At 65.5% G+C, this 57,671-nt stretch carries 50 protein-coding genes (2 of these 50 only partly in view); 28 read left to right on the top strand and 22 right to left on the bottom strand.

Annotated features, from left to right (window positions below):
- Positions 1–924, top strand: the 3' portion of a protein-coding gene (locus tag JY96_RS02540; protein WP_035034683.1) for a DUF3108 domain-containing protein. 231 nt of this gene lie to the left of the window's left edge; 924 of the gene's 1,155 nt are visible here — the last part of the coding sequence; the start codon falls outside the window, past its left edge; its stop codon occupies positions 922–924.
- A 39-nt stretch (positions 925–963) separates the two neighbouring features.
- On the opposite strand, the gene JY96_RS02545 is transcribed toward JY96_RS02540, so the two are convergent.
- Both JY96_RS02545 and JY96_RS02550 read right to left on the bottom strand, forming a co-directional pair.
- Positions 964–1,716 (bottom strand): DsbC family protein, encoded by a 753-nt coding sequence (locus JY96_RS02545; protein ID WP_035034686.1) that lies wholly within the window; start codon positions 1,714–1,716, stop codon positions 964–966.
- Between the two features lie 45 nt (positions 1,717–1,761).
- A complete protein-coding gene (locus JY96_RS02550) occupies positions 1,762–2,919 on the bottom strand; it encodes an FAD-dependent monooxygenase (RefSeq protein ID WP_035034689.1) in 1,158 nt (385 codons plus the stop codon).
- A gap of 139 nt (positions 2,920–3,058) precedes the next feature.
- On the opposite strand from JY96_RS02550, the gene JY96_RS21880 reads away from it, so the two are divergent.
- The 5 genes from JY96_RS21880 to JY96_RS02575 all read left to right on the top strand — a co-directional run bounded on the left by JY96_RS21880 (position 3,059) and on the right by JY96_RS02575 (position 9,345).
- The gene (locus JY96_RS21880; RefSeq protein ID WP_052162057.1) at positions 3,059–4,954 is read left to right on the top strand and encodes an ATP-binding protein; all 1,896 of its coding nucleotides are present in this window, start codon (positions 3,059–3,061) and stop codon (positions 4,952–4,954) included.
- Between the two features lie 78 nt (positions 4,955–5,032).
- The gene (gene ychF, locus JY96_RS02560) at positions 5,033–6,127 is read left to right on the top strand and encodes a redox-regulated ATPase YchF (RefSeq protein ID WP_035034691.1); all 1,095 of its coding nucleotides are present in this window, start codon (positions 5,033–5,035) and stop codon (positions 6,125–6,127) included.
- Positions 6,128–6,331: 204 nt separating this feature from the next.
- On the top strand, positions 6,332–7,888 hold the full coding sequence (locus tag JY96_RS02565; RefSeq protein WP_052162058.1) for a methyl-accepting chemotaxis protein: 1,557 nt from the start codon (positions 6,332–6,334) through the stop codon (positions 7,886–7,888).
- 44 nt (positions 7,889–7,932) lie between these two features.
- Positions 7,933–8,643, top strand: coding sequence for a hypothetical protein (locus JY96_RS02570; RefSeq protein ID WP_035034693.1), 711 nt, complete (start codon positions 7,933–7,935; stop codon positions 8,641–8,643).
- A 195-nt stretch (positions 8,644–8,838) separates the two neighbouring features.
- Complete coding sequence (locus tag JY96_RS02575; protein ID WP_052162874.1) at positions 8,839–9,345, top strand: chemotaxis protein CheW; 507 nt, start codon at positions 8,839–8,841, stop codon at positions 9,343–9,345.
- Positions 9,346–9,351: 6 nt separating this feature from the next.
- On the opposite strand, the gene JY96_RS02580 is transcribed toward JY96_RS02575, so the two are convergent.
- On the bottom strand, positions 9,352–11,958 hold the full coding sequence (locus tag JY96_RS02580) for an ABC transporter permease (protein WP_035034695.1): 2,607 nt from the start codon (positions 11,956–11,958) through the stop codon (positions 9,352–9,354).
- A gap of 73 nt (positions 11,959–12,031) precedes the next feature.
- On the opposite strand from JY96_RS02580, the gene JY96_RS02585 reads away from it, so the two are divergent.
- Positions 12,032–12,766 (top strand): YoaK family protein, encoded by a 735-nt coding sequence (locus JY96_RS02585; RefSeq protein ID WP_035034697.1) that lies wholly within the window; start codon positions 12,032–12,034, stop codon positions 12,764–12,766.
- A gap of 9 nt (positions 12,767–12,775) precedes the next feature.
- Positions 12,776–13,636 carry a dioxygenase gene (locus tag JY96_RS02590; RefSeq protein ID WP_035034698.1) on the top strand — a complete coding sequence of 287 codons (861 nt, stop codon included), beginning with the start codon at positions 12,776–12,778 and terminating at the stop codon, positions 13,634–13,636.
- A 6-nt stretch (positions 13,637–13,642) separates the two neighbouring features.
- On the opposite strand, the gene JY96_RS02595 is transcribed toward JY96_RS02590, so the two are convergent.
- The 7 genes from JY96_RS02595 to JY96_RS02625 form a co-directional block, all read right to left on the bottom strand.
- On the bottom strand, positions 13,643–14,686 hold the full coding sequence (locus JY96_RS02595; RefSeq protein WP_035034701.1) for an adenosine deaminase: 1,044 nt from the start codon (positions 14,684–14,686) through the stop codon (positions 13,643–13,645).
- A 9-nt stretch (positions 14,687–14,695) separates the two neighbouring features.
- Entirely contained in the window at positions 14,696–15,847 is a 1,152-nt protein-coding gene (locus JY96_RS02600) for a BMP family ABC transporter substrate-binding protein (RefSeq protein ID WP_369796115.1), read from the bottom strand.
- A gap of 75 nt (positions 15,848–15,922) precedes the next feature.
- Positions 15,923–16,858, bottom strand: coding sequence for an ABC transporter permease (locus tag JY96_RS02605; RefSeq protein WP_035034705.1), 936 nt, complete (start codon positions 16,856–16,858; stop codon positions 15,923–15,925).
- Positions 16,855–17,916 (bottom strand): ABC transporter permease, encoded by a 1,062-nt coding sequence (locus JY96_RS02610; protein WP_035040905.1) that lies wholly within the window; start codon positions 17,914–17,916, stop codon positions 16,855–16,857. The genes JY96_RS02605 and JY96_RS02610 overlap by 4 nt, the downstream gene beginning before the upstream one ends.
- On the bottom strand, positions 17,903–19,450 hold the full coding sequence (locus tag JY96_RS02615; protein WP_035034707.1) for an ABC transporter ATP-binding protein: 1,548 nt from the start codon (positions 19,448–19,450) through the stop codon (positions 17,903–17,905). Before JY96_RS02615 ends, JY96_RS02610 begins: the two co-directional genes overlap by 14 nt.
- Positions 19,447–20,811 (bottom strand): guanine deaminase, encoded by a 1,365-nt coding sequence (gene guaD / locus JY96_RS02620; RefSeq protein ID WP_052162059.1) that lies wholly within the window; start codon positions 20,809–20,811, stop codon positions 19,447–19,449. The genes JY96_RS02615 and guaD overlap by 4 nt, the downstream gene beginning before the upstream one ends.
- A gap of 41 nt (positions 20,812–20,852) precedes the next feature.
- On the bottom strand, positions 20,853–21,857 hold the full coding sequence (locus JY96_RS02625) for a LysR family transcriptional regulator (RefSeq protein ID WP_035034709.1): 1,005 nt from the start codon (positions 21,855–21,857) through the stop codon (positions 20,853–20,855).
- Between the two features lie 147 nt (positions 21,858–22,004).
- Between JY96_RS02625 and xdhA the strand changes: the two genes are divergently transcribed.
- Genes xdhA through JY96_RS02645 form a run of 4 tightly spaced genes read left to right on the top strand, consistent with a single transcriptional unit; the run spans position 22,005 to position 28,195 of the window.
- The gene (gene xdhA, locus JY96_RS02630; RefSeq protein ID WP_035034713.1) at positions 22,005–23,543 is read left to right on the top strand and encodes a xanthine dehydrogenase small subunit; all 1,539 of its coding nucleotides are present in this window, start codon (positions 22,005–22,007) and stop codon (positions 23,541–23,543) included.
- 31 nt (positions 23,544–23,574) lie between these two features.
- Positions 23,575–25,914 (top strand): xanthine dehydrogenase molybdopterin binding subunit, encoded by a 2,340-nt coding sequence (gene xdhB, locus JY96_RS02635; protein ID WP_035034715.1) that lies wholly within the window; start codon positions 23,575–23,577, stop codon positions 25,912–25,914.
- Positions 25,902–26,795, top strand: a complete 894-nt coding sequence (gene xdhC, locus JY96_RS02640) for a xanthine dehydrogenase accessory protein XdhC (RefSeq protein ID WP_081960980.1) — start codon at positions 25,902–25,904, stop codon at positions 26,793–26,795. The genes xdhB and xdhC overlap by 13 nt, the downstream gene beginning before the upstream one ends.
- Positions 26,792–28,195 (top strand): 8-oxoguanine deaminase, encoded by a 1,404-nt coding sequence (locus tag JY96_RS02645; protein ID WP_255352652.1) that lies wholly within the window; start codon positions 26,792–26,794, stop codon positions 28,193–28,195. The genes xdhC and JY96_RS02645 overlap by 4 nt, the downstream gene beginning before the upstream one ends.
- Before the next feature lie 88 nt (positions 28,196–28,283).
- On the opposite strand, the gene JY96_RS23790 is transcribed toward JY96_RS02645, so the two are convergent.
- From JY96_RS23790 to uraH, 3 genes are all read right to left on the bottom strand, one after another.
- Positions 28,284–28,997 (bottom strand): PEP-CTERM sorting domain-containing protein, encoded by a 714-nt coding sequence (locus tag JY96_RS23790; protein WP_035034717.1) that lies wholly within the window; start codon positions 28,995–28,997, stop codon positions 28,284–28,286.
- A 149-nt stretch (positions 28,998–29,146) separates the two neighbouring features.
- Positions 29,147–30,370, bottom strand: a complete 1,224-nt coding sequence (locus JY96_RS02655; RefSeq protein WP_369796117.1) for a urate hydroxylase PuuD — start codon at positions 30,368–30,370, stop codon at positions 29,147–29,149.
- Positions 30,371–30,379: 9 nt separating this feature from the next.
- On the bottom strand, positions 30,380–30,811 hold the full coding sequence (uraH, locus tag JY96_RS02660; RefSeq protein WP_081961559.1) for a hydroxyisourate hydrolase: 432 nt from the start codon (positions 30,809–30,811) through the stop codon (positions 30,380–30,382).
- Positions 30,812–30,970: 159 nt separating this feature from the next.
- Here uraH and JY96_RS02665 point away from each other — a divergent pair, with 159 nt between their 5' ends.
- Genes JY96_RS02665 through JY96_RS02690 form a run of 6 tightly spaced genes read left to right on the top strand, consistent with a single transcriptional unit; the run spans position 30,971 to position 37,593 of the window.
- Positions 30,971–31,696, top strand: a complete 726-nt coding sequence (locus tag JY96_RS02665) for a GntR family transcriptional regulator (RefSeq protein WP_235333829.1) — start codon at positions 30,971–30,973, stop codon at positions 31,694–31,696.
- 39 nt (positions 31,697–31,735) lie between these two features.
- Positions 31,736–32,701 (top strand): allantoinase PuuE, encoded by a 966-nt coding sequence (gene puuE / locus JY96_RS02670; RefSeq protein ID WP_035034720.1) that lies wholly within the window; start codon positions 31,736–31,738, stop codon positions 32,699–32,701.
- 11 nt (positions 32,702–32,712) lie between these two features.
- The gene (gene uraD, locus JY96_RS02675) at positions 32,713–34,494 is read left to right on the top strand and encodes a 2-oxo-4-hydroxy-4-carboxy-5-ureidoimidazoline decarboxylase (RefSeq protein WP_035034721.1); all 1,782 of its coding nucleotides are present in this window, start codon (positions 32,713–32,715) and stop codon (positions 34,492–34,494) included.
- Positions 34,491–35,744, top strand: a complete 1,254-nt coding sequence (locus JY96_RS02680; RefSeq protein ID WP_035034724.1) for a M20/M25/M40 family metallo-hydrolase — start codon at positions 34,491–34,493, stop codon at positions 35,742–35,744. The genes uraD and JY96_RS02680 overlap by 4 nt, the downstream gene beginning before the upstream one ends.
- Before the next feature lie 48 nt (positions 35,745–35,792).
- Positions 35,793–36,665 (top strand): rhodanese domain-containing protein, encoded by an 873-nt coding sequence (locus JY96_RS02685; RefSeq protein WP_052162061.1) that lies wholly within the window; start codon positions 35,793–35,795, stop codon positions 36,663–36,665.
- A 10-nt stretch (positions 36,666–36,675) separates the two neighbouring features.
- Positions 36,676–37,593 carry a pseudouridine synthase gene (locus tag JY96_RS02690; protein WP_235333830.1) on the top strand — a complete coding sequence of 306 codons (918 nt, stop codon included), beginning with the start codon at positions 36,676–36,678 and terminating at the stop codon, positions 37,591–37,593.
- Here the strand turns inward: JY96_RS02690 and asd are convergent.
- Positions 37,577–38,419, bottom strand: a complete 843-nt coding sequence (asd, locus tag JY96_RS02695) for an archaetidylserine decarboxylase (RefSeq protein ID WP_035034729.1) — start codon at positions 38,417–38,419, stop codon at positions 37,577–37,579. The genes JY96_RS02690 and asd overlap by 17 nt on opposite strands.
- Before the next feature lie 155 nt (positions 38,420–38,574).
- Between asd and JY96_RS02700 the strand changes: the two genes are divergently transcribed.
- The 6 genes from JY96_RS02700 to JY96_RS02725 all read left to right on the top strand — a co-directional run bounded on the left by JY96_RS02700 (position 38,575) and on the right by JY96_RS02725 (position 43,667).
- Positions 38,575–39,588, top strand: coding sequence for an ABC transporter substrate-binding protein (locus JY96_RS02700; RefSeq protein WP_235333831.1), 1,014 nt, complete (start codon positions 38,575–38,577; stop codon positions 39,586–39,588).
- Positions 39,588–40,352: an ABC transporter ATP-binding protein gene (locus JY96_RS02705; RefSeq protein WP_035034737.1), complete on the top strand. Its 765-nt coding sequence runs from the start codon at positions 39,588–39,590 to the stop codon at positions 40,350–40,352. Before JY96_RS02700 ends, JY96_RS02705 begins: the two co-directional genes overlap by 1 nt.
- The gene (locus JY96_RS02710; protein ID WP_035034738.1) at positions 40,349–41,146 is read left to right on the top strand and encodes an ABC transporter permease; all 798 of its coding nucleotides are present in this window, start codon (positions 40,349–40,351) and stop codon (positions 41,144–41,146) included. Before JY96_RS02705 ends, JY96_RS02710 begins: the two co-directional genes overlap by 4 nt.
- A gap of 124 nt (positions 41,147–41,270) precedes the next feature.
- Entirely contained in the window at positions 41,271–41,864 is a 594-nt protein-coding gene (locus tag JY96_RS02715; RefSeq protein WP_035034739.1) for a TetR/AcrR family transcriptional regulator, read from the top strand.
- A 106-nt stretch (positions 41,865–41,970) separates the two neighbouring features.
- Positions 41,971–43,065 (top strand): alkene reductase, encoded by a 1,095-nt coding sequence (locus tag JY96_RS02720; RefSeq protein ID WP_035034741.1) that lies wholly within the window; start codon positions 41,971–41,973, stop codon positions 43,063–43,065.
- A 194-nt stretch (positions 43,066–43,259) separates the two neighbouring features.
- Positions 43,260–43,667, top strand: a complete 408-nt coding sequence (locus JY96_RS02725) for an MAPEG family protein (RefSeq protein WP_035034744.1) — start codon at positions 43,260–43,262, stop codon at positions 43,665–43,667.
- Here JY96_RS02725 and JY96_RS02730 read toward each other — a convergent pair.
- Positions 43,664–44,767, bottom strand: a complete 1,104-nt coding sequence (locus JY96_RS02730; protein WP_052162062.1) for an NAD-dependent epimerase/dehydratase family protein — start codon at positions 44,765–44,767, stop codon at positions 43,664–43,666. The two genes, JY96_RS02725 and JY96_RS02730, sit on opposite strands and share 4 nt — an antisense overlap.
- A gap of 93 nt (positions 44,768–44,860) precedes the next feature.
- On the opposite strand from JY96_RS02730, the gene JY96_RS02735 reads away from it, so the two are divergent.
- Positions 44,861–45,784, top strand: coding sequence for a LysR family transcriptional regulator (locus JY96_RS02735; protein ID WP_035034747.1), 924 nt, complete (start codon positions 44,861–44,863; stop codon positions 45,782–45,784).
- A 73-nt stretch (positions 45,785–45,857) separates the two neighbouring features.
- Positions 45,858–46,523 (top strand): YceH family protein, encoded by a 666-nt coding sequence (locus JY96_RS02740; protein WP_081960981.1) that lies wholly within the window; start codon positions 45,858–45,860, stop codon positions 46,521–46,523.
- Between the two features lie 6 nt (positions 46,524–46,529).
- Here the strand turns inward: JY96_RS02740 and JY96_RS02745 are convergent, their stop codons facing one another.
- A complete protein-coding gene (locus JY96_RS02745; RefSeq protein WP_035034753.1) occupies positions 46,530–47,447 on the bottom strand; it encodes a prenyltransferase in 918 nt (305 codons plus the stop codon).
- Positions 47,448–47,450: 3 nt separating this feature from the next.
- Positions 47,451–48,011 (bottom strand): DUF1415 domain-containing protein, encoded by a 561-nt coding sequence (locus JY96_RS02750; protein ID WP_035040926.1) that lies wholly within the window; start codon positions 48,009–48,011, stop codon positions 47,451–47,453.
- A gap of 135 nt (positions 48,012–48,146) precedes the next feature.
- Between JY96_RS02750 and JY96_RS02755 the strand changes: the two genes are divergently transcribed.
- Together JY96_RS02755 and JY96_RS02760 are read left to right on the top strand one after the other, a co-directional pair.
- On the top strand, positions 48,147–48,701 hold the full coding sequence (locus JY96_RS02755) for an MOSC domain-containing protein (protein ID WP_035034762.1): 555 nt from the start codon (positions 48,147–48,149) through the stop codon (positions 48,699–48,701).
- A complete protein-coding gene (locus tag JY96_RS02760) occupies positions 48,698–49,543 on the top strand; it encodes an urease accessory protein UreD (protein ID WP_035034765.1) in 846 nt (281 codons plus the stop codon). The genes JY96_RS02755 and JY96_RS02760 overlap by 4 nt, the downstream gene beginning before the upstream one ends.
- 25 nt (positions 49,544–49,568) lie before the next feature.
- On the opposite strand, the gene JY96_RS21885 is transcribed toward JY96_RS02760, so the two are convergent.
- The 5 genes from JY96_RS21885 to JY96_RS02785 form a co-directional block, all read right to left on the bottom strand.
- Entirely contained in the window at positions 49,569–51,146 is a 1,578-nt protein-coding gene (locus JY96_RS21885; RefSeq protein ID WP_081960982.1) for a diguanylate cyclase, read from the bottom strand.
- 27 nt (positions 51,147–51,173) lie between these two features.
- Positions 51,174–52,427 (bottom strand): efflux RND transporter periplasmic adaptor subunit, encoded by a 1,254-nt coding sequence (locus JY96_RS21890; protein WP_052162064.1) that lies wholly within the window; start codon positions 52,425–52,427, stop codon positions 51,174–51,176.
- A 109-nt stretch (positions 52,428–52,536) separates the two neighbouring features.
- Positions 52,537–54,543, bottom strand: coding sequence for a DEAD/DEAH box helicase (locus tag JY96_RS02775; protein WP_081960983.1), 2,007 nt, complete (start codon positions 54,541–54,543; stop codon positions 52,537–52,539).
- The gene (locus JY96_RS02780; RefSeq protein ID WP_035034767.1) at positions 54,540–56,708 is read right to left on the bottom strand and encodes a PqqD family peptide modification chaperone; all 2,169 of its coding nucleotides are present in this window, start codon (positions 56,706–56,708) and stop codon (positions 54,540–54,542) included. Before JY96_RS02780 ends, JY96_RS02775 begins: the two co-directional genes overlap by 4 nt.
- Positions 56,709–56,717: 9 nt before the next feature.
- On the bottom strand, positions 56,718–57,671 hold the 3' portion of the coding sequence (locus JY96_RS02785) for an efflux RND transporter periplasmic adaptor subunit (RefSeq protein ID WP_152606338.1). The gene runs 567 nt beyond the window's last position; the window shows 954 of its 1,521 coding nt (coding positions 568–1,521); its start codon lies off the right edge, out of view; the stop codon is at positions 56,718–56,720.

Here is a 57,671-nt window from a genome sequence, read left to right on the forward strand (position 1 = left end):
CCGCCCGCCCAGACGGCCCCCGCAGCCCCCGTGCCAATCAAGAAGCGCAAGCCCAAACCGGTCAAGGCGGCATCGGCCCCTGAGGAGCCCGACTCCGTGACCGAGAAAGAGGGCACTGGTGCGTTGGCCCAAGCGCCCGCGGCCTCTGAGCCCGCCAAGCAACCGGACCAAGAGGAAGCTTCTCCCGAAGACACCGCACAACCACCAGCCTATGCCCAAGAGTTGCCGAGCACACCCGCCGGGCCCACCTTTGTCTGGCCCAAGGCAACCAAGGTCAGCTACAAACTGGAAGGCTACTTTCGTGGCCCCTTTTATGGCACTGCATCTGTCGAATGGGTTCGGCAGGACAACCGCTATCAAGTTCGGTTGGACGCGAACGTACCGCTGCTGGGCAGCATGAGCATGATCAGCGAGGGCCTGATCAGTCGCGAAGGTCTTGCACCGGAACGCTACGAGAGCGTCAACAAGGTCGCCTTGCGCGCCCCGAAGGTCAACGTTGTCAGCTTTGAAGACAGCGAAGTAGTCCTGGGCACGGGCGAGCGCGTGCCGCGTGCGCCGAACATGCAAGACCCGGTCAGCCTGCTCATTCACCTGGCCTACCAGTTCATCACCAGGCCGCAGTTGCTCAAACCCGGCAACACCATCGAGCTACCGCTGGCGTACGGCAAAAAGGCCGAAACGCTGGCCTTTGATGTGATGGAAGAAGACGTGCAGCACACCGATATCGGTGACATCCCCGCACTGCGCGTCAAGCCCAGGCGCACGAATCAGGAAAAGGGTGACCTGGTCGGCGAGACCTGGTTTGCGCCCACGCTGCAGTACCTGCCGATCCGGATCCTCACCAAGGCGGGCGAGGTCACGCTGGACATGAAGATGGAAGGCTCGCCACAGCAAACGCCAGGCGACGAGCCCGGCAAGCCCTGAGGCCCTCGCGAGCCTCGGGCATCCAGGCGAACAAGCCGATCAGCCGCCGGTCTTGGCCGTAGCGCGGTTCAGGCGCTGCTCGATGACCGCGGCCGATGCAGCCGAGGCCAGGCGAGAGCCGTCCTCAAAGAACATGGCCGGCGTGCCCTGCACACGCAGCTTCTGCGACAAGGCCGCATTGCGCTGCCCTGGTGACGCGCACATGCCAAAGGCCTTGGCAGGTGCTGTGCCATTGAGCATCCAGTCGCGCCAGGCTTGCGTGCGATCCTTGACGCACCAGATGTTGTCCAGCTTGACCTTGGAGTCTTCGCCCAGGATGGGGATCATGAAGGTGTAGACCGTCACGTCCTTGATCTGCTGGAGCTCCTTTTCCAGGTGCTTGCAGTAACCACAGTTCGGGTCGGCAAACACCACCAGGCGGCGCTTGCCCGAGCCGTTCTTCCAGACGATGGCGTCTTTGAAAGGCAGGCTGGCGAAATCCACCTTGTTGATCTCGTCCAGGCGCTCTTCCGTCAGGTTGCGCTGGGACTTGACCTCCAGCATCTGCCCCTCGATGAGGTAATCCCCATTGGCGTCGGTGTAGACCACCTGGTTGCCCACCTTGAGCTCGATCAACCCGGGAATGGGCGTGGTGCGCGCAGACTCGATCTGTGGCAGATCAGCCAGGCGCGACAGCTTGAGCTTGAGTGCAGCCAACTGGCCCGCAGACAACTCACCGGATTGCGCCTGAGCCACGGGGCCCAGCGTGAGCACCAGGCAAGCCAGCGCCAGATGACGAAACTTGGAAAACATCCTCAGTCCTTTGAAGTGAAAACCGACCCGGCAGATTCAAGCTGCTCAGGCATCCAGGGCCTTGCCGATCAACCAGCTCTTGACGGGCCCCAGGCGTTGAACCAATGACATGCCGGCATTGCGCAAATCCTTCATGGGCACGCGCTGATCGGCAAACAGGTACAGCAGGCCATCCGTGAGGCCCGCCATGGCCTTGGTCGGCCACTCGCGCTGGCGAGCGTAACGGCGCAAGGTGCGCTCGTCACCTGGCGCGCGCCAAGGTTCGTCTGCGCGTGCCTGCTTGAGCACCGCCACCAGCGTGTCGACATCCGCCAGCCCCAGGTTGAGCCCCTGACCGGCCAATGGGTGCACCTGGTGCGCCGCATCGCCCAGCAGGACCCAGCCCGGCCCTGTCCAGCGGCTAGCTTGCGCCAAAGCCAGAGGCCATGCTGCCACCGGGGACGTCAGGCTCAACTCGCCGACCTTGGCTGGGGCTGTGGGGTCGGACTGCAGGATGGCATCCTGCAATTCGCGCTCGAACTCGGCGGGGCTCAAGGCCAGCAGATGTTCTGCACGCGCCTGAGGCACGGACCAGACCAGCCCATAAGAGGCCAGCGGGTCAGGCTGATTGAAAGGCAACAAGGCCAGGATGTCCGGCGAGCGGAACCACTGGCGGGCCACGCCGTGGTGGGCCTGCGTCGCCTTCAGGCGCGCAGCCACGCCCCAGTGGCCATACTCCTGCCTTGCAAAGCTGACACCCAGCGCCGAACGGGTGCTGGAATGCTTGCCTTCACAGATGGCCAGCAAGGCCGCCTCTACAGGTGCACCGTGCTCGCCCACCGGGGGCACCACCTCGACGCGAGGCGCAAACCGCAGGGCCTCGCCAAGCAGGCGCTCCAGTTCGGCCGCATCCACGATCCAGGCCAGCTCGCGCACACATTGCTGCCAGGCGGAAAACGACAAGGTGCCCCCCTCGTCGCCACGCACGTCCATTTCCATGACCGGCGCCGAATGGGCCTTCAGGGCTGGCCACACGCGCAGGCGCTCCAGCAACTGGATGGCCCGGGCATTGAGGGCATAGGTGCGCACATCCGGCGTCGCAGGCGGCTTGGTCGATTCGGGCGACCGCGCCCAAGCCACCTTCCAGCCATCGGCCGACAAGGCCAGAGCCAGGCTCATGGCCACTGCCCCGGAGCCACTGACGCACACATCAAAACCAGCCATAACCTTGAAACCAAATCGAACGTCAAACCTGTGCGCCCCATACGAAAACAGGTCGCGTTTCCAGTAATCTAACGTGGAATTCTTAAATCAATTTGAAAGCAGGGCGTAAATGGCAGTAAACCGTCTGTGGAGGGCTGCTTTGGGTCAATCCCTTGCCACTTCGGCCTCGCCCAATGAGGCCGGCCACACCCGCTATTTGTCGCTGATCGAGCGCAAGACGGCGTTGCGCATCTACCTGATCGCGGCCGTGGCGGCGCTCGTCCTGTGGGGTTGCGAGCTGTACACACAGTTGATCGCCCCCCATGACCGTTGGGCCCAGCCCGCCCTGGCCTTGCTGATGCTGTGGCTGTACCGCACGCTGGAGCGCAACCCTGACACCCTGGTGGCCACGCAGCGCATCGCCGCGGGCGGCCTGGGCATGTATTTCATGGTCAGCACCTTGTCGGCCCTGTTTTTCAACAGGCAGACGGTGTCGCCGTACTGGGTGGCCAACAACTTCCAGTGGATGCCGGTGGTGTCCCTGCTGTTGCACCTGACCTTTCCCTGGCGCTGGGCCGTGCGCCTCTCCCTGGGCATGCTCGCGATGGTGGCCCTGCCCGCCATCTGGCTGGAGCTGGCCACGACCGATCGCGCGTGGTCAGGCGTGATGCAGTCACTGGTGATCAACGGTGTGCTGATGCAGATCACCTTCCTGGTCAGCCTCATCAGCGTGGACCGGCTCAAGCATGGCATCGGCCTGATCGTGTCCGGCCACAAGGATGGCCCCAGCGACGCCCGCCAGGCGCTGGAGATGTGGGTCAAGGACCGCACCGATGAGCTGGCCCGGGCACGCGACGCAGCCGAATCGGCATCACGCGCCAAAAGCCGCTTTCTGGCCGTCATGAGCCATGAATTGCGCACGCCGCTGCACGCCATGCTGGTGTCGGCAGACCTGCTGGCCGACAAGGGACACTTGCCGGCCGACGCCCAGCGCGATGCCCGACTGCTGCACACGATCCAGACCAGTGGCCAGCACCTGCTGACCTTGATCGACCAGGTGCTGGAGCTGTCGCGCATTGAAGCGGGCAAGGTGGAGGCGGTGGAGCAGCCCATGGACCTGCACGCCATCGTCCAGAAGGCCTGCAACGCCGTCAAGCCGATGGCCGAGCTCAAGGGCATCAAGCTGCTGGTGGGCGTGCCAGACGACCTGCCCGCGACCCGCATGGGCGACGAATTGCGCCTGACGCAGGTGCTGATCAACCTGCTGGCCAACGCCATCAAGTTCACCACACACGGCCATGTGAGCCTGACCCTGCGGCGCCTGCCCCAGGCCGATGCCGGCGAAGACTGGCTGCGCATGAGCGTGATCGACACCGGCCAGGGCATGAGCGAGGCCGACCAGAGCAGGGTGTTCGAGGCCTTCTACCAAGCCGATAGCAGCAGCGATCGCCAGCACGGTGGCGCCGGCCTGGGACTGACGATCACCCAGGAGCTGGTCAACCTGATGAAGGGCAAGCTCAGCCTGAAAAGCCAGCCCGGCCACGGCACGCGCATGGACGTGGACCTGCCCTTGCCCATCCTTCAGGACACCAAGGTGCCCCCACTCCGCCCGCAGGGTGTCACACACGACCTCCAGGGCCAGTTGGTGCTGATCGTCGACGATGACGACGTGAGCCGCATGCTGGCCACCGAAATGCTGCTGGGCGCAGGTGCACGCGTCAAGGAAATCGACAACGGCCCGGACGCCCTGGTCTACCTGCGCAGCCACAGGCCGGCTGCCGTGCTGATGGACTGGCGCATGCCTGGCATGGACGGGCTGGAAACAACCCGTCGATTGCGCCAGGGTGAAGCAGGAGAACTCAGCCGGGACGTCGCCGTCATCGGGCTGACGGCCAATGCGTTTGACGAAGACCGACACAGCTGCCTGAGCGCAGGCATGAACAACGTGCTCACCAAGCCGGTAGACCGACAGCAACTGCTCGACGAGCTGACCCGCTGGATGCAACAGGCCCCTGCCTGGTCCGGGCGCGCCGCCAAGACCTCGTCTGCCGCGTAAAATGCGCGGTTTGGCGCATGCTGTCGGCCCGCGGGCTGGCAGCAGCGCATCCCCTTTTGTATCCAACCAGGAACATCCATGAGCCTCAAGTGCGGCATCGTGGGTCTGCCCAACGTCGGCAAGTCCACCCTTTTCAACGCTTTGACCAAGGCCGGCATCGCGGCTGAAAACTATCCTTTCTGCACCATCGAACCCAATGTGGGCGTGGTGGAAGTGCCTGACCCCCGCCTGGACAAGCTGGCCGAAATCGTCCAGCCCGAGCGCATCCTGCCGGCCATCGTCGAGTTCGTGGACATCGCCGGCCTGGTGGCAGGCGCATCCAAGGGCGAAGGCCTGGGCAACCAGTTCCTCTCTCACATCCGCGAAACCGACGCCATCGTGAACGTGGTGCGTTGTTTCCAGGACGACAACGTGATCCACGTGGCCGGCAAGGTGGACCCGATCGCCGACATCGAGGTCATCCAGACCGAGTTGTGCCTGGCCGACCTGGGCACCGTGGAAAAGAGCCTGCACCGCTACACCAAGGCCGCCCGCTCGGGTAACGACAAGGAAGCGGCGGCCCTGGTCAAGGTGCTGGAGAAGTGCCAGGCTGCGCTGGACCAGGCCAAGCCTGTGCGCTCGATCGATTTCAGCAAGGAAGAGTTGGCCATCCTCAAGCCGCTGTGCCTGATCACGGCCAAGCCCGCGATGTTCGTGGGCAACGTCTCGGAAGACGGTTTCGAGAACAACCCCTTCCTGGATCGCCTGCGTGAATACGCCGCCGCGCAAAAGGGTGAGGTTGTGGCCATCTGCGCCAAGACCGAAGCCGAACTGGCTGAAATGGACGACGAAGACCGCGCCATGTTCCTGGCCGAAATGGGCCAGGACGAACCCGGACTGAACCGCCTGATCCGCGCCGCCTTCAAGCTGCTGGGCCTGCAGACCTACTTCACCGCTGGCGTGAAGGAAGTGCGTGCCTGGACCATCCACGTGGGCGACACGGCCCCGCAGGCCGCCGGCGTGATCCACACCGACTTCGAGAAGGGCTTCATCCGCGCCCAGACCATCGCTTTTGACGACTTCATCCAGTACAAGGGTGAAGCTGGCGCCAAGGACGCCGGCAAGATGCGTGCGGAAGGCAAGGAATACGTGGTCAAGGATGGCGACGTGCTGAACTTCCTGTTCAACGTCTGACCTGACTTGCCTCACTGCAAAACCCCGCCCAGGCGGGGTTTTTTTATTCAGGCGTCAAACACGCTTTTTTTGCCAGAAGAAAGACAAATCGCTCAAGACGTGCCAAAAGTCGCCGAAACCCCCGGGAGCAAGGCGACTTGGGACCGGGCGACTGCCCCGCTTCATGGCGCCACCATTTCCCAGTATTGGACTTGGATCCAGGCCATGAACATGTTTTCCCTGATGCGCGGTTTCACCATTCGATTCCGCATGTACAGCGCCATCGCTGTGGTGCTCTTCCTCATGCTGCTGGTTGGCGGCATTGGCCTCTATGGCCTGATCCACAACCAGGCGGCAGGCGAGGAATACCGCAAGGCCTCCTTCTCGGAAGTGGGCGAGTTGTCGGACATGAGGGAAGCCCTGGGGCACATCCGCACCGCTGAAAAAGACATGCTGCTGATGGCGGGCGATGCCTCGGCCGTGAACAAGGCCACCCAGGCCTGGCATGACAACATCAAGCGCCTGCGCGACCTCTCCGCCGAGATGCTGGAGGGGGAAGAGGACGACGACAATGTGGTCGTGCGCAAGATGCTGGCGCAACTGGATGACTATCAGAAGGCCTTGGAAGCCGAGGCCGGCAACCTGGCCTCAGGCAGCCTCAGCGGCCATGATGGCCTGGGCAAACTGGGCTCGGCCATGGCCCTGGCGGACCAGTTTGACGCTCACCTCGACAGCATTGACAAGATCATGACAAAAGAGTCGGCGATCGCCGACGAAGAACAGCGCCAGACCGTCACCAGAACGGTGGTGTTCTTTGCCGGTGCCGTGCTGCTGTCCATCCTGATCGTCGGCCCCCTGACCATCCTCAACCAGATCTGCATCTGCCGCCCGCTGGAAGAGGCTCAGCGCATCGCGGACGCCATCGCGGCCGGCCAGTTGAGCAACCACGCCGACACCGGTGGCGCCGATGAACCGGCCCAGTTGCTTTCGGCCTTGCTGCGCATGCAGGAATCGCTGCGCGCCATCGTGTCGGACGTGCGCATCTCGGCGGACTCGATCTCGGTGGCCTCCAGCGAGATCGCCAGCGGCAACATGGACCTGTCGTCCCGGACGGAAAACACGGCATCCAACCTGCAGCAGACCGCCAACTCGATGGAACACCTCACCGGTACGGTGCGTCACAGCGCGGACTCGGCGCTGCAGGCCAATGAGCTGGCGCAGTCGGCTGCGAGCGCCGCCCACCGCGGCAACAGCATCGTGACAGAGGTCGTCTCCAACATGGACGAGATCGACAGCACCAGCAAGCGCATCAACGACATCATCAGCGTGATCGACGGCATTGCATTCCAGACCAACATCCTGGCGCTCAATGCCGCGGTGGAAGCGGCCCGCGCAGGCGAGCAAGGCCGTGGCTTTGCCGTGGTGGCGGGCGAGGTGCGCAGCCTGGCCCAGCGCAGCGCCACGGCGGCCAAGGAGATCAAGCAGTTGATCCTGGCCTCGGGCGCCAAGGTCGAATCCGGCACCCGCCTCGTCCACGATGCCGGCGCGGCCATGGAGGAGATCATCTCCAGCGTGCAGCGCGTGTCGGACATCATTGGCGAGATCACGTCCGCCGCCACCGAACAGAGCACAGGCATCGCCCAGGTCAACCAGTCCGTGTCGGATCTGGACCAGATGACCCAGCAAAATGCCGCACTGGTCGAGCAATCGGCTGCGGCTGCCGCGAGCCTGAAGGACCAGGCGATGAAGCTGACACAATCGATGGCCGTCTTCAAGGTCTGAGCTGATTCGAGCCGCAGCCAAGCCGCCTCATCACCCACATCGACATGCCCTTGCTGCCGCGCCTCGGGCGCCATCTGCCGCCCCTGCTGAGTTGCCTGGCAACCCTGACCGCCTGGGATGCCCAGGCTGGGCGCCCCCTGCTCACGGATGACGCCAGCGTCAACGACCAGGGCCAATGCCAGATCGAGACCTGGGTGGACAGTACGCCTGATGCGCGCAGCCATCACTTCGCACCGGCCTGTGGCCTGATCGATGGCCTGGAGTTGGGATTCGAGCTGATCAGGGTGGCCCCCAGCGAAGAACATGCCCAGACCAGGGCATTCGGCGTGAAATGGGCGCCTGACTGGGCGACGTGGCAGGGTTGGCGCTTCGGGCTGAAAGCGGGCACCAGCAGCGAGAAGGCGGCCGATGGCCTCCAATGGCACCAGTCCATCGTCGGGTTCAGCACCCTCGCCAGCGTGCCGCTGGACGCCCAATGGACCTTGCACCTGAACCTTGGGCGCGAGCGCAACAAGCTGGACCAGGTCGGCACCAACAACTATGGGGCGGCCCTGGCCTGGGCGCCGCACGAACGCTGGCTGGTGTTCGCGGAGGTCGTGGGCCACGGCAACACGCCGGCCACCCAGGCTGTGGGCCTGCGCTGGTGGCTGCTGCCCGAGCAACTGGGACTGGACGCCACAGCCAGCCGCGCCAATGCCACCCCCAACGGCCGCGCCTGGGGCGTGGGTCTGGGCTGGTACGGCATCAAGTTCTGAGGCGACCAGGCTGCGCCCCCATTTCGGGCTTCAGTTCTGCGCGAACTGACCGATATTCACGCAAGACCAGTCTCCACGGTGTACGCCCCGCTTGGCGCACGACCACGATCCCGAAGGACGAGCATGGAAACCCTGCAAGCCGCCCCCCAGACCCAGCCTGCCGCCCGCGGTGATGCCGCCCCCTCGGGTTTTGGCATGCGCAACAGCGTCAACCGCCAGGTGCGCCACGTGCCCGCCGGCCGTGAATACCTCACGTTCCGCCTGGGTACCGAGGAATACGGCATCGACATCCTGAAGGTGCAGGAAATCCGCTCGTACGAGCCGCCCACCAAGATTGCCAACGCCCCCGCCTACCTCAAGGGCGTGGTGAACCTGCGCGGCGTGATCGTGCCCATCGTCGACCTGCGCGTGAAGTTCAACTGCTACAACGAAGACGGTCAGACTGAGATCAACAGTTTCACCGTGGTGATCGTGCTCAACGTCAAGGGCCGCGTGGTCGGTGCCGTGGTGGACTCGGTGAGCGACGTGATGCAGCTGTCGGAGCAGGCCATCCAGCCCGCGCCGGAAATGAGCAACTCGGTGGTGGACACGACCTACATCACCGGCATCGCCAACGTGAGCGACCGCCTGCTGATCCTGATGGACATCGAATCCCTGATGGGCAGTGCCGAGATGGGGCTGATCAACAGCCTGTCGTCGTAAACAAACTCATTCAGCCTGCCGCAAGGTCAGGGCCACCGGCCTGTTGACCACACCGCGCAGGCTCCACCACCCGGCCGACCAGGCCAGCAGCGCCCCGATGAGGGCCCCGAACAAGGGCCACCACAGGGGCGCTTGCCATTGGAACTCGAACACCTTGGTGGCCAGGCCCCAGCCTATGGCCAGCGCAGCGGCCGCCGACATGGCGCCAGCCAGCGCCCCCAGGCTCAGCAACTCCACGTTCTGCACGGTGCCCAGCAAGCGCTGCGTGGCCCCCATGGACCGCAGCACGGCCCACTCGCGGGCCCGCCGCTCACGCGAGGTCATCAAGCCCGCCATGAGCACGATCAGGCCGGTGGCCAGGGTGAACACGAACAGGAACTCCACCGCCGTGATCACCTGGCCCAGCACGCTCTGGATCTGGGCCAGCGTGGCCGATACATCAATGACCGTGACATTGGGATAACGCTGCACCAGGGTGCGGTCCAGCCTGGCTTGAGGCGGCATCTTGAAGGCGGTGATGTAGGTGACCGGCCACTGGGGCATGTCCGCCTTGGGCGCCATCACGAAGAAGTTGACACGCATGGATGACCAGTCCACCTTGCGCAGGCTGGTGATGCGGCCCTCCTGCATCACGCCGGCCATGTCGAAACGCAAGCGGTCACCCAGCTTGAGGCCCAGGGTCTTGGCCAACCCCTCTTCCACGCTGAAGGCATCGGCTTCATCCTTCACGTAGCGCCCGGACACCACCGGGTTGTACGCGGGCGACTGCGCCGCGAAGCTCAGGTTGAACTCGCGGTCCACCAGGCGTTGCGCGCGCTCTTCTGCGTAGTCCTGCATGCGCACGGGCTTGCCGTTGATGGCCACCAGGCGGCCTCGCACCATGGGGTACCAGTCAAACTGCTTCACGCCGGCTTGCCGCAGATCCGCCTGAAAGGCCTCGACCTGGTCAGGCTGGATGTTGATCACGAAACGGTCCGGTGCATCAGGCGGCGTGGCGTTGCGCCAGCTGGCCACCAGGTCCGTGCGGATCAGGATCAGCAGCATCAGGGCCAGCAAGCCCACGCTCAGGGCGCAGACCTGCACCACCGTCTGGACAGGCTGGGCCGTGAGCTGGCGGGTGCCCAGGGTCCACCAGGTGGGCATCCGGCCGACCAGGCGGTCTGCCAGCACGCGCAACGCAGCCACGGCGACCATGCCCAGCAAGGCAAAAACCAGGACGGCCCCGACAAAGCCGCCCAAGGCGATGCCGCCCATCTTGGCGTCCCGCGCCACCAGCATCAGCAAGGCCAGCATGGCGCCGCCGCCCAGGGCCCCCACGGCGCTCGACATCGGCCGCAGCTGGCCCAGCTCGCGGCGCAACACGCGCAATGGCGGCACCTGTGCCAGTTGCAGCACCGGCGGCAGGCCAAACCCCAGCGTCAGCAACACGCCGACAGACAAGCCCAGCGCGATGGGCTGCCAGCCCGCTGCCGGCAGGGATACGCCAACCAGGTCGGACAAAAGGGCCACGAACACCAGGTGGAACAACCAGCCCAGCAGCAAGCCCAGCGCGCTGGCCAGCAGGCCCACCAGGGCAAACTGGAAGCCGTAAGACCAGGCCATCACGTGTTGAGGCACGCCCAGCACGCGCAACAAGGCGCAATCGTCCAGGCGGCGCTGGGCGAAGTCGCGCGACACCATGGCGACCGCCACGGCAGACAGCAAGGCCGCGAGCAAGGCCACCAGGCGCAGGAAGAGGCCGGCGCGGTCCAGCGTGGCGCGCATCTCGGGGCGTCCGTTGTCCAGTGTCTCCACCTTCAGGCCCCGCTGGGTTTGTGACACCTTGCGGGCGGCTTCGACGAATTGCTGCACCTGCTGGCTGCCATCCCCAGGCTGGCGCGCCAAGCGGGTGGTGTCGGCATCACCCTTGCGTGACGGGCCCGCGACCTGCAGGCGGTAGGTGATGCGGCTGGCGGGCTGGACCAGTTGCGTGCGGGGCAGATCGGCCTCGCGGATCATGACCCGCGGCGAGAAGGCCACAAAGCCGCCGCCCCGTTCCGGCTCGCTGACGATCACGGCGCCGATGCGAAACCGGGCCTCCCCCAGCCAGAGCTCGTCGCCCACTTTGAGGTTGAGGGCCAGCAACAAACCTGGCTCGACCCAGGCTTGCCCAGTCGGCGGGCCACCTGCGGGCGCTTTGTCTCCCGGGTGAACGATGCCATCGGCGCCCATGCTGCCCAGCGTCATCTGGCCACGCAGGGGGTAGTTGGGTGAGACGGCCTTCAAGGCCACCAGGCGAGCCTCCCCGCCCAGTTCATCGGGTGCGCGGGCCATGCTGGCAAACACCGCGGTTTCAGCCACACGCAGGCCTTTGGCCGCGGCGTCTGCTTTCAGCGACGCCGGGATGGGCTGATCGGCCACCACGACGGCGTCCCCCGCCAGCAGTTGGGCGGCATCACGGGTCAGGCCGCGTTCGATGCGATCGGCAAAAAAACCAACCGCGGTCAGGGCGGCGACGGCCAGCACCACCGCGAGCAGCAAAAAGCGCATGCTGCTGGCGCGCAGGTCGCGCCGGGTTTGAAGCAGGGCCCAACGCCAGGCGGGGACGGTCATGCTGCTGGACGACACGTTCATGCGAGTAGACTGGTTTGGCACAAAGATTGCGCGATGATGGCAGCTTATATGGAAGTTCGCTCCACCCACCAACATGCCCGTTGATTACCTCAGGACGCTCACTGCCCCGGAGCGCACCCGCCGAACCAATCTGCACCTGGGGCTGTCACTGGCTTTCGTGGCCGGCGCCACCAACGCGGGTGGCTTTCTGGCGGTCAAGGAGTACACCTCGCACATGACCGGGGTGGTGTCCAGCATGGCCGATGACCTGGCCCTGGGCCGCATGGACCTGGTGCTGGACTGGTTCACCTCCCTGCTGGCCTTCCTGTTGGGGGCGGCGACCTCGGCCATCCTGATCAACTGGGCTCGTCGACGGGCCTCGCGACATGAATACGCCCTGCCCTTGCTGATCGAGGCGACCCTGCTGCTGGCCTTCGGCGTGCTGGGCGCCATGCACCATTACATCGGCTCGTCCATGGGCATCACGGTGGCGCTGCTGTGCTTCGTGATGGGCTTGCAGAACGCCATGATCACCAAGGTGTCCAACGCGGAGATCCGCACCACGCACGTGACAGGCCTCGTGACCGACATCGGGATCGAGCTGGGCAAAATGCTGTACTGGAACGCCAGCGTGGAAGGGGAAGCCCAGCCCGTGGTGCGTGCCAACAAGGAGCGCCTGTTCGTGCACCTGGGGCTGGTGCTGTCCTTCTTTGTGGGCGGCGTGATCGGCGCGCTGGGCTTCAAGCATGTGGGTTATGTGTCCACCGTGCCCTTGGCCATCGTGCTGGCATTGCTGGCCTCCGCGCAGTTCCTGCCCATGCGTCGCTAGACTGTGCCCATGAGCACGCCAGCCCCCCTCCCCACCCTGTTCCTGTCACATGGTTCGCCCATGATCGCGATCGAGCCTGGCGAGGCCGGCTTGTTCATGCAGCGCCTGGGCCCGGCCATTGACCGCATCTGGGGCCGGCCGCGCGCCATCGTGATCATGTCGCCGCACACGGCCACGCGCACGCCCTTTGTGCTGGGCGCGGCGCACCATGACACCATCCATGACTTCGGCGGCTTCCCCGAGGCCCTGGACGACATCTACTACGACGCGCCCGGCGAGCCCGCGCTGGCACAGCAGGTCGCCCATCTGCTGGCCGATGCGGGGCTGCTGGCGCAGTTCACGCCACAAGGCGGGCTGGACCATGGCATCTGGACGACGCTGATGCACTTGTACCCACAGGTGGACGTGCCCGTGGTGCCGGTATCGCTGACGCCACAAAGCAAGCCTGCCGAGTTGCTGGCCATGGGCCGGCTGCTGCACAGCCTGACGACGCAGGGTGTGCTGGTGATCGGCTCAGGCAGCCTCACGCACAACCTGCACCGCTTCTTCAGGCACCCCACCCCGGTTGACGCGCCCGAGGAAAGTGACTGCGCGGCCTTCCGGGCCTGGGTGCAGGCGCGTACCGATTCGGCCGATTGGCCAGCCCTGCTGGACTACCGCGCCCAGGCGCCTTTTGCCGTCGAGATGCACCCGACGGACGAGCACTGGCTGCCGTTCTACTTTGCTGCCGGGGCCTCTACCCAGGGCGAGGCCATGCCGGCCTTGGGCAAGCGCCTGCATGCCAGCGTCACACACGGGCATCTGGCGATGGATGCGTATGGCTTTGGCGCGGGCGCGGCCTTGCTGGCCGATGCGCTGGCGCTGGGCTGACGCAGCTCAGGCGAAGCGCGCGAACGTGGCGTCCAGCTGGGCAATCCAGCCTGCCTTGGTCTGCGCATCCACGAAGCTGGCCTCGAAGCTGTTGCGCGCCAGCGTGTAGGCGTCGTCCGCATCCAGATCCAGGTCCGCAAAGGTGGCCAGGAAGTTCTGGTTCATGTAGCCACCGAAGTAAGCCGGGTCGTCCGAGTTGACCGTGGCCTTCAGGCCGTGCTGCAGCAAGGTCTTGAGGTTGTGATCCTCCATCTTCTTGAACACGCACAGCTTGATATTGGACAGCGGGCACACCGTCAAGGCCGTGCCCTGCCTGGCCAGGCGCTGCACCAGGGCCGGGTCTTCCACACAACGCACACCGTGGTCGATGCGCTCCACGTTCAGCACATCCAAAGCGCTGATGATGTAGGCGGGCGGGCCTTCTTCGCCCGCGTGGGCCACAAGGTGCAGGCCCAGTTCCTTGCACTTGGCAAAGACACGGGCAAACTTCTCGGGCGGGTGGCCGCGCTCGCTCGAATCCAACCCCACACCGATGAAATGTTGCCGGAAGGGCAAAGCCTCTTCCAGCGTCTTGAACGCGGCTTCTTCAGACAGATGCCGCAGGAAGCACATGATCAAGGAAGCGCTGACACCCAACTCCGTCTTGGCCCTGTCGCAGGCACTTTTCAGGCCCTTGATCACCACCTCGAAGGGCACACCGCGGTCGGTGTGCGTCTGCGGGTCGAAGAACATCTCCGTGTGCACCACGTTGTCGGCCTTGGCCTTGAGCAGATAGGCCCAGGCCATGTCGTGGAAGTCCTGCTCCTTGAGCAGCACCGAGGCGCCCGCGTAGTAGATGTCCAGGAAGCTCTGGAGATCGGTGAACGCATACGCCGCACGCAGGGCCTCGACGCTGGGGTAGCTCAAGGCCACACCATTGCGCTGGGCCAGGGCAAAGATCAACTCAGGCTCCAGCGAGCCCTCGATGTGCATGTGCAGCTCGGCCTTGGGCATGGCCTGCACAAGTGCAGGCAGCTTGTCCCGGGAGATGGCAAAACGGGTTGGGGTCATCTTGTGTGTTTACTTGCTGGAGGGCACGACGCCATCCACGCCCTTGACGTAGAAGTTGATGCCGCCGAGGAACTTGTCGTCCGCCACGGCGTCCTTGGCCAACACTTCCTTGCCGTCCTGACCCAGGATGGGGCCCTTCCAGATCACGAAGCTGCCATCCTTGAGGCCGGCCTTGACGGTATCGACCTTGGCTTTCAGGTCAGCAGGCACCTTGTCGGAAATGGCCACGATGTCGATCGCGCCTTCCTTCACACCCCACCACACGCCACCGGTCTGCCAGGTGCCATTCAGGACATCGTTCGTAGCCTTGATGTAGTACGGCCCCCAGTTGATCACGCTGGATGCCAGGTGGGCCTTGGGGCCGAACTGGGTCATGTCCGAATCCCAGCCGAAGGCGTACTTGCCGGCCTTCTCGGCGGTCTGCAGCACGGCGGGCGAATCGGTGTTCTGGAACAGCACGTCGGCGCCCTGGTTGATCAGGCTCTGCGCGCCTTCGGTCTCCTTGGGTGGATCAAACCAGGCGTTCACCCACACGACCTTGGTCTTGACCTTGGGGTTGACGCTTTGCGCGCCCAGGGTGAACGCGTTGATGTTGCGGATCACCTCGGGGATAGGAATCGAACCCACGACACCCAGCACGCCAGACTTGCTCATGCCGCCAGCGATCACGCCGGCCATGTAAGCGCCTTCGTACGTGCGTGAATCGTAGGTGCGCATATTGGGCGCGGTCTTGTAGCCGGTGGCGTGCTCGAACTTCACGTTCGGGTTGTCGGCTGCGACCTTGAGCATGGGCTCCATGTAGCCGAAGGTGGTGCCGAAGACCAGCGTGTTGCCCTGGCCCACCAGGTCGCGGATCACGCGTTCGGCCTCGGGGCCTTCGGGCACCTTCTCCACGAAGGTGGTCTTGACCTTGTCACCGAATTCTTTCTCGATTGCCAGGCGGCCTGCGTTGTGGGCGTAAGTCCAGCCCGCGTCACCCACGGGGCCGACATAGGCGAAGGCGATCTTCAGAGGGCCCGCAGGCGCGGCGGCGGCAGAGGCGGCCGTCGCACCAGAAGCAGCCTCAGGCGCCGCGGACTCTTTCTTGCCGCAGCCCACCAGGCCCGCCGAGGCGGCCAGCGTGGCCAGGCCCGCCAACTTCAACAAAGAACGCTTGGACATCGGTGAAGTCATGTCATCTCCAGGGTTGAAAACAAGTCTGGACCGCAGCAATGATCATGCCGCGATCATGCCAACTCAGGCGCCCGGATGGAAGGGCTTGCCCAAGGAAGCGGGCATGTTGATGCGAATCCACGTCGGATTGCGCGAGATCAGGACGAGGACCACGATGGTCGACAGATAGGGCAACATCGTCAACCATTGGCTGGCTATTTGAACGCCCTGCCCTTGCAATTGGAACTGCAGCATGGTGACCCCGCCAAACAGGTAGGCACCCAGCAGCACGCGCGCAGGCCGCCAGGTGGCAAAGGTGGTGAGTGCCAGTGCGATCCAGCCCTTGCCCGCCACCATGCCCTCGACCCACAAGGGCGTGTAGACCAGCGAGATGTAGGCCCCTGCCAGGCCACACAGGGCGCCACCGGCCATCACCGCCAGCAAGCGGATGCGGCGTACCGGGTAACCCAGCGCGTGCGCGGACTCGGGTGACTCACCCACGGCGCGCAGCACCAGGCCCGGGCGCGACTTCATGAGGAACCAGCTCAAGCCGATGGTGAGTGCCACGGCGAGGTACACGAAGGGGTGGTGGCGGAACAGGGCTGGCCCCACAAAGGGCAGATCAGCCAGGAAGGGAATGTCGAAGTGCGCACGCTCGGGCAGGCGCTGCTGGGTGTACTGGATGCCGGCGAACGCACTCAGGCCCGCCCCGAACAGGCTGAGCGCCAGCCCGCTGGCGTACTGGTTGGTGTTGAGCCAGATGACCAGCACACCGAACATGGCGGCCATGGCGGCACCAGCCAATGCGCCTGCCATGAAGCCCAGCGTGTCGCTGCCGGTCTGCACGCCGGTGGCGTAGCCGGCAATGGCGGCCACCAGCATCATGCCCTCGGCACCCAGGTTGAGCACGCCAGCGCGCTCGTTGATGAGCAGGCCCAGCGCGGCCAGCGCCACCACCGTGCCGGCATTGAGCGTGGCCGCGATCAGCAAGGCCAGGGAGTCAGCGGTCAGTCCGGTCATTTGGCAGCCACCCAGCGCAGGCGTTGATGGATGAAGGTGTCACAGGCCAGCAAGGCAAACAGCAACAAGCCCTGGAAGACGCCAGTCAGGGCCTTGGGCAGCCCCAGGCGCGACTGAGCGAGTTCGCCCCCGATGTAGAACATGCTCATCAGCACCGCCGAAAACACGATGCCCACGGGGTGCAAGCGCCCCACGAAGGCCACGATGATGGCGCCGAAGCCGTAGCCCATGGGGATATACGGCGTGAGCTGCCCCTGCGGCCCGGCCGCATCCAGCCCGCCGGCCAGCCCGGCCATGGCGCCCGAGAGCAGCAAGGCCGTCCACAAGGCGCGCCGTGACGAGAAGCCTGCATACCGGGCCGCCGCAGGCGCCAGACCGCCCACCTGCAGCTGGAAGCCTGCATACGTGCGCGCCATGAACACCGTCAGCACCAGCACCGCCAGCAAGGCCATGCCCACGCCCACGTTCATGCGCAAACCGCTGAAGAGCTTGGGCACGCGGGCCGCATCCAGAAAGGTGATGGTCTGGGGGAAGTTGTAGCCGGCCGGGTCCTTCCAGGGGCCGTAGACCAGGTAGCTCAAGACCATCTCGGCCACATACACCAGCATCAGGCTGACCAGGATTTCATTGGCATTGAAACGGTCGCGCAGCAAGGCGACGATGGCAGCCCACAACATGCCGCCCAGCACCCCGGCCAGCAGCACCAGCACCCAGAACCAGTTGGCACTGGTGGCGGTCGCATGCATGGCCACGCCACCAGCGAACACCGCGCCCATCACAAACTGCCCTTCGGCCCCGATGTTCCAGATATTGGCCTTGAAGCACACGGCCAGACCCAGACCGATCAGGATCAGGGGCGTGGCCTTGAGGCTGAGTTCGGACAAGGCGTAGCCGCTCCTGAGGGGCTCGACGAAGAACATCTGCAAGCCGGCCAGCGGGTCCTTGCCCAGGGCCAGAAACAGCAGCACACCAATGCAGACGGTGATGGCCAAAGCCAGCAACGGTGAAGCCAGCATCAGCGTGGTGGACGGCGTGGCACGCGGCTCAAGCTTGAACATGCCCGCCCCCTTGCACTGCAGCACCATGCTGGCCACCGTGGTGATCCCACAGGCCACTCATCCACTCGCCCAATTGCTCGACGGTGGCATCGGCCGTGGCCAGACTGGGCGACAAGCGCCCTTGTGCCATCACCATCATGCGGTCGCAGATTTCAAACAACTCGTCCAACTCCTCACTGACGACCAGGATGGCGCAACCGGCATCCCGCAGCTTGATCAACTCGCCGCGGATTTGCGCCGCAGCGCCCACGTCCACACCCCAGGTGGGCTGAGACACCAGCAGCACGCGCGGCTCGGCATCGATCTCGCGGCCCATGATGAACTTCTGCAGGTTGCCACCCGACAGGCTCTTGGCCATCGCATGCGGGCCTGCCGCCCTCACATTGAAGCGCTCGATCAGCTCGCTGGTCATGCCCCACACGCCGGCCATGCGCAGCCAGCCGCCCGGGCCGATCGCATCCTTGCGCGTGAGCAAGGTGTTCTGCGCCAGCGACATGGTGGGCACGGCGCCGCGGCCCAGGCGCTCTTCGGGCACACTGTTGAGCCCGAGGTGGCGGCGTTTCATGGGCGATGCGCGGCTGATGTCGTGGCCAAACAAGGTGACGCTACCGGGTGCACCGCGTGGGTCTTCACCGCTGAGCACGGCCATCAAGGCCTGCTGCCCGTTGCCTGAGACACCTGCAATGCCCAGGACCTCGCCCGCGCACAAAGCAAAGTTGACATCCTTGAGGCTGACGCCAAACGGATCGTCACTGGGCACGTTCAGGCCTTTGACAGCCAACGCCACCTCACCCAGCACAGGCGCCTGCCGGTTCAACTCAATGGGCTCGGAGCCGATCATCAAACGTGACAAGCTGGCATTGCTCTCCTGGCGAGGGTCCACCTCACCGGTGACCTTGCCGCCGCGCATCACCGTGCAGTGGTGGCACAGCGAACGGATCTCATCGAGCTTGTGGCTGATGTAGAGGATGGCGCAGCCGCGCTCGGCCAGCTGGCGCAAGGTGGCAAACAGCTTTTCCACCGCCTGCGGAATCAGCACCGAGGTGGGCTCGTCCAGGATCAACAGTTGCGGGTTGGTCAGCAGCGCGCGCACGATCTCGATGCGCTGGCGCTCACCGACCGTCAGCGAGTGGACATGCCGATCCGGGTCGACCTCCAGCCCGTATTCACCGGACACCTGGCGGATGCGTTGGGTGACCTCGGCCAGGCTGAGCGATTTGTCCAGCCCCAGCCACACGTTCTCGGCCGCCGTGAGCGTGTCGAACAGCGAGAAGTGCTGGAACACCATGCTGATGCCCAGCGCACGCGCCTCCTGGGGCGACTTCACATGCACGGGCTGGCCGTTGAAGAAGACCTCGCCGGCATCGGGCTTGACCGAGCCGAAGATGATCTTCATGAGTGTGGACTTGCCCGCCCCGTTTTCGCCCAGCACCGCGTGGATCTCGCCTGGCCGAACCTTCAGGCTCACCCCGTCATTGGCGCGCACGCCCGGGTACTGCTTGGTGATGCCGCGCAATTCAAGACGAAGGCTCATGCTGCTGCTCGAGTTTTGTATACAGTTTGACCTGCAATGAGCGTGCCTGCCAGATTGCGCTCGTCCCCCAGGGTCATCCAGACAAACAGGCGCTCGTGCAGGTCACCACTGGCCTGCGCCAGGCGATCGCGGTGCGCCGCCACGTCACCCACAGCCCAATCCCAGATGGCCAGATCGGCCATGCAACCGGGCTCCACGCTGCCGATCTCGTCAGCCAGACCGAGGTGGCGCGCCGCGCCCAGGGTGGCGGTGTACAGCGCCTTCCAGGCCGTGAGACGGGTGCCTTGCAGGGCCTGTATCTTGTAGGCGTCGCCCATATTGCGCAGCATCGACAGGCTGGTGCCGCCGCCCACGTCGCTGGCCAGACTCACGTTGACGCCCTCGCGCTGCGCCTGAGCCCAGTCGAACAGACCGCTGCCCAGGAACAGGTTGGACGAAGGGCTGTGCGCGATCTGTGCACCACGTTCACGCAGCACGGCGCGGTCATTGGCGTCCAGCCAGATACCGTGAGCCAGCACCGCTCGTGCGCCAATCAGGCCATCGCGGTCATACACGTCCAGGTAACTGCGCGCATCCGGGAACAAGGATGCAACCCAGCGCACCTCGTCCTGGTTTTCAGCCACGTGGGTCTGCATGTAGGTGCCAGCATAGGTCTGGCACAGCTGCCCGGCCATCATCAACTGCTCGGGGGTACTGGTCGGTGCAAACCGGACCGTCACGGCGAAGGCTTGCCTGCCCTTGCCATGCCAGCGGTTGATCAGGTCCACGCAATCGCGCTCGGCCTGGTCCACGTCGTCGCGCAAGCCTTCGGGGGCGTGGCGGTCCATCAGCACCTTGCCGGTGATCAGGCGCATGGCGTGGGCGTCGGCCTCTTCGAACAAGGCCTCGGCACTCGCCTTGTGCACGGTCGGGAAGACCACCGCCGTGGTCGTGCCGTGCGCCCACAGGGCTTTGAGGAAGCGCTGGGCCCCATCTTTCGATACAGCAGGATCCGCATAGCGCCGCTCGGCAGGAAAGGTGTAGGTGTTGAGCCAGTCCAGCAAGGCGGTGCCGAAACTGGCAATCACATCCAACTGCGGGCAATGCACGTGCGTGTCGATGAAGCCCGGCATGATCAGGCGACCACGGTGATCCTGCACCGGCGCGGCTTGCCAGTCGACATCCAGCGCCTGGCTTCGCGGCTGCACCGCCACCACCCGCCCGGCTTCGATCAGGACGGCGTGGTCCGGGCGCCAACGCACGCCCAGGGCTTCTTTCGGCGTCGCAAAGCCCGGATCCTCGGTGAAGTCCAGCACATCGCCCCACAGAATCAGGCGGCCTGCTGGCGCTGTTGGAGTCGGGTTGGATCCGGCAAGGCTCATGGGGTGTCGATTCAGTTCAGTCAAGGCAGTCGGTGTGGCCATCAACTGGCACTGCGCACAGGCAAGGCCTGCGCACGCGTGGGCGGCCGCACAGTTTGCAGACCACGCACGACGTCACGCACCTGTTCGCGCAACCAGCGGCTGGCTGCAGAGTGATGCGTCAGGTCATGCCAGAGCTGATAGTAGTTCATCGGCGGGAAGGCCACGGGGCAGCGCACGATCTTGACGTTCAACTGTTGCGCATACCGCTCGCAGAAGCGCCGCCCGGTGGTCAACACCAGCAGGGAGCCGGCCACCATGTAAGGCAGCTGGGCGAAGTGCGGGTTGCGCACCACGATGTTGCGGCGCAGGCCCTGCGCGGCCAGGTGCTCGTCGATGATGCCCAGCGCACCGGGGTGCAGGGCGGGTGGCGCCACATGCTCGCACGCCAGGTACTGATCGACCGACCAGGCGCGCTTGCCCTCTTTGGGGAGCCTGGCGGCGGGGTGATCCTCGGACACCAGGCACACCACCTCATCGCTGAGCAGGCGCCCCAGATGCAGTTCGTCAGAAGGCTCCAGCCAGTTGCCCACGACCAGGTCGACCTCGCCGCGGGCCAGGCTGCGGCGGTAGTCCAGATCGGCGGAGAGTTGCACCACCTCCACGCGCACATGGGGCGCCAGCCGCCTCAGGCGCAAGGTCAACTCGGGCAGGAAGAAAGGGTCGAGGTAATCGGTGGCGGCCAGCCGGAATGTCAATGTGGATGTCGCCGGGTCAAACTCGCGCACGGAGCTGGTATGGCCGAACATGCTTTGCGCGTGCTGCAGGATGGCGGCAGCGGGTGCCAGCAGGCTGAGCGCCACGTCTGTCGGTGCCATGGTCTGCCCGCATCGAACAAGCAAAGGGTCCCCCGTCAACTCGCGCAGGCGCTTGAGTTGAGAGCTGACGGCCGGTTGGCTGGATTGCAGGCGAATGGCCGCCCGCGAGACACTGCATTCGGTGATCACGGTGTGCAAGACACGTATCAGGGAGAGGTCGATCTTCTCGAAAAGTGCGCTCTTGCTCATACACCAAGTCTGATAATGCTTATTAGCGAAATGGTATGGCCGGACTCTACACTGGCGATACCCTCTTCGAGGTGAGTGGCAACGCAGGCACGGGCTTTGCGGACACTTTGCCCCGTCGTCAAACCGCTTGCTGAAGGAGCCCTGCGCATGAGCACCGCCGCCCCCCGCCCGATCCGCTTCGTGCACCAGGGGCAGATCCAGGAAGTCCAGGGCCTGCCACCCACCACCACGGTGCTGCAATGGCTGCGCGAGCACGCACACTGCACCGGCACCAAAGAGGGTTGCGCCGAGGGCGATTGCGGCGCCTGCACGGTTGTGGTGGGTGAAGCAGATCCTGACACCGGTGCCTGGCGCCAGAAGACGGTCAACGCCTGCATCCAGTTCCTGCCGACACTGGACGGCAAGGCACTGATCACGGTCGAGGATCTTCAGGCCGCGGGCAGCGACAAGCTGCACCCCTGTCAGCAAGCCATGGTGGACTGCCATGGTTCGCAGTGTGGCTTCTGCACACCTGGTTTCGTGATGTCGCTGTGGGATGTCTATCAGACCCACGAGCAGCCTCTGCCACGCGCGGATCTGGCTGATGCACTGTCTGGCAACCTGTGCCGATGCACGGGTTACCGCCCGATTCTGGACGCGGGCCAGAAGATGTACGAAGCACCGCGCGAGGCCTTCGCCAGTGACACCATGCTGGCGCAGTTGAACAGCTTGAACACCGCCTCGTCACCAGGGCTGGTCTACGAAGGCCCATCCTGCACGGACAGCCCACAACGCAGCCGGTTCTTTGCACCGCGCGACCTGAGCGAGCTGGCCGCACTGCGCCAGGCCATGCCCGAAGCCCGCTTGCTGGCCGGCAGCACCGACATCGGCCTGTGGGTCACCAAACAGTTCAAGGCCTTGGGCGACATCATCTATCTGGGCAAGGTGGCCGAGCTGCAGGCCATCACGGCAGATGCGTCTGCGCAACCAGATCAAACGGCGCGGCTGAATATCGGCGCCGCGGTGACGCTGGAGCAAGCCTGGCAAGCGCTGGCCACGCACATGCCCGCGCTGCGCGAGATCTGGCTGCGCTTTGCCTCACCGCCCGTGCGCCATGCCGGCACACTGGTGGGCAATCTCGCCAACGGGTCACCCATTGGTGACAGTGCGCCCATCCTGCTGGCGCTGGACGCCACGCTGGTCTTGCGACAAGGTCAGGCCACGCGCCAGATGCCCCTGTCCGCCTTCTACCTGGACTACATGAAGAACGCCCTGCAAGCGGGCGAGTTCATCCAGTCGGTGCAGGTGCCGGTCGTCAACCCGCAAGGCCCCGGCGTCCTGCGCGCCTACAAGATCGCCAAGCGACGTGACAGCGACATCTCTGCCGTCTGTGCCGGGCTGTACATCGAACTGGACGGCGAACGCATCGTGGCGGCACGCCTGGGCTGGGGCGGCATGGCGGCCACGGCGCGTCGAGCCACCCATGCTGAAGCCGCACTCATCGGGCAGGACTGGACCGAAGCCACCCTGCGACAGGCACAGGCGGCACTGGTGCAGGACTTCCAGCCCATGACCGACCTGCGCGCCACCCGCGACTACCGGCTCAAGGTGGCCGCCAATCTGCTGGAACGCTTCTGGCTTGAAACCAGGCCGACCAGCCCTCTGCGTGCCCAGGACGTGCAGGTCTGGCCCTGTGACGCCACCTGATGCGGCGACACGATGTTTTGAACGAGCGCACATGAACAAGACCGTTGACGCTTTTCGCCCCAGCGCGGCAGCCGGACGCGCCCTGCCGCACGAGTCGGCACACCTGCACGTCGCTGGCCAGGCCACCTACATCGATGACCTGCCCGAACTCGCAGGCACCCTGCATGCAGCGCTGGGCCTGTCGCCTGTTGCGCATGGCAAGCTGCTGTCCATCGATGTCGAAGGCCTCAAGGCGCAAGCGGGCGTGGTGGCCATCCTGACCGCGGCCGACATCCCCGGCCTCAATGACTGCGGTGCCCTGGTTCATGACGACCCCATCCTCGCCGAGGGTGACGTGCGTTACCTGGGGCAACCGGTCTTCGTGGTCTTGTCCCGCAACCGTGAGACCGCCCGCCGGGTGGCCGCACGTGCGTCAGACTTCCTGCGCATCGAGCCTTTGCCCGCCCTGCTCACACCCGAGGCAGCGCATGCGGCCGGGCAGTATGTGGTCCCGCCCATGCACCTGCATCGGGGCGACACGGCCCAGGCACTCACGGATGCGCCAGCGCGCCTGCAAGGGCGTTTTCAGCTTGGCGGCCAGGAGCAGTTCTACCTGGAAGGCCAGATCTCCTACGCCATCCCGAAAGAAGGCAAGGGCCTGCTGCTGCATTGCTCTACCCAGCACCCCAGCGAGATGCAGCATGCCGTGGCGCACGCCTTGAACCTGCATGCCCACGATGTGCTGGTGGAATGCCGCCGCATGGGCGGTGGCTTTGGTGGCAAGGAATCGCAATCAGCGGTGTTTGCCTGCATTGCGGCCATCGCCGCGTGGAAGCTGAAGAAGCCGGTGAAGCTGCGCCCCGATCGCGATGATGATTTCATGATCACCGGGCGCCGACATTGTTTCGTGCACGACTACGACGTGGGTTACGACGCCGATGGCCGCGTGCTGGGCGCCAAGGTCGAGATGCTGGCCCGCGCCGGCTTCTCGGCTGATCTGTCCGCCCCCGTGATGACACGCGCCCTGTGCCACTTCGACAATGGCTACTACCTGCCCGCCGTGGACCTGCACGGCTACTGCGCCCGCACCAACACGCAGAGCAACACCGCCTTCCGCGGCTTCGGCGGGCCTCAGGGCGCACTGGCCATCGAGGTCATCCTGGATTCGATCGCGCGCCGGCTGGGCAAGGACCCGCTGGACGTGCGCCTGGCCAATCTGTACGGCACGTCTGACCGCAACGTCTCGCCCTATGGCCAGACGGTGGAAGACAACGTGCTGCGCGCCTTGATGAACGAACTGGTCGACAGCAGCGACTACCGCGCGCGGCGCCAGGCCTTGTCCGCCTTCAATGCCGGCAGCCCCGTGCTCAAGAAGGGCCTGGCCCTGACGCCCGTCAAGTTCGGCATCTCCTTCAACGTGGTGCACCTCAACCAGGCGGGCGCACTGGTGCACGTCTACAGCGACGGCAGCATCCTGGTCAACCACGGCGGCACCGAGATGGGGCAAGGCCTGAACACCAAGGTGGCGCAGATGGTGGCCCACACCCTGGGCGTCAAACCCGAGCGCGTGCGCGTGACCGCCACCGACACCAGCAAGGTGGCCAACACCTCGGCCACAGCCGCATCCACGGGCTCGGACCTCAATGGCAAGGCCGCGGCCAACGCCGCCCAGCAGATCCTGGAGCGCCTGGTGCAGATGCTGGCGACCAAACACCAGGTGCCGGCAGAGGCCATCCGCTTTGTGGACGATACGGTGCAAGTGGGCCCCGAGCTGCTGCGCTTCGAGGATGTGGTGATGGCCGCCTACATGGCACGCGTGCAGCTGTGGTCAGACGGCTTTTACGCCACGCCCAAACTGCACTGGGACCGCCAGACCATGCAAGGCCGCCCCTTCTTCTACTTCGTGTATGGCGCCGCCGTCAGCGAAGTGCTGGTGGACACGCTCACGGGCGAGTGGAAGCTGCTGCGCGCCGATGTGCTGCACGATGTGGGGCAATCCATCAACCCGGCGGTGGACATTGGCCAGATCGAGGGCGCCTTCATCCAGGGCATGGGCTGGTTGACCAGTGAAGAACTCTGGTGGCACCCGCAAACGGGCAAGCTGATGACGCACGCCCCATCCACCTACAAGATCCCGACGGCCAGCGATTGCCCGGCCGACTTCCGCGTGAAGCTGTTCGACAACCAGAACGTGGAGGACACGGTGTACCGATCCAAGGCCGTGGGCGAACCGCCGCTGCTGCTGCCCTTCTCCGTGTTCCTGGCCATCCGCGATGCCGTCTCGTCGGTCGCCGATCACCGCGTCGACCCGCCGCTGCGCGCACCCGCCACACCCGAGGCCATCCTGGACGCCATCGAGGCCGTCAAGGCAGGTGGGGCATGTCCAGCCTGAGTGCGCCCGCGCTTCGCCAACGAGCCTGCGAGTGGGTCCGCCAGGGCCGGCGCGCCATGCTGATCACGGTGATGGACAGCAAAGGCTCCACGCCCCGTGATGCGGGCACACGCATGCTGGTGAGCACGGATCAACTGCTGGGCACGATCGGTGGCGGGCACCTCGAATGGCAGGCCATCGACCTGGCGCGTCAGGCCCTGCGGGAATGCGGCGAGCAGGCAGCGGCCACCTGGGAGCGCAGCTTCGCACTGGGCCCCACGCTGGGCCAATGCTGCGGCGGGGTGGTGAGCCTGCGGTTCGCCCCGCTGAACGAGGCTGCCATGCGCGACTGGCCCCTGAGCCAGGGCCTGCACATCGAACTGCATGGCGCCGGGCATGTCGGGCAGGCCATGGTCAAACTGTTGGCCGATCTGGATTTTTCCGTGCGCTGGATCGACACGCGCGACAGCAGCGACCCAGGCTGCGGCCTGCCGGATGACGCCACCCTGCAGGCCCTGCCCGCCCAAATCACCTGGCTGCCTTCGGACTGCCCCGAAGCCGAAGTGGCCGATGCGCCAGCCGGCGCCATCCACCTGGTTCTCACACACCGGCATGATCTGGACCTGCGCATCATCGAGGCCGTCTTGCGGCGTGGCGACAGCCTGTTTGCCGGCTTGATCGGGTCACAGACCAAACGCGCCAAATTCCTGCATCGGCTGCAGGACAAAGGGCTCAGCGCGGACCAACTGGCGCACATGAGCTGCCCCATCGGCCTGCCAGGCCTGCAAGGCAAGGAGCCCGCCGTGATCGCCGTGGCCGTCGTCGCGCAGCTGCTCCTGCTGCGTCAGCAACACGTTGCTGCCACGGCCACCTCAGCACCATCGGAGTCAGACGCCAAGTGAACACCCCCACCCTGTTGATCAAGGACGCCGACTGCGTCGCCACCATGGATGACGAGGGCCATGAGTGGCGACAAGCCAGCGTCCTGATCCGTGACCACGAGATCGTGGCGGTCGGCCCCACGGCGACCTTGCCTCCTGAGCTGCTGGCCCAAGCGACGCACACCATCGACGCGCGCGGCCACATCGTCATCCCGGGCCTGGTGAACACGCACCACCACATGTTCCAGAGCCTGACACGGGCGGTGCCGGCCGCACAGAACGCCGAGCTGTTTGGCTGGCTGCGCACGCTCTACCCCATGTGGGCCAGGCTGACACCCGAGATGATCCACGTGTCCACGCAAGTGGCCATGGCCGAGCTGCTGCTCAGCGGTTGCACCACCAGCAGCGACCACCTCTACCTCTATCCCAACGGCGTCCGTCTGGATGACAGCATCGCAGCCGCTCGCGAGATCGGCATGCGCTTCCATGCCTGCCGGGGCAGCATGAGCGTGGGCGAGCGCGCGGGCGGCCTGCCACCCGACAGCCTGGTCGAGTCCGAAGCCGACATCCTGCGTGACAGCCAGCGCCTGATCGACACCTTCCATGATGGCGGGCGCCTGTCGATGTTGCGCATCGCGCTGGCGCCCTGCTCGCCTTTCTCGGTCAGCCCGGACCTGATGCGTGAATCGGCCCGGCTGGCCCGCAGTTACGCGGGCGGCAAGGTGCGCTTGCACACCCATCTGGCCGAGAACGACCACGACGTGGCCTACACGCGCGAGAAGTTCAACTGCACGCCCACCGAGTACGCCGAGATGCAGGAATGGCTGGGCGATGACGTGTGGCACGCGCACTGCGTCAAGCTCGATGACCACGGTATCGGCCGCTTCGCAGCCACCCACACCGGCGTGGCGCACTGCCCTTGCAGCAACATGCGCCTGGCCTCCGGCATCGCGCCGATACGCGCCATGCTGGACGCGGGCGTGCCCGTTGGCCTGGGCGTGGACGGTTCAGCCAGCAACGATGCGGCACACATGCTGGGAGAAGCGCGACAGGCCATGCTGCTGGCGCGCGTGGGGCGCAGCCTGCAGCCCTTTGGATGCGACCACGGCCCCGCCGACATGACGGCCCGCGATGCACTCAGGCTGGCCACCCGCGGGGGTGCCCAGGTGCTGGGTCGAGACGACATCGGGCAGATCGCCCCGGGCATGGCGGCCGACCTGGCCATCTATGACCTGCGAACCCTGTCCATGGCCGGTAGCGCCATCCATGATCCGCTGGCATCGCTGATGATGACGCAGCCTGCGCCAACGGCCTGGACCATCGTGCATGGACGCATCGTGGCAGACCATGGGCGCCTCAGCACCGTGGCCCTGCCCTCGCTCATCGAGCGACACAACCAACTGGCCATGCAGCTCATTTGAAGCAAACCGCTTGCGAATGAAAAAAGCGCACTGCCCTTCAGCAGTGCGCTTTGAAATCTTTGCCGAGGCCCGAAGGCCTCGCGGGCCATCAGGCTTTCTGCTGGCGACGTGCGCGCAAGCCCACCACGCCCAGACCAGCCAGCACCAGGGCCAGCACTTCGGGCTCAGGCACGGCCGTGGTCTGCACGCCGATCTTGTACTGGCTCAGCGTCACGTAAGCGGCGCTGCCCTGGCCGGTTGCACCAGCGCCAGCCAGCAGGTCCAGGGCCGACAGACCGATGGGGCCGGAAGACGAGAAAGCCAGTGCGCCGGAGGCGTTGAAGGCACCAGCCGATGATTGGCCTGCGCCCAGCGACACCACCTGGTAAGGTGTGTTCTGACCCAGCGGATCCGTGCCGTTGACCGTCACCCAACGGGAAACCAGGCCGGCCATCACGCCAGCTTGTGCATCCTGGGCATCGCCAGCCACCGCACGGTGGTCACCGGCAACCGACTCGACCAGACCCGACAGGGTGTAGCCCGTCTTGGCGGTGATCACGATGGGGAAAGGCTTGCCACCGTAGCTGTCAAACGAACCGATGGTGCCGTTTGTTTCGACGGAACCACCAATGGCGAAGGTGCTGTAGTCCAGGCCACCGAAAGTGACCACGCCACCTGCCACGCTGACGGAAGCGCCTGGCAGGAAAGTGTCTTCGTAGCTCAGCAGGTAGTTGCCAGCGTCAACAGTGACGGAGGCAGCTTGTGCCACGGGCAAGGCGCCCAGGAGACCCAACGACAGTGCGGCGATTGCAAACTTCTTCACGGCCAGACCTTGATTTGTAACGGTATGTGCCCACTATAACCACCCGCTGCCAGCTTTTGTGACCATCTTGCCCCCTCGGCCAGGGGGGAGTCCCCCTGAAAGCAGCGGGGACTTACGGGCCTTTTCCACCCGATGGAAAACCGGGCTCATCAAGACGCTGGCGAACCTGCCTTGAACCAGCGCGCCAGCAGCGCCCGCTCGGCATCGGTGATGCCCGTGGCGTTGTTCATCGGCATGGCTTTGAGCACGACGGCCTGCTGGTAGATCTGCTGCGCATGCGCGCCGATCTGTTCGGCGGTGTCCAGCCGGACACCTTTGTTGGCCAGCTGGGCGTTGTGACACAGCACGCAACGCTGCGCCACCACGGCCTGCACCTGTGCCAAGGTCGGCGCGGGCTCCGCAACAGAAGACGACGCGTTCGCCGAGGGCGCAGGCGCCAGCCAGATCGCCACCCCAACCAGGATCGCCACACCCGCCAAGGCCCAGCCCCAAGGCGGGCGGGTGCCGGCCAGCTGCGTCTTGTGGCGCGCCACGAAGAACTGCCGGATCAAGGCCCCGGCAAGCATGATCAACACCAGCACCAGCCAGTTGTGCGCGTGCCCGAAGGCCCAGCCATAGTGGTTGCTGAGCATGGCGAACAGCACCGGCAGCACGAAATACGTGTTGTGCACGCTGCGCTGCTTGCCGCGTTTGCCATGAACAGGGTCAACCGGCTCACCCGCCTTCATGGCGGCGACCACCTTGCGCTGCCCCGGAATGATCCAGAAGAACACATTGGCGCTCATGGCCGTGGCGATCATGGCACCCACCAGCAAAAAGGCCGCCCGACCTGCAAACAGCTGGCATGCGCCCCAAGCCGCGGCCACGACCATCGCGAACACAAATGCCCCGACGACCTGATCGCCCTTTTTGCCCTGGCCCAACGTGCGACAGATCAGGTCATACAGCAGCCAGAAGCCCGCCAGAAAGCCCAAGGCCGCCAGCACGGCGGCACCCGGCGTCCAGGCATGCACGGACTTGTCGATGAGAAAGGTGCCCGCGTTGAACAGGTAGAGCACCGTGAACAAGGCAAAGCCCGTCAGCCAGGTGGAATAACTCTCCCAGAAAAACCAGTGCAGGTGATCCGGCAGGCTCTTGGGCACCCCCATGTACTTCTGCGGGTTGTAGAAGCCACCGCCGTGCACCGCCCACAGCTCGCCACCCACGCCCTTGTCTTTCAATTGCGGATCCGTTGGCGGGGTGAGCGAGTTGTCCAGCCAGACAAAGTAGAAGGAGGACCCCACCCAGGCGATGGCCACGATCACGTGCGCCCAGCGCAACAGCAGATTGGCCCAGTCCAGTGCATAGCCCCACAAGGGCGACATCTCCATCATCAACAGGCCTCAGCTTCCACGATAGGTTGAATACGACCAGGGGCTCACCAGCAAAGGCACGTGGTAGTGCGCCTGGGCATCGGCGATACCGAAATCCAGCGGCACCTTGCCCAGAAAGGCAGGCTTGGGCAGGGGCACGCCCTTGGTCCGGAAGTAGCCTTCGACATCGAAGATCAGGCGATAGCAGCCCACCTTGAAATCCGCGCCGGACAACAAGGGCCGGTCGAGACGCCCATCGGTGTTGGTGACCACGCTGCGCAGCGACAGCCAGCGGCCGTCAGCACAGCCATCCGGCGAGGTCTCGCGCACATACAACTCCAGCTTCATGCCCTCGGCAGGCGTGCCGTGAACGGTATCGAGCACGTGGGTGGTGAGGTAGCCCGTGTCGACAAGAGGAGACGCGAGTGGTGGCGTACCGGATGGGTCGGCGCTGTTGCTCATGATGTGGCTCCCGCTGCGTGACCGACGCCGGACCAGCCCGATGTCAGCTTGCGGATTGGCTTGCTTTGACAATCTGAAAGTGTATACACTTTAAACATGATGAGCGTCGCGCGCAAGACATCTCCTTCCTCCCCACACACAAGCAGCCGGCGTGCCCGCTTGACCCGTGCGGACGCGGCCCTCATTGCCGAACCGGATGCACCAGAATCGTCACCCGAGGTGTCGAGCACCGAGCACATCGTGGCAGCCGTCACGCGGGCCATCGTCGAACACCGGCTGCTGCCTGGCGCCAAGCTGGTGGAACAAAAACTCGGTGACCGCTTTGGTGTGTCGCGCACGGTGGTGCGTCAGGCGCTGTTTCGCCTGTCCGAATTGAAGCTGGTGCGCCTGGAGCCCGCGCGTGGTGCATTCGTGGCGGCCCCGTCCATCCAGGAGGCCCGCGAGGTCTTCGCCGTGCGGCGCATGGTCGAGTCCCAGATGCTGCGGGAGCTCATTGCCTGCATCAAGCCTGCCGACATTCGCCAACTCAAGGCCCACCTCAAGGCCGAGCGAGAAGCGGTGGCACGCATTGACGTGCCCACCCGTACCAAGCTGCTGTTCGATTTCCATGTGCGGCTGGCCGAAGTCCTGGGCAACCAGGTGCTGGTCGAGCTGATGCAGGAGCTGGTGTCGCGCTGCTCGCTCATCACGCTCATGTACCAGTCATCGGACAACGCCCAGAACTCGAATGCCGAACACGCCTTGCTGCTCAAGACCATCGAGGCCAGAGATGTCGAGCTGGCCTTGCAATTGCTCCACCGCCACCTGGCATCCGTGGAGCACCAGTTGACCGAGGCGCCTCGCACCTCGGCCCCTTCCTTGCGTCAGGCCCTGACCACCCCCTGACGCCACCCGCCCGACACATCCAGCCTGACCGCCTGCACCATGACCCCAACCGCGCCTCCTGCCTACCCACGCGATCTCATCGGCTACGGCCACACGCCGCCGCATGCGCAATGGCCAGAAGGTGCGCGCATTGCGGTGCAGTTCGTGCTGAACTACGAAGAAGGCGGCGAAAACTGCGTGCTGCATGGTGATGCCGGCAGCGAGCAGTTCCTCAGCGAGATGGCCAACCCGGCGGCCTACCCGGATCGGCACCTGAGCATGGAATCCATCTACGAATATGGGTCCCGGGCCGGCGTGTGGCGCATCCTGCGCGAGTTCGAAAGGCGCGGCTGGCCGCTGACCATCTTCGGCGTCAGCATGGCCCTGCAGCGGCACCCTGAGCTCACCCGAGCCTTTGTCGATCTGGGCCATGAAATCGCCTGCCACGGCTGGCGCTGGATCCACTACCAGACCATGGACGAAGCGCTGGAGCGCGAGCACATGCGCATCGGCATGCAGATCATCGAAGAGATGACCGGCCAGCGTGCCCTGGGCTGGTACACCGGGCGAGACAGCCCCCACACCCGCCGGCTGGTGGCCGACTATGGCGGGTTTGCTTATGACAGCGATTACTACGGCGACGACCTGCCCTTCTGGACCGAAGTGCAGCGCAGCGATGGCCAGACCGTGCCGCACCTGATCGTGCCTTACACGCTGGATGTGAACGACATGCGCTTCTCGCTGCCGCAAGGTTACGCCCAGGGTGAAGACTTCTTCACCTACCTGCGCGACACCTTTGATCTGCTGTACGCAGAAGGTGACCCCGCCGGCGACAACGCGCCCAAGATGATGAGCGTGGGCATGCACTGCCGCCTGCTGGGCCGCCCCGGCCGCTTCAGAGCCTTCCAGCGCTTTCTGGACCACGTCGCACAACATGATCAGGTCTGGGTGTGCCGCCGCATCGACATCGCCGAGCACTGGCGGCGGGTGCACCCCTACGCGGCGCCCACACAGGCATCGGTCTGAGGAGCCACGGCATGCACCTGTCCCTGGATCAACTCAACACGGCAGACCAGAGTGGCTTCGTCGCCTTGCTGGAGGGCGTGTACGAGCATTCGCCGTGGATTGCCGAAGCGGCCTGGGCTTCGCGGCCATTCAGCACCGTCACGCAGCTGAAGTACGCACTGGCCAAGGTGGTGCGGTCAGCCGATGTCGAGCGCCAGAAAGGCCTGATCCGCGCGCACCCTGAACTCGCTGGCAAGGCAGCGGTGGCGGGCCAGCTCACTGCCGAGTCCACCAACGAGCAAAGCCGTGCCGGCCTCACCCATTGCACCCCCGAAGAATTCGCACGGCTCCAGCAACTCAACGCCGATTACAAGGCGCGCTTCGGCTGGCCCTTCATCCTGGCTGTGCGCGGCCCGAGAGGCGCCGGCCTGACTCGCCAGCAGATCATCGACACGTTTGCGCGCAGGCTGGACAACCCGGCGGACTTCGAACTCGCGGAATGCCTGCGCAACATCCACCGCATCGCCGAGATCCGCCTGCATGACAAGTTCGGCACCGAGCCCACTGAAGGCAACCTCGTGTGGGACTGGGCCGAAGCGCTGGCCGCACACAGCGAGCCCGGCTATGCCGAGCAAGGCCAGCTCACCGTCACCTACCTGACGCCAGCCCATCAAGCCTGTGCGGCGCAATTGCAGACCTGGATGCGCGAATGCGGTTTCGACGAGGTGTCGCGTGATGCCGTCGGCAATGTGGTGGGCATCTACCACGGCAGCGACGCCAGTGCCCCGCGCCTGCTGACCGGCTCGCACTACGACACCGTGCGCAACGGCGGCAAATACGACGGGCGACTGGGCATCTTCGTGCCCATGGCCTGCGTGCGCGCGCTGCACGCCCAGGGCCGCCGTCTCCGGCATGGCATCGAGGTGATCGGCTTCGCAGAAGAGGAAGGGCAACGCTTCAAGGCCACCTTCCTGGGCTCGGGCGCACTGGTGGGGGCGTTCGAGCCGAACTGGCTGGATCAAGTCGACGCAGATGGCGTGAGCATGCGAGATGCCATGCAAGCGGCAGGGCTCACGGCCAGCCTGGACGACATCGCCAGGTTGCAGCGAGACCCGGCGCGCTACCTGGGTTTCGTCGAAGTGCACATCGAACAAGGCCCCTGGCTGGATGAGATCGACCAGCCGCTGGGCGTGGTCACCGCCATCAATGGCAGTGCGCGTTATGCGGGCGAGGTCATCGGCCTGGCCAGCCATGCCGGCACCACGCCCATGGGGCGTCGCAAGGATGCCGCAGCCGCCGTGGCCGAGTTGCTGCTGTATGTGGAGCAGCGCGCCGCGCAAGATGCCGACTCACCTCGGGGGCCATCGGTCGGCACGGTGGGCGTGCTGCATGTGCCATCGGGTTCGGTCAATGTGGTGCCAGGCCGTTGCCAGTTCACCCTGGATTTGCGCGCCCCCGACAACAACCAGCGAGATGCCCTGGTGGCCGATGTGCGGCAGCAGCTGGCGGCCATCTGCCAACGACGCAGCCTGCGCTTCACCCTGGAGCAGACCATGCAAGCCAGCGCTGCCCCCTCTGACCCAGCCTGGCAAGCGCGATGGGAAGCCGCTGTGACCCACTTGGGGCTACCCGTGTTCAAGCTGCCCAGCGGCGCGGGCCACGACGCCATGAAGCTGCACGAGCGCATGCCACAGGCCATGCTGTTCGTCCGCGGCGGCAACGCCGGCATCAGCCACAACCCGCTGGAAGCCATCACCAACGACGACGCGCAGCTTTGCGTGGACGCCTTCATGCACTTGCTGGAACAGCCATGAGCACACAAGCCGAGCGCTACACCCGACTGGACCAATGGATCGACGCTCACTTCGATGAAGAGGTGCGTTTCCTGCAGGCACTGGTTCAGGTCCCGACCGACACACCGCCCGGCAACAACGCGCCGCATGCCGAACGCACGGCAGCCTTGCTCAATGAGTTTGGCTGGCAGGCTGAAGCCTATGGCGTGCCGGAAGCCGAGGTCAAAGCCTACGGCCTGCAGAGCCTGACCAACCTCATCGTGCGCCGCCCTTTCGGGCCAGGCGGCCGCGTGGTGGCGCTCAACGCGCATGGCGATGTCGTGCCGCCAGGCGAAGGCTGGACGCATGCCCCCTATGGCGGGGAGGTGGTGGACGGCAAGCTCTACGGGCGAGCCGCTGCCGTCAGCAAAAGCGATTTCGCCACCTACAGCTTCGCACTGCGGGCGCTGGAGGCGCTGGCGGACCATCTGCCACCGGGCATCCTGAAGGGCTCGGTCGAGTTGCACTTCACCTACGACGAGGAGTTCGGCGGCGAACTGGGCCCCGGCTGGTTGCTCAAGCAGAAACTGACGAAGCCCGACCTGCTGATCGCAGCGGGTTTCAGCTATGAGGTGGTCACCGCGCACAACGGCTGCCTGCAGATGGAAGTCACCGTGCATGGCCAGATGGCGCACGCCGCCATCCCGCACACCGGCATCGATGCCCTGCAAGGCGCGGTCACCATCCTCAATGCGCTGTACGCACAGAACAAGATCTACCAGGGCATCACCTCGAATGTGCCTGGCATCCAGCACCCTTATCTGAATGTGGGACGCATCGAAGGCGGCACGAACACCAACGTCGTGCCCGGCAAAGTCACGCTCAAGCTGGACCGCCGCATGATCCCCGAAGAAGACCCCGTTGCCGTGGAGGCCGACATCCGCCGCGTCATCACCGAAGCGGCGGCCACCTTCACCGGCATACAGGTCGACATCAAGCGGCTGCTGCTGGCCCATTCGCTTCGCCCCCTGCCTGGCAACGAACCCCTTGTCGAGGCCTTGCAGAAGCATGGCGAAGCCATCTTCGGCGAACCCATCCCGACCAGTGGCACGCCGCTCTACACCGACGTGCGCCTGTACTGCGCGCAGGGCATCCCCGCCGTCATCTACGGTGCGGGGCCGCGCACGGTGTTCGAGTCCAACGCCAAGCGGGCTGACGAACACCTGGTGCTGCAGGATCTGCACCGCGCAACCAAGGTGGTGGCCCGCACCCTGCTGGATCTGCTGAGCTGATTTCCCTTGGTGAAAGGGCTGCCGGCCGCCGTTTGAGACAATGGCGGCATGCAACACACCTCGTTTTACCGCTTCGTGCCCCTGAGCGACCCGGATCAGGTCGCCGACATCCTGCGCGAGCTGGTGCAGCCGCTGACTGGCAGCGTGCTCGTGGCACCAGAAGGCATCAGCGGTGCGCTGGCGGGCAGCACCGAGCAACTCGACGCCTTCGAGCGCGCCGTGCGCGAGGACCCACGCCTGCATGGCGCCTTTGCAGACATGCCTTTCAAGCGCAGCGCCTGCCGCACGCCACCGTTCTGGAAAGTGCGCGTGCACCGCAAGCCCGAGATCGTGGCCCTGGGCCTGGATGGCGTCACCGGCGTGGTGCCTGACCGTGCGGAAGGCCAGCACCTGAGCCCGCAGCAGTGGCGCGAGCTGATCGCCCAGGACGACGTCGTGCTCATCGACAACCGCAACAGCTTCGAGTACCGCCTGGGGCGCTTCAAAAACGCCATCGACCCGAGCGTGGGCAACTTCCGTGACTTCCCCGACTACGTCCAGGCGCACGCCGACGAGTGGAAGGCGCAAGGCAAGCGCGTGGCCATGTACTGCACCGGCGGCGTGCGCTGCGAAAAGACCAGCGCCTGGATGCAGCAATTCGGCCTGGATGTCTACCAGCTCGATGGCGGCATCATGAACTACTTCCAGTCCATGCCGGATGCGGACAAGGACTGGCAAGGCGAGTGCTTCGTGTTCGACAACCGCGTGGCCGTCGACACCCATCTGCAGGAAACCGACACCACCGCCGACGAGGTCTACCGACAGGATGTGCCCGATGAGCTGTGGCGCCTGGAGCGCGCCCACCGCCTGTCGGCCTTCACCCCCAAGGTGCCCAGCTCACGCGCCGATGCCAGGCCAGAAGAGGATGACAAGCCAGACTAAGTTGGCCAGCATGCTGCCCACGATCGATGGCGTCAGCCCCAGTTGCGTCGCCCTGCCCCACGGCCCCTGGGCCACCATGCTGGACTTCCTGGCCGAGCGCATCCCTGCGGTGCCGCGCGAGGACTGGGCACGCCGCATGACCCAGGGTGAGGTGGTCGATGCACACGGGCAAGCCGTGGCGCCGCATGCGCCTTACCGCGCCCAGACCAAGCTGTATTACTGGCGCAGCCTGCCCTTCGAGCACAAAGTGCCTTTTGAAGAGGTCGTGGTCTTCCAGGATGAGCACCTCGTGGTCGCCTACAAGCCCCACTTTCTGCCGGTGACGCCCAAGGGGCGTTACCTGCAGGAGACGCTGCTGGTGCGCCTCAAGCGCAAACTGGGCATCGACACCCTGGTGCCCATGCACCGCATCGACCGGGAAACAGCCGGGCTGGTGGCCTTCACCATCCAGCCGCACACCCGCAACGCTTACCAGAGCCTGTTTCGAGACAAGACCATCAGCAAGACCTACGAGGCCATCGCGCCCCTGAACCCGGCCGTGAGCCTGCCCTTGCGCTACCAGTCCAGGCTGGAAGAGAGCGCGCGCTTCATGGCCATGCACGAGGTGGCAGGCCCGACCAACGCCGAGACCCACATCGAGCTGATCGAGTCTGCCGGTGGCCTGGGCCGGTTCAGGCTGAGCCCCGTCACCGGCCAGAAGCACCAGTTGCGGGCCCACATGTGCGCGCTGGGCATGCCCATTCTGGGTGACCAGATCTACCCCGAACTGCAGCCCGCCTTGCCGCCCGATGTGGCACCGGACTTCTCGCAGCCTCTGCAGCTGCTGGCACAAGCCCTGTCCTTCATCGACCCGGTCACCGGCCAGCCGCGGCACTTCCACTGCGGCCGCAGCCTGGACCTGCAAGCGGCCCTCAGCGCTTGGCCATGAGCTCGCCCATGAGGATGGGCTTGGCCGGCGCCCAGGCCGGATTGAAGCTCAAGGGCCCCTTGGGAAACAGCATGACTACGGTCGAGCCCAGCAGGAAGCGGCCCATTTCGTCACCCTGCTTGAAGCGGATGTCCTGGTCGTCGTAACGCCATTCACGCACGTCGCCCGTGCGCGGCGGGTTCACCACGCCATGCCACACGGTCGCCATGCTGCCCACGATGGTGGCGCCCACCAGGGTCAGCACAAAGGGGCCACGCGCCGTCTCGAACACGCACACCACACGCTCGTTGCGTGCGAACAGGCCGGGCACGCCGCGGGCCGTGGCCGGGTTGACCGAGAACAGGTCGCCGGGCACGTAGATCATGCGCGTGAGCTTGCCATCGCAGGGCATGTGGATGCGGTGGTAATCCTTGGGGCTCAGGTAGAGCGTCGCGAAGTGGCCGTCTTCAAAGCGGGCAGCCAATTGCGCGTCACCGCCCACCAGGGTGGTGGTGGAGTAGTCGTGGCCCTTGGCCTGGAAAATCTGGTCCTTGCGGATGGGCCCGAACTGGCTGATGGCGCCATCCACCGGGCTGATCAGGTCGGCCTGGGCCAGCGGCCGCGCACCGGGCTTCAGGGGGCGCGAAAAGAACTCGTTGAACGTGGGGTAGCTGGCGATGTCCGGGTTGGCGGCTTCGCTCATGTTCACGCCGTAACGCCCGACGAACCAGCGGATGAAGCGGGTGGTGGCCGCGCCGCCCTGCAAGGAAGCCAGGGAACCCGCCAGCTGGGTCAGGGCTTTCTTGGGCAAGACATACTGCAGCAACACGAAGAGACGATCCGACACTAGGGCCCCCGGGGATTTGAACGAAGCCGCGCATTTTATCGTTGTGGCCTCGGGGCCTCACTCAGCCCCACAATCCGGACGAGATCAAGGCACCTCGGCCCTGGCTCAGGTACAAAGCGGGGCTGGATCGCCCTCATCCAACGGAGTACTCACCCATGAACACCCCTCGGTCAACCATGCAACGCTTCACCCGCCTTGCCGCCCTGGCGATCAGCGCGATGGCCGCCGTGTGCATGCACCAGGCGGCGCACGCGGCCGACAAGTTCACCTACATCACCAACTGGTACGCCGAGGCCGAGCATGGCGGCTTCTACCAGGCCCAGGCCACCGGCCTGTACGCCAAGGCGGGGCTGGACGTGACCCTGAAAATGGGCGGGCCCCAGGTCAACCTGATGCAGTTGCTGATGGCCGGCCAGGCGGACTGCGTCATGGGCTATGACGTTCAGACCATCCAGGTCTGGGAGAAAGGCATCCAGGCCGTGACGGTGGCCGCGGCCTTCCAGAAAGACCCGGTCGTCATGATCGCCCACCCGGACGTCAAGCGGTTCGAGCAGCTCAAGAGCAAGACATTGCTGGTGGGCAGCGCCGGCCAGGTCACCTACTGGCCCTGGCTGAAGACCAAATACGGCTTCACCGATGCGCAGATGAAGCCGTACAACTTCAGCATCCAGCCCTTCCTGGCCGACCCCAACATCGCACAACAGGGCTACCTGGCCTCGGAGCCCTTCTCCATCGAGAAGGAAAGCAAGATCAAGCCAACTGTCTTCATGCTGTCGGACCTGGGCTGGCCACCCTACGCCATGACGGTGGTGTGCTCCGTCAAGACCATCCAGGAACGCCCCAGGCAGGTTGCCGCCTTCGTCAAGGCCTCGATGGAAGGCTGGCGCAGCTACCTCAAGGGTGACCCGACGCCGGGCAACACCCTGATCAAGAAGGACAACCCCAACATGACCGATGACCTGCTGGCCTACGGCATCGCCAAGATCAAGGAGCAAGGCGCGGTCATGGGCGGCGATGCGGCCAAATACGGTATCGGCGTCATCACCGACGCACGCATGAAGCAGACCTACGACCTGCTGGTGCAGCACAAGCTGCTGGACCCGAGCAAGGTTGATATCAAAAAGACCTACACGACCCAGTTCGTCAAGGATCTGAAGGTCATGCCCTGATGGGTGAGCCAGCAGCGCCTGCTGTCGAGTTGCAAGACGTCGAGCAGGTCTACCCCAATGGCACACGGGCGCTGATGCCTGTGTCGTTGCGCATCCAGCCAGGCGAGTTTGTGTCGCTGCTGGGCCCCTCGGGCTGCGGCAAGAGCACCTTGCTCAAGATGGTGGCGGGGCTGTTGCAGCCCACGGCAGGCCGCATCCAGTTGTCCGGGCAGGCCTTGTCCTTTGTGTTCCAGGAAGCCACGTTGATGCCCTGGGCCGATGTGCACACCAATGTGCGCCTGCCGCTGGACCTGGCGGGCGTGCCGCGCCCGCAAGCCGATGGCCGTGTGGACGAGGCCTTGCAGCTCGTGGGCCTGAGCGCGTTTGCCAAGCAAAGGCCACGCGAACTGTCTGGTGGCATGCAGATGCGCGTGTCGATCGCGCGGGGCCTGGTGACACGCCCGCGGCTGCTGTTGATGGACGAGCCCTTTGGCGCGCTCGACGAAATCACCCGCAACAAGCTGGATGCCGACTTGCTGGCCTTGTGGCGGCAACAAGGCCTCACGGTGGTGTTCGTCACGCACAGCATCACCGAGGCGGTGTTCCTGTCCTCGCGCGTGATCGTGATGGGCGCCAGGCCCGGCCGCGTGGTCGAGGACCATGCGCTGGACAACCCCTGGCCGCGTGATGACGACTACCGCACCAGCCCGGCGTTCAACGCGCATGTGCGCCACCTGCAGCACCGCCTGAGCCAGGCTTCGATCTCGACGGGGGAGGCGCCATGAGCACGCTCACCGACAAGCTCAAGCAAACCGTCAAGCGAGCCGCATTGCCCGTTTTCATGGCCTGCGTGCTGCTGGGCATCTGGCAGGCCTGGACGACATTGCAAGGCATCCCCGAGTACCTCGTGCCCTCGCCCTGGGTGATCGCCAAGACACTGGTGGCCAGCTGGGCCGTGCTGGGCAGCGCCTTGCTGGTCACCATCAAGATCACGGTGCTGGCCTTCATCAGTGCCACGGTGCTGGGCGTGCTGATGGCCTTTGCCATGGTGCAAAGCCGCTGGATCGAAGCCGTCTTGCTGCCCTACGCGGTGCTGCTGCAGGTGACGCCCATCGTGGCCATCGCCCCGCTGATCATCATCTGGGTGAAGGACCCGACCGCTTCGCTGGTGGTGTGCGCCACGCTGGTCGCGCTGTTTCCCATCATCTCCAACACCACCATCGGGCTGCGCAGCGTGAACCCGGGGCTGGCAGCCTACTTCCAGCTGCAAAAGGCCACGCGCTGGCAGACGCTGCTGCGCCTGCGCATCCCCTCCGCCTTGCCCTACTTCTTTGCCGGCTTGCGCATCTCGGGGGGCTTGTCGCTGATTGGCGCGGTGGTGGCCGAGTTCGTGGCCGGCACGGGTGGCACGGGCACGGGTCTGGCCTATCAGATCCTGCAGTCTGGCTACCAGTTGGACATCCCGCGCATGTTTGCCGCACTGGTGCTGATCTCGGTCACCGGGGTGGCCGTGTTCGCCTCACTGGCAGCCTTGTCGCGCTGGGTGCTGGGCGGCTGGCACGAAAGCGAGATGCGCTGAGCGCTCGCCAAGCGCCCCCTGCGAGCGCCTGCGGCGGCCCGTTTCCAAGGCAATAACCACCCGCCGAAGTCGGATTTAAAACGGCCTCAAAAATTATAAGACGACTGGTCATATTATTTGACCCATGGCCCGCACCGCAGACAAAACCGACATCCCCAACCGCCTGACCGAAGCGGGTTACGCCCTCTTCAACCAGCTGGGTTACAACGCCACGGGCATCCAGCAGATCACGGACAAGGCCGGCGTACCGAAGGGTTCGTTCTACAACCACTTCGACAGCAAGGAAGCCTTCGCCGCGCAGATCATCCGCAACTACGGCGCCTGGGTTGACCGGGCCTGGGACACCGCCATGCGCGACGCCCCGCCCGAGCCGACCGCGGCCATGCGCCACCTGTTTGGCAGCTTCATCCGTCACCACGAGAACACCGGCCTGCAAGGCTGCCTGGTGGGCAACTTCGCCGCCGAGATGGCCGAGTCCAGCGCCACCTGTCGCGCCGTGCTGTGCAGCGTGATGGCGACCTGGCGCGAACAACTGGCGGCCTTGATCGCCCAGGCCCAGCAACAAGGCCTGGTCCGCACCGACCTGCCGCCCGCCACCTTGTCGAGCTTCTTCTGGGACGCCTGGGAGGGTGCCGTGCTGCGCATGAAGGTCGAGCACAGCACGCAGCCCTTGAAAGACGTCGTCGATCTGATGCTCGACAAGTTCCTCAAGCCCTGACGCGCCCAACATCCTCCACACCGTTTTTCACCGCCGCTATTCAGCGCCGTCATTCATCGCCGATCTCCGGCGCCCTCACCCACCGACGCAACCCTGGAGTCATTCAATGGGATCCCAAGACGCACTCTTTCAGCCCTTCCAACTGGGCGACATCACCCTGGCCAACCGCATGGTGATGGCCCCCCTGACACGCAGCCGCGCCGAAAAGGGCAATGTGCCTGGCCCGCTGACCGTCGAGTACTACGCCCAGCGCGCCAGCATCGGCCTGATCATTGCCGAAGCCACGCAGGTGTCGGCCACGGCCCAGGGCTACCCCTCCACCCCCGGCCTGCACACGCCTGAACAAGTGGCCGGCTGGCGCAAGGTGACGGACGCCGTACACGCCAAGGGCGGCAAGATCTTCGTGCAGCTGTGGCACACCGGCCGCATGTCGCACACCGCGTATCAGCCTGGCGAACAAGCGCCTGTGGCACCTTCGGCCATCGCGGCCAAGGCCAAGACCTTCGTGCCCGGTCAAGGCATGGTCGACACCTCGGTGCCCCGCGCCCTGGAGACCGCTGAAATCGCCGGCATCGTCAAGGACTTCGCCACGGCTGCACGCAACGCCATCGATGCCGGTTTTGACGGCGTCGAGATCCACGGCGCCCACGGCTACCTGCTGGACGCCTTCCTGCGCGACGGCTCGAACAAGCGCACCGACATCTATGGCGGCAGCATCGAAAACCGCGCCCGCTTCCTGCTGGAAGTGATGGCCGCCGTGACCGCCGAGATCGGTGCCAACAAGGTCGGCATCCGCCTGTCGCCGGTGTCACCGGTCAACGACTCCAGCGAAAGCAAGCCGCAGCCGCTGTTCGAATACGTGGTGCGCGAGCTGGAAAAGCTGCACCCCGTGTACATCCACGTGGTGGAAGGCCACACCGGCGGCCCGCGTGACAACGCCCCGTTCGACTACGAGGCCCTGCACAAGCTCTACAGCGGCGTGTGGATGGTCAACAACGGCTACACCAAGGACATGGCGCAAGAGGCCATCACCAGCGGCAAGGGTGACCTGGTCTCTTTCGGCCGCCTGACGATCAGCAACCCTGACCTGCCCCGCCGCCTGCAAGAGAACGCACCGCTCAACGAACTGTTCACCGACACAGGCCTGTACGGCGGTACCGGTGCACACGGCTACACGGACTACCCTGCCCTGGCTGCCTGAGGCGGCTGTGCCGCAAGCGCCACCGAGCGCTTGATCCGGCTCCATCGCGCAAGCTGAGGATGGCCAAAACGCCATCCATTTAAGCTGGCCCGGCCCATTTTTGGAATTGACAAGGATTGTTGTCAATACCAGAATGGCCGGGCCTTTTTTCATGGGCAACGCTGTTCACAACGATCCATTAGGAGACACCAGACATGACCATCGCCAACACCGCCGTGCTGATTGCAGCCGTGATGCCCGTCCTCACCATGGGCATTGCCAAGGCGGCCTCCGCCGGCAAGAAGCGCAGCCAGGGCGGCTACGACAACAACGACCCACGTGGCTGGGCCGCCAAGCAGGAAGGCTGGAAGGCCCGCGCCGCCGCCGCCCAGAACAATGGTTTCGAGGCCCTGCCGCTGTTCGTGTTTGGCGTGCTGGCGGCACAAGCGGCCGGCCTGGATCAGGCCCGCACCGACCATCTGGCCCTGGCCTTCATCGGCCTGCGCATCGTCTACACGGCGCTGTACTTCGCCAACATCGCCCCGCTGCGCTCGCTGGTGTGGGGTGGCGCGCTGGCGGCCAACATCGCCATGTTCGCCCCCACGCTGAGCAACCTGTTCTAAGCGACTTGGGCTGCAGCCGAGGCGGCCTGCTCCGCCTCGGTCTCATCACCGGCTGCGGCGGGGCTCAGGCACCCCATGTGGATCAAACTGGCCCGCACGGCCTCGTCCAGTGGCGTGTGGGGCTCGTGCCCGATCAGGCTGCGCAACTTGCGGTTGTCCAGCCGCAGCGGCACCCGCCACAAGTAGCGCATCTCGAGGATCTCTCTGAACAGGGGCACCACGGGCGAAGCAACCTGGAGCACCCACCAGGGCAGGCGCTTGATGGGCAAGTCAGGCTGGCCGGACACGTGCCGAATGGCGTGCGCGATCTCGTCACCGGCTTCGAGCCAGTGCCCCTCGAAATGCGCGACCTCGCTGGTGGCCAGGCGCTGCGGCTCGCGTTGATCCAGCGCCAGCAACAAGGCCACGGCTTGGGTCACGTCAGGCAGATAGGCCCAACTGTGGCCGACACCGGGTGCACCCGGGTACACGACCTGCCGCAAAGGCCGGCCAGGCTTGACCACGATGTTGCCGAACCACGAGGCCGGCGAATGCCCCCCGAAAAAATCACCCGCGCGGATCACGAGTGAACGCACCGGCCTGGCATGGTCGCGGCCCGCCGCATGCAGCATCTGCTCCATTTCCACGCGCACGGCGCCTTTGCTGGTCAAGGGGTGTTGCGGCGAGGCCTCCCCCAGCAGATGACCCGCATCGGGACCAAAGTTGTAGATGTTGCCCGGCAGCACCACCCGGGCACCCACCTCGCGGGCCGCAGCCACGCTGTTGGCCAGCATGGGCAGCGCCAGTTCCCGCCAGCGTTGGTAACGGGGCGGATTGGCGGCGTGCACGATCACGCAGGCGCCTTGCGCAGCTTGCAGCACATCGGCCGCCACACTGGCATCACCCAGGTGCCACTGCACGGCCTCCAGGCCACACCACGCAGACGAGCCCGAGCGCACACGCGACGCCATGTCTGCATGCCGGGTCAGAGCGTGAACCGCCCAGCCCTGGGCCAGCAGCGTGCGGGCCATCTGTGCACCAAAGCCCCCTGTCGCCCCCACGATCAAGGCACAAGGCTGGGCAGAAGCCCTTGCGCTGGCTGCGCTTGTGGTCAAGCTCATGATGGGCTCCTCAATGTCTGAATAGGTTCATCCTAGGTGGGGCAAGACCATTCAGCAATTGCATAGCCATGCATACCAGCTATACATTCATGCATGACCTCATCCAACATCGACTGGAACCTCTACTGCGCCTTCCTCGCCGTCATGCGCGAAGGCAGCTTGTCTGCGGCGGCGCGCACCCTGGGTACGACGCAGCCCAGCGTCGGCCGGCATGTGGCGGCACTGGAGGGCGCATTGGGCATCGCCTTGTTCACACGCGGGCCCAACGGGCTCAAGCCCACTGCCGCTGCGCTGGCCATCCAGGCATCGGCTCAGGCCATGGACGCTGCCGCCCAGCACGCGCAACGTGTGGCCTCCGGCGCCGAGCAGGACGAGCGCGGCACAGTCCGCCTCACCGCCAGCCACATGATGGGCGGTGAAGTCCTGCCTGAACTCCTGAGCCGCTTCCAGGCCCGCCACCCGATGGTCACCATTGAGCTGGTGCTCAATGACAAGATGGACGACCTGCTCCAACGCGAGGCCGACATCGCCGTGCGCATGGCCCGCCCGACTCAAAAGGCCTTGATCGCCAGGCGCCTGGGCCGCGTCGACATCGGCCTGTATGCGCACCAGCGCTATGTTCAACGCAGGGGCCTGCCCCGCACCCTGGCCGACATGGCCCAGCACGCCCTGATCGGGCCCGACAAGGGCACCGTCGCCATGCGGCTGGCGCAACAACATGGCGTGGCGCTGTCACGCGAAATGTTCAGCTTTCGTTGTGACAACGACCTGGCCTTGCTCGCCGCCCTGCGCGCCGGCCTGGGCATCGGCGGAAGCCAGATCGGCATCGCCCGGCGCGACCCTGAACTGCTGCCCGTGCTGCCCGACCAGCTCACCTTCAGCCTGGACATGTGGCTGGCCACACACGGCGATCTGCGGCACAACAAGCCGGTGATGACCCTGTTTCGCTACCTCACGCAGGAGCTCGGCGCCTATGCTCTGTCCAGTCAACGAACTGGGCGGGAAGCGGCGGCATGATCGCATCGAGGCGCCCCCGTAACGGGTATAAGCTCAGCCCCAATCACCTCAGACATTGCATCAGGAGTCCGCATTGAGCCATCGCCCTCTCACCCTCGAAGAAGCCCGCGTCCTGGCCGTGCTGGTGGAGAAGCAGCACACCGTGCCGGACAGCTACCCCTTGTCGCTCAACGCCCTGACGCTGGGCTGCAACCAGAAGACGGCACGCGAGCCCGTCATGCAACTCAGTGAAGCGGACGCGCTGCAGGCCATCAATGGCCTCAAGGAGCTCAGCCTGGTCACCGAGGTCAGCGGCAGCCGCGTGGTGCGCTTTGACCACAACGCGGCGCGGGGCCTGGGTGTGCCCAGCCAATCCGTCGCCCTGCTGACCATGCTGGTGCTGCGCGGACCGCAAACCTCAGCCGAGTTGCGCCTGCACACCGAGCGCCTGCACCGCTTTGCAGACGTGTCCTCGGTTGAAGGCTTCCTGGAAGAGCTGGCGGAAAAGCAGCCAGCCCGGGTGATCAAGCTGCCGCGCGGCCCGGGCGAGCGTGAAAGCCGGTGGGCGCACCTCTTGTGCGGGGAGGCGCAGATCCCGGTGATGGCGGCTTCGGCGTCGTACAGCGCAGCGCCTGCGGCGCGTGATGACGAGCTGGCCGCACTGAAGGCCGAGCAGGCGCGCATGGCCACCGAGTTGAACGCGCTGAAGGCGCTCGTGCAGCGCATGGCCGCCGAACTCGGTATCGACCCGCAAGCCTGAGGCGCCTCAGCCCCCGAGCACCACGCCCACGGCCACCAGCACCGGTGTCAGCAGGTTGACGACCACGTTCATGCCCATGAAAGGCAGCAGCGCGGGGGTGTCTTCGGCATGCTGCCGCGCACCGCGCACCACGTTCAAGGCCAGGGGCAGCGTCAACAGCCCCAGCAAGGCGGATGCAGGCAGACCCAGCTGCCAAACGGCCAGCAACAAGGCGCCATAGGCCAGCCCGTACTGCATCAGCAACACGGGCCAGCAGCGGGTCTTGCCCAGCAGCATGGGCAAGGTCAGGCGCCCTACCCGCCGGTCCGCATCCACATCAGGGAACTGGTTGAGCAGCAGCAGGTTGTTGACCAGGCCGAAGGGCAGCAAGGCCATGAGGGCAACAGGCAGCCCCCAATGGCCCAGCAGCACGGCGGACGTGCCCAGCATCATCAAAGGGCCGAAGCCCAGGCCAGGGGCCATCAGGCACAACCAGGGGTGCCGCGTGACCCAGGGCGTGTAGGCCACCACCAGCAGCACGCCCACCAGCCCGACCGGCATCAAGGCGGGCAACGCAGCCGGTTGGCGCCACAGGAAGTACAAGCCCGTGACCATGGCAAGCCCCAGGCTCGCACAGCCCATCCACAAGGCGGTCTGAGCCAGCTCGGGGCGTGCCGGCAGCACACCGCTGCCCCCGCTGAACGGCGTGCGCTGCGTCAAGGCATCCAGGCCAGATTTGAAATCCACGTATTCATTGAGTGCATTGACGCTCACGTGTGCGGCCAAGGCGCCCAGCACCGCCAGCAAGGCGTCCGGCCAGGCCAGGATGCCGCCTGACTGGCGAACCAGCCACCAGCAGCAGGCCACGCCCAGCGCCATGCATGCGGGCGTCAGCAACAAAAAAGGAACGCGCGCCGGGCCCCACCAGGGCTGCTGCTCAGGCATGCCTCAACCCTCTTGCGCGCCGACCTGCCAGAGCTTCTTCCAGCCATCCAGGCCCAGCTTGCGCAAGGTCTGGATGTTGGTCTCATAGATGTCAGCCGCATCGGGAATGGCAGCCACGGCCTGCTCCAGGCTGCTTTCGCGGATCAGGTGCAGCGTCGGGTATGGCGAGCGGTTGCTGTAGTTCTCGATGTCATCGGGCTCGGTGCCATCGAACTGGTAGTCCGGATGGAAACTGGCCACCTGGAGGACACCGTCCAGCCCCATGTCTTCCACGGCCGCATCCACCACATCCAGGAAGTCGTTGAAATCCATGAAATCGGTGAGAGCCGCCGGGTGTACCAGCAGGGTCGTGTCGATCTCCTCGGGGTCGGCATCACGCAGGATGCTGAGCTCGGCCACCAGGTCCTCCAGCAGCTCTTCGGGCGAGGTGGCGTCCGACACGCGGTAGCGGATCTGATTCTTGACGTGCACGGCCTTGGCAAAGGGGCACAGGTTCAAACCGATGACCGCGCGGGTCAGCCAGGTTTGCGTCTCGGTGGTGATGGTGTCGTGGTCGAGGCTCATGGTGGCATTGTCACCTGATTGATCCCCCTGGCGCAGCAGCACGCCTGCGGATCAGTAGAGAATACGCCGGCGCGCACGCTTCGTGCTTTCATCACAGGCCCAGCGGCCAGCCTCCCCTCCACCATTTTTCAGCAGATGTCCCAGCCCGTCAGCCTGCACCAGCTCGTTCAACAGTTTGCCCACCCGGGCCGCCTGGATGCCATTTTCCTGAGACCCGGCCGGCGCGAGCCCGTGGTGGCCGTGCAGCAGGCGCAAGCCCTGCTTGACCGGGGTTTGTCCGGCGACCGCGCCGCTGAAAAAACACCGTGGCGCCCGGGCGGCAACAAGCGCCAGGTCACCCTGATCCAGGCCGAGCACCTGCCGGCCATCGCGGCGTTCTCCAAGCAGGCGCAGGTCGACCCGGCCTGGCTGAGGCGCAACCTGCTGGTGTCGGGCCTGAACCTGCTGGCCACCAAGGCCATATTCAAGGATGAACCCATGATCGTGCGTATCGGGCCGGACGTGGTGCTGGAGATCACCGGCCCCTGCGAGCCCTGTTCGCGCATGGAAGAGATCCTGGGCGTGGGCGGCTACAACGCCATGCGTGGCCACGGCGGCATGACCGCGCGCGTGCTGAGTGGCGGCATGCTGCAGGTGGGCGACGCCATCACCTGCCTGCCCGCCCAGGCGCCAGCCGGAGCAGGCGCATGAGCTGGCACGGGCACCTGAATCTGGACTACCGCCTGGACGGCGAACGCACCATCGCCCACGACCGACATGACGGGCCGCTGCGCGTGCTGCAGCGGCTCTACCCTGAGGGAGACCGTGTCTGCCACCATGTGCTGGTGCACCCGCCTGGCGGCCTGGTGGGCGGCGATGTGCTGGACATCAGCATGCAATTGCAAACCGGCAGCCATGCGCTGATCACCACACCCGGTGCCACGCGCTTTTACAAGAGCACCGGTGCCGAAGCAGTGCAAAGCCTGGTCGCCAAGGTGGCCGATGGTGCCCGGCTGGAATGGCTGCCGCTGGAGACCTTGGCCTACCGTTCGTGCAGGGCCACCAACCGCATGCGCTTCGAGCTGGCACCCGGCGCCGAAATGATGGGCTGGGATGTGCTGGCACTGGGCCTGCCGGCCGCGGGTGAAGCCTTTGATGACGCCGCTCACCAGCAAGGCCACTTCACGCAGGAAATCGAGCTGCCCGGCGTCTGGCTGGAGCGAGGCACCGTGCGGGCCAGCGATGCCCGCTTGCTCGACAGCCCGCTGGGGTGGGCGGGCCAACGCGTCATGGCCACCATGTGGCTGGCCTGCGGCTCACCCATGTCGCGTGAACGGCGTGAGGCCTTGCTGGAGTCGGCCCGGACCATCCAGTTGGCACACCCCTTGTCTGCCAGGGCCGGCAGCACCAGCCCGCATGACGAGGTCGTGATCCTGCGGGTACTGGCAGACCATGTGGAGCCGGCCATGAACCTGTTGACGCAGGTTTGGGCGCAATGGCGTCAGACCGCCTGGAACATGGCGCCTTGCGCGCCGCGTGTCTGGCGAACCTGAAGATGACGAGGGCTGAGCAAGCCGCTCAGTGCGCAGCGGCCGCGTCGGCCTTCTCGGGGTGCCAGTCGACGCACTGCACCTGGTTGCGCCCGGCTTCCTTGGCCAGGTAGAGCCCCTGGTCGGCACGCTCGATCAGCAAGAGCGCCGTGTTGGCGTTGCCCTTGCCGAACTGCGCCACGCCGAAGCTGGACGTGATACGCAGATTCGGCACCGCATCCACCGCAGGGCCGGCTTCGCGCTGCAAGGTGTCGCGGATGCGATCGGCCAGTTCGGCCGCAGCCTTCTCGTCCATGCCGGGCATGAAGGCGCAGAACTCCTCGCCACCAAAGCGGCACAGCACGTCCTCGGGCCGCATGGCCGCCTTGAGGATCCTGGCCACCTGCTGGATCACCAGATCCCCCACGGCGTGACCATAGGTGTCATTGAAGGACTTGAACTTGTCGATGTCCGTCATGAAGCAGCTCAAGGGCTCGCCGGTCTTCTGCGCGTGGACCAGCATGGGCTCGGCTCGCGCAAAGAAAGCGCGGCGGTTGAAACAACCCGTCATCGGGTCGCAGTTGGCCAGCAACTGCAGCTCTTCGTTCTGCTTCTGGATCTTGTCGCGCGACAACTCCAGCTCCGCCAGGGCCGAGCGCAGGCGGTTGTTGGCCATGTCCAGCTCGGTCACATCATCCAGCGTCACAAGACAACCGCGAGCGTTGCCAGCTGCATCGCGTACGGCGGCGCAGTTGAGCAAGGCTCGGCGAGATTCGCCACCTTCATGCGTGAGGTCGACCTGCACCCCCAGAATGGGTTCGGTGGTGGTCAACGCGCGCTCCCAGGGGTACTGCGCGTCCACTTCCTTGAGGCCCTTGATCAGCCAGTCCAGTTGCGTGATGCCACGACCCAGCAACACGCCACCTGCCTGAGGATGGAAGCCCCGAAACGCCGAATTGGCCATCAGGATCTGGCCATCAATGTCCAGCACCAGCAGGCCTTCGGTCAAGGTATCGAAGGCGATGCGCACCCGCTCGGGAATCGCTTTGGATGGGTCCAGATGCTGCAGCACGCGCCGCAGATAGAGGTAGAACGCGATGAAGGACGCGGTGCTCAGCGAGATCACCAGCTGCACAGTCGGGTTATTCAACCACCCCATCAACGATGAGGGCCAGGGCGAACGGAAGCCGACCTCCAGCTGCCCCCAGCGCTTGTCACCCGCGTGCAGCGGGACGACCACGGCGTTCAGCGTGGAGGCTCCCAGAGGCGGTGGTTCCCAGGTTTTTTCATGCTGAGGCGAGGCGGCGAACAGATTGCCCGAGTCACGGCGAACAGCCAGCGATGTGATGTCGCCGCTTTGCTCGACCAGCTCGGTCAACACCGCCTGCAAGTGCGAGGCGTCCTGATTCTCGTTGAGCGTGCGGCGAACCTGAACCGCCAGGTGCACGGCGACCTGCTCGCGCACCTCCATGGTCATGGCGCGCTTGTCCGGCAGGATCTTGAGCGCCAGGTCCAGGATCATCAGCAAGCCCAGCAGCATGGACACCAGGCCCATGCTGATGCGCACCGTGGGGCTCAAGGACCAGCGCTTGCTGGCCGACACCATCATGGCTTTTCCTTCGGCCATGCAAGCGCCTCGCCGTGATCCACTGGCTCAGCGCACGCTGGCCAGACGCACGCCACCAACGGGCAGCGGTGCTGCCTTGGGTGTGGCAGGCCGGCCTGCATCGGCCATGACGGGCCGAGGCGAGCTGATCACGTCCTGACGCGCCAGCGAAGGCATGTGCACGGTCATGGCCATCACGGTGTAAGGGCGGGACAAGGGCTTTCTGGTGGCGACGGGCACCGGCGCGTCGCCCACCAACCAGTGCCTGCCGGGCGAGGTCTTGCCCAGTTCGGCCATGGCGAGCTTCAAGGTGGATGAGACGAAGCGGTGAGGCTGCGCAGATGCGGGCGCGGCGTGTGCCAGCGCGCGCGTCAGTGGCGCAGACACCGTGACCACACCCGGGCGCGGCGGCTCGACGGTCTGCGGCCAGCGCGCTGGCGCCACCTGGCCAGCAGCGGAAGGCGGGGGCAGCACGCCGGGGGCGCCGGAAGGGGCAGGATCGGCCGCGCCAAAGGCGATGCGACACCGCACCCCTGATGGAATGCGGTTACCAGGATTGGGCAGGCTCAGGCGCACGCGGAAGCTGTTGGAGGCCGGGTCGATCACGCGGTCAACCAGCGTCACCTTGGCCGACAGCACCGCGTAATCCGGCAGATCGGTCTTGACGGTTGCGACCTGGCCAGCCGCGATGGTGCCGAACTGCACCGCCGGCACGATGGCTTCAATGCGCAAGGGGTCGATGCGGGCCACGCGCACCACAGGCTCGCGCTCGATGCGCTCGCCCTCGGTGCGGTAGCGCTCCACCACCAGGCCCGCGAAGGGGCTGCGCACCTCGCGCTGGCTCAATTGGGCACTGGAGAGCTGAAACTCGCGCTGCGCCACGCGCTGGGTCTCGCGGGCTTGCTCCACGCGCTGCTCGGCCACGCGCGCCTCGGCTTCGGCCTGGTCCAGCGCCTGGTCGGACACAAAGTCCCGCCTCACCAGGTCCTTGGTACGCTCCAGCTTGCGGCGGGCCAGCTCATAGGCGGCCGCGGCCTGCTGGGTCTCGGCATCTGCCTTGGCCTTGGCCTCGGCCACCGACAGGGAGGCACGCTCGACCTGGGCACTCAGGCGCGCCACCAGTTGCCCGGCGGCCACCACATCACCACGCTCGACATGCAGCTTCTCGATCACACCGGTGGATTGGCTGCCCACATCGGCGACACGGTCCGGTTCGATCAGGCAGCCCAACATGTCAGCATGGCTGCACCCCCACCAGCTCAGGCCGGTGGCGGTGATCACGCTCAAAGCTTTCTTGTTCACTTGGATGCTCCTGCTCGAGCACAAATGGTCGATGGCGACGATATTTGTGCACGTAAACAGGATGATCGGCGTGCATCGGATCGCGTGATCCGTGAATAAGCCACGCCTGTCAGGCCCAATCTTCCCGGCCGGCCATGGCCAGATGTCGGGCCATCAGGGATTCGGTGAGCAACATGTTCCAACGGCGCCGACGGGATCGCGCCTCTGCCTCCATCTGGGCCTGCTCACAAAGCCATTGCCGCAAGGGCGCGCCCCCCAGACCGGCCCGCACCACGCGCGCTGCCAGACCCAGCCAGCCAGAGCCGGCCCACTCGCGCCAGCAATGGTCTTCCCAGCTGAGGATGGTTTCGCAGCTGCCCGGCAGGCCCTGACGTGCACAGCGGCCAATCAGCTGCCGGTCAATGCGCCGGGACCGGTTCAGGTTGGTGTTGATCACGTGCAGCCCTCCGTTGGCAATGGCCTCGTCGGACAGGTGCACGTCCGTGCCCCGCCCCGCCATGTGCGTGGCCACAGTGATGCGCCCAGCCTGCCCGGCCTGGGCCACCACGCTTTGCTCCTGCTGCCCCAGGGCCTCGTCCTGACGGGCATTGAGCATCTGGTGAGGCACGCCCATCAGCATCAAGGCACGTGACACGGCGTCGGAGTCCGCCACCGAATCCGTCCCGATGAGCACAGGCCGCCCACGCATGGACTGCGCACGCGCGCGCTCGACCACCAAGGCCCACTTCTGGGCGGCCATGTCCACGATCCGGATGCCCAGCATCTCCCGGCGCGAAGGCACGCGCAAGGGCACCTTGCAGGTCGGCAGGCCATACACGCGCAGCATCTCGGCGCGGTCTTCATACAGCGTGCCGCTCAAGCCGGCCAGGCGCAAATAGCGCGGGAAGAAGGACTGGTAGCTCGTCTGCGTGAGCGTTTCGTTTTCCGGCTGAGGGGGCACGCCTTCCTTGATGGCGATCATCTGGTGCAGCCCTCGGGACCAAGATCGGCCTACCGCCAGCCGCCCTGTGGTGTCATCGATGATGTGGATGGCCTCGTCGCGCACCAGGTAGTGCACGTCCTTGCGGAACACATGCAGGGCCTGCAGCGCGCAAATCACCTGCTCATGCCGATAGCGCCGCCAGCGCCAGGGTCCCTGCAGGCTGTCACCCAGCTGGTCCAGCTGCTGCTGGCCCGCGTCCGTCAGGCGCACCTGCATGTCCGCCGAGCAGACATAGTCCACATCGGCCTGGAGCTTGCGCGCCAGAAACAAGGAGAGCCGGTAGCGTTGATCGGCCTCACGGACATCCGCCGCACGCGCCAGGATCAAAGGGGTGCAGGCCTCGTCGATCAGGATGCTGTCGGCCTCGTCCACCACGGCCATGCACAGCCCGCGCAGCACCATGGCGTCCAGGTCACCGACGGTGCGCGCGGCACGGTCGCGCAGGTGGTCGAAAGCCACCTCCTTGGCCGTCACGTGCACCACATCCGCCAGGTAGGCTTGCTTGCGCTCGGCCGGCGTGCTGGATGCCGTCACATAAGCCACCCTCAGGCCCAGTGCCGTGTAAATGGGCTCCAGCTGTTCTGCATCACGGCGCGCCAGGTAGTCATTGGCCGTCAACACATGCACAGGAATGCCCGCCATGGCCGCCGTGGCTGCGGTCAACAGCACGGTCAAGGTCTTGCCCTCGCCCGTTGCCATCTCGGCCAGGCGTTGGCCCAGCATCCACCAGCCGGCCAGCAATTGCACGTCGTGCAACTCGAAGCCCAGCTGCTCGTGCACCACCAGCGTCAACAGGCCAAAACACCTGGCGCTCAAGGCTTCGGTCAGGCCCTTGCTGCCCAGGCTCACGCGCAAGGTCTGCAGTGCATGAGCCCTGGCCAATGCCGGCATGCTGGCCCACTCCTTGCGGGCCAGGCGAACGTCGCGCAGGAATCGCTGGTTACGCGTGGCCGTCGGATGGGGCGCCGCCACCCACCATGCCTGCAACCAGGCCAGCATCGGGCTGCGCGAACGTGAAGGCAGATCCTGCAAGGGATACGCGCCGTGCACAGGCCCAGGGCGAGGCACCACGGCCCCGGTCTCCATCCGATCAGACCAGGTGCCCGGTGCCGTGGATCGGGGCAAGGCCTTCATGCCCCACCCTGCACATCCGAAAAGTGCTTGAGGAAGAGTTGCCGGGCCCTGATCGCCCAGGTCTGCAGCAAGGGACGGGGCACCAGTTCCAGCTTGACCTTGGCCAGGCCACCTGCACGCGGAATATGCTCATTGAGCACCACGTCCATGGCGAACGTGGGCTCGGCCGGTTTGAGGCTGTCTGCATCGGTGGGGTCCGTGGGCACCGGCCCGCCCACCTTGTTGCCCAAGGCTGGCGAAGGCAGGCGCTCCACGGCCGCTGGCGTCTGGCCCAATGGCTTCGCCACGAGGGTCTTGCCCGGGCGCTCGCGCAGCATCACCTCCACGCGCTTGAGGCGTTCACGCACATCGTCGATGTCGCGCTGCGAGATCACGACACGCACAACCGTGGGCGCATCCGACATCACATAGGCGAGCAACTGCCCTCGGCTGACCTGACGCTGATCCAGGTCCTCCTGGCGTGACAACACGAACTCGCCTGGCTGCACCGCACGCAACACCTGGTTGGCCAGATCCTCGTCGATCTTGCCCAGTTGGGCGTAGTCACGGGCCAAGGCCTGCTGGGCATTGCTCACCTTGAGCGGCTCGGCCCCGAAGGCCGCATTCAGCTCGGCACGCGACCCGTCGATCTGCGCCATCAGGATGGCGCGTTGCGTGAGCAGCACCGGGTCACGCAGCCGGATCAGCGCCTGCCCCGGCATGACGCGTTGACCGCTTTGCACCAGCACCGCCTCGACTTCGGCGTCGCTGGTGGCCCGAACCTGTGCATCAGGCGGCAGCCAGACCACACCATCGGCCACCACGGAGGAAGGCACGGGCACCAGCGCCAGCATGGCCATGGCGCCTGCGGTCATCAGCACGCCACCCCAGGCCGCCTGCAGCCGGACCGACTCGAACCCCGGCGCTTGCTGCAGGCTGCTCACCCATTGGCGACACGGTTGCAGCACCAGGCTCCAGATCATCCAGGCCAGGATGCCCAGGCCCATCCACGAAGCCTTGTCCGCCGCCCAGCCCACCATCACGGCGCTGACCATCAGGCGATAGCCCCATGAGGCCGGCGCATACAGCTGCAACAGCCAGCGCGACAAGCGGTCGCTTTCCGAGTGCCCCTGGTGCTCATGCGGCATGCGCAACACCCATGCCACCACACGCAGCCACCACTGCTCATTGGCGCGGGTGCTGCGCTGGGCCAGGTTGGGCAGATCGAGCATGTCGCAGGCCACGAAATAGCCATCGAACTTCATGAGCGGGTTGCCATTGAACAGCAGGGTGGACAAGCCGCCCAGCGTCATCAGGGTGAAGGCCAGTTCGCGCACCACGCCGTCCTCCACCACCAGCCACAAGCCCAGCCCCACGGCCGCCAGCGTCGTCTCCACCATGATGCCGGCGGCCGCCACGAGAGCGCGCTGCACACGGCTGGTCAGCCGGTTCGATGCCGAAGCATCCACATAAGGCATGGGCACGAGCATGAAGAAGTTGACGCCGACTTCGGGCACCTCGCAGCCGAAGCGCCGCAACATCAAGGCGTGCCCCAGTTCATGCACGCCCTTCATCAGGGGATACATGACCCACACCGTGGCCAGAAAACGGGGCGTCAGAAAGTGGACATGGCCATAAACAGCAAGCTCAGGCCAGTTGAACCAGGCCCCCAGCAAGGCGACGATGGCCAGGGCCACCCAGGCCGCAAAGGCCGTGGGCGTGAACAAGCCGCGCACATGCGGAAACAGCTGCTCCAGCATGGCCGAAGGGTTGAACAAGCCCAGCCTGAAAGACAGCGGATTGAGCTTGGCGCGCCTTTCGCGGCGCAAGCGTTCCTCGCCCATGTCCATCAGCTGGCGGACATCGGGGGTGACTTCAGCCTGCACCAGGCCCGCGTCCGTCAGTTGCCCCAGGATGCGGATGACGTCGTGCTGCGAAGGGGCTTCATCGCCCTGTTGTTGCAGCAGCGACTGCCAGATTTCGTCCACCGTGAACCGGCCGTCCAGGCGCCCGACCAGCTCGAACGCCTGGGCGTTGACACGGTGATAGCGCCCGGTAACCTGGTTGTGCAGCACATACCAGGCCTGCCCGCGGGTGCTCTGCATGCGCACATTGACGTGCGCGCGCAAGCGCGGGTGCAGCTTCGCGATGCGGTACCAGTAGGGCGACAGCAAGGCTTCCTGCATGGCCTGCGTTCAAAGGAAAGTCCAGGCCTGCATGCTCAGCCATTGCCAGGCGCGGTCTGCTGCACGCCACAGCAAGGGCCTGGGCGGCATGTCGATGCGGGCCACACCCTGCAGACCAGGGCGCAGGCCCTTTGCGCCGGCGCCAGCCCCCGTGGGCAGGGCCTCGATCTCATAGCGCACACCGTTGGGCGTGGACCTCGCCACAGGCGTCACGCGGTTGAGCATCAAACCAATGGTCTGATCGGGCATGGCCGCCAGACGCAGGCGTGCCATCTGCCCCTTGCTCAGGCTCGCGATGTCGCTCTCATCAATGTCCAGCACCACGCGCCAATCGAGGCCGGGCGCCAGCGTCAACAGGTTGTCGCCACGCTTGACCGGCGCACCCAGCTGCTGACGAAGGTCCCCGGCAATGACCACGCCATCGAAAGGCGACACGATCTTCAGGCGCGCAATCTGCTGCTCGATGAGCGACATCTGCGCCCTCGCCTCGTTCAGCTTGGATTGCGCCATGACGGCCTGGGCGCGGTCGCCCCGTGCAAAGGCCTCGGCAAAGGCGTTCTCGTGCTGGGCGGCCTCGGCGGCACGGGCACGCAAGCTGCTCTGCAACTCGTCGTCGGACATCTCGGCCAGCACCTGGCCCGCCTTGACCACATCACCCGCATGCACATGCGCCTCGCGCAAGTAGCCATCTTGCGGCGCGCTCATCACACGCTGCACGGCCCCTTCCAGGCGCGCCGTGGCGGTGACCTGATAAGGCAGCGGCAAGCCAATGCCGAAAGACATGATGCCGAAGAAGGCCAGCACGGACCAACGCAAAGGCCGCTCACGCGGGTCGGCCAGACGCAGCCGCAGCGACTCCACCCAGCCGCGCCCCCGCTCGTACCAGGGCTGCTCCAGCCGGTAGCGCAGGCTCAGGGCCGGCGCCATGAGCTCGGCCAGCCGCGTCAGCCAGGCCAGGTCTTC

The organism is Aquabacterium sp. NJ1 (assembly GCF_000768065.1).
In the GTDB taxonomy this organism is placed as follows: domain Bacteria; phylum Pseudomonadota; class Gammaproteobacteria; order Burkholderiales; family Burkholderiaceae_C; genus Aquabacterium.

Excerpts from the sequence above, each read along its gene's own strand:
- JY96_RS02545 (WP_035034686.1), bottom strand. The coding sequence starts at position 1,716 with ATGTTTTCCAAGTTTCGTCATCTGGCGCTGGCTTGCCTGGTGCTCACG.
- JY96_RS02550 (WP_035034689.1), bottom strand. The coding sequence starts at position 2,919 with ATGGCTGGTTTTGATGTGTGCGTCAGTGGCTCCGGGGCAGTGGCCATG.
- ychF (WP_035034691.1), top strand. The coding sequence starts at position 5,033 with ATGAGCCTCAAGTGCGGCATCGTGGGTCTGCCCAACGTCGGCAAGTCC.
- JY96_RS02565 (WP_052162058.1), top strand. The coding sequence starts at position 6,332 with ATGAACATGTTTTCCCTGATGCGCGGTTTCACCATTCGATTCCGCATG.
- JY96_RS02570 (WP_035034693.1), top strand. The coding sequence starts at position 7,933 with ATGCCCTTGCTGCCGCGCCTCGGGCGCCATCTGCCGCCCCTGCTGAGT.
- JY96_RS02575 (WP_052162874.1), top strand. The coding sequence starts at position 8,839 with ATGCGCAACAGCGTCAACCGCCAGGTGCGCCACGTGCCCGCCGGCCGT.
- JY96_RS02580 (WP_035034695.1), bottom strand. The coding sequence starts at position 11,958 with ATGAACGTGTCGTCCAGCAGCATGACCGTCCCCGCCTGGCGTTGGGCC.
- JY96_RS02585 (WP_035034697.1), top strand. The coding sequence starts at position 12,032 with ATGCCCGTTGATTACCTCAGGACGCTCACTGCCCCGGAGCGCACCCGC.
- JY96_RS02590 (WP_035034698.1), top strand. The coding sequence starts at position 12,776 with ATGAGCACGCCAGCCCCCCTCCCCACCCTGTTCCTGTCACATGGTTCG.
- JY96_RS02595 (WP_035034701.1), bottom strand. The coding sequence starts at position 14,686 with ATGACCCCAACCCGTTTTGCCATCTCCCGGGACAAGCTGCCTGCACTT.
- JY96_RS02600 (WP_369796115.1), bottom strand. The coding sequence starts at position 15,847 with ATGTCCAAGCGTTCTTTGTTGAAGTTGGCGGGCCTGGCCACGCTGGCC.
- JY96_RS02605 (WP_035034705.1), bottom strand. The coding sequence starts at position 16,858 with ATGACCGGACTGACCGCTGACTCCCTGGCCTTGCTGATCGCGGCCACG.
- JY96_RS02610 (WP_035040905.1), bottom strand. The coding sequence starts at position 17,916 with ATGTTCAAGCTTGAGCCGCGTGCCACGCCGTCCACCACGCTGATGCTG.
- JY96_RS02615 (WP_035034707.1), bottom strand. The coding sequence starts at position 19,450 with ATGAGCCTTCGTCTTGAATTGCGCGGCATCACCAAGCAGTACCCGGGC.
- guaD (WP_052162059.1), bottom strand. The coding sequence starts at position 20,811 with ATGAGCCTTGCCGGATCCAACCCGACTCCAACAGCGCCAGCAGGCCGC.
- JY96_RS02625 (WP_035034709.1), bottom strand. The coding sequence starts at position 21,857 with ATGAGCAAGAGCGCACTTTTCGAGAAGATCGACCTCTCCCTGATACGT.
- xdhA (WP_035034713.1), top strand. The coding sequence starts at position 22,005 with ATGAGCACCGCCGCCCCCCGCCCGATCCGCTTCGTGCACCAGGGGCAG.
- xdhB (WP_035034715.1), top strand. The coding sequence starts at position 23,575 with ATGAACAAGACCGTTGACGCTTTTCGCCCCAGCGCGGCAGCCGGACGC.
- xdhC (WP_081960980.1), top strand. The coding sequence starts at position 25,902 with ATGTCCAGCCTGAGTGCGCCCGCGCTTCGCCAACGAGCCTGCGAGTGG.
- JY96_RS02655 (WP_369796117.1), bottom strand. The coding sequence starts at position 30,370 with ATGATGGAGATGTCGCCCTTGTGGGGCTATGCACTGGACTGGGCCAAT.
- uraH (WP_081961559.1), bottom strand. The coding sequence starts at position 30,811 with ATGAGCAACAGCGCCGACCCATCCGGTACGCCACCACTCGCGTCTCCT.
- puuE (WP_035034720.1), top strand. The coding sequence starts at position 31,736 with ATGACCCCAACCGCGCCTCCTGCCTACCCACGCGATCTCATCGGCTAC.
- uraD (WP_035034721.1), top strand. The coding sequence starts at position 32,713 with ATGCACCTGTCCCTGGATCAACTCAACACGGCAGACCAGAGTGGCTTC.
- JY96_RS02680 (WP_035034724.1), top strand. The coding sequence starts at position 34,491 with ATGAGCACACAAGCCGAGCGCTACACCCGACTGGACCAATGGATCGAC.
- JY96_RS02685 (WP_052162061.1), top strand. The coding sequence starts at position 35,793 with ATGCAACACACCTCGTTTTACCGCTTCGTGCCCCTGAGCGACCCGGAT.
- JY96_RS02690 (WP_235333830.1), top strand. The coding sequence starts at position 36,676 with ATGCTGCCCACGATCGATGGCGTCAGCCCCAGTTGCGTCGCCCTGCCC.
- JY96_RS02700 (WP_235333831.1), top strand. The coding sequence starts at position 38,575 with ATGAACACCCCTCGGTCAACCATGCAACGCTTCACCCGCCTTGCCGCC.
- JY96_RS02705 (WP_035034737.1), top strand. The coding sequence starts at position 39,588 with ATGGGTGAGCCAGCAGCGCCTGCTGTCGAGTTGCAAGACGTCGAGCAG.
- JY96_RS02710 (WP_035034738.1), top strand. The coding sequence starts at position 40,349 with ATGAGCACGCTCACCGACAAGCTCAAGCAAACCGTCAAGCGAGCCGCA.
- JY96_RS02715 (WP_035034739.1), top strand. The coding sequence starts at position 41,271 with ATGGCCCGCACCGCAGACAAAACCGACATCCCCAACCGCCTGACCGAA.
- JY96_RS02720 (WP_035034741.1), top strand. The coding sequence starts at position 41,971 with ATGGGATCCCAAGACGCACTCTTTCAGCCCTTCCAACTGGGCGACATC.
- JY96_RS02725 (WP_035034744.1), top strand. The coding sequence starts at position 43,260 with ATGACCATCGCCAACACCGCCGTGCTGATTGCAGCCGTGATGCCCGTC.
- JY96_RS02730 (WP_052162062.1), bottom strand. The coding sequence starts at position 44,767 with ATGAGCTTGACCACAAGCGCAGCCAGCGCAAGGGCTTCTGCCCAGCCT.
- JY96_RS02735 (WP_035034747.1), top strand. The coding sequence starts at position 44,861 with ATGACCTCATCCAACATCGACTGGAACCTCTACTGCGCCTTCCTCGCC.
- JY96_RS02745 (WP_035034753.1), bottom strand. The coding sequence starts at position 47,447 with ATGCCTGAGCAGCAGCCCTGGTGGGGCCCGGCGCGCGTTCCTTTTTTG.
- JY96_RS02750 (WP_035040926.1), bottom strand. The coding sequence starts at position 48,011 with ATGAGCCTCGACCACGACACCATCACCACCGAGACGCAAACCTGGCTG.
- JY96_RS02755 (WP_035034762.1), top strand. The coding sequence starts at position 48,147 with ATGTCCCAGCCCGTCAGCCTGCACCAGCTCGTTCAACAGTTTGCCCAC.
- JY96_RS02760 (WP_035034765.1), top strand. The coding sequence starts at position 48,698 with ATGAGCTGGCACGGGCACCTGAATCTGGACTACCGCCTGGACGGCGAA.
- JY96_RS21885 (WP_081960982.1), bottom strand. The coding sequence starts at position 51,146 with ATGGCCGAAGGAAAAGCCATGATGGTGTCGGCCAGCAAGCGCTGGTCC.
- JY96_RS02775 (WP_081960983.1), bottom strand. The coding sequence starts at position 54,543 with ATGAAGGCCTTGCCCCGATCCACGGCACCGGGCACCTGGTCTGATCGG.
- JY96_RS02780 (WP_035034767.1), bottom strand. The coding sequence starts at position 56,708 with ATGCAGGAAGCCTTGCTGTCGCCCTACTGGTACCGCATCGCGAAGCTG.